Below are 57,671 nucleotides of genomic sequence, written 5' to 3'. Positions count from 1 at the left end.
GGGCCAGGGCGCGGGCTTCCGCTTCACCTGCTCCCCCAATCGTCAGCAGCCCAGGTGTGTCGGTAAGGGAAATGGGGCCGTTCCAGCCCTCCAATTGGTAGGTGTGGATGGATCCCTGCTGGGTGGTGCCCAGGGTGGGGGCTGTTTCGCCCACCGGTCGGCCCATCAAGGCATTGATCAACGAGGTCTTGCCGGCGGAACTGGTGCCGAACACCACCAGATGCAATTCCTCCTGGTTAAGCCGCTGATTGATCTCTTGCAGCTTGGCACGCAGGGCACGGCGACTGATGTCATTCTGCAGCTTCTGGATCAGGCGATCGGCATCTTCCAGATCGGCTTGCACCTGATTCCGCGTTAACTTAACCCGCCGCAGCGGTTGTGTCCGCTGGTTTGGAGTACTTTGCCGTCGGCCAGCCTGCTGCCACCAATGGCGCGCTGCCAGACCTGCTGCTGCTGTCCCCCCAAGGATGGCGCCCACCACCAGCTCCGCAAGAGGCTCGGAGTGGGGAGCCACGAAGCTGTAGATCCCGCCAACCCATTGCAGATATTGGCTCAGGGCCGCCAAACCCAGCCCTGCCCACAACCACACCCAAGTGGAGCGCGACAGCACCATCCCAACCCACAGCCTGCCCAGATCTCCAGATCAAAAAGCCAAAATCGACCGGTCATCCCAGAGGACAGCCCCCGCTGTCAACTGAATCTGCAACCGCTTCTCCAGCATAGGGCTTGCTGTAGCTGAGCATACAATTTTGTCAAGAGTTTTGCTGGGGATCAGCCACCCGCAAGTAAAAGAGGAAGGGGAAGCAGGAAGTCAAAAGCGCCCTCAGCTCAACCGGCCCAATGAGCCAGGGATCCCCTCTCCCAAAATCGCCGGCGGCTCCAGCGGTGCCGGCAAAAACTCGCCCCCGCGATAATCCAACAGCTGTGCCAGCAGCAAGTAGCCCACCCCCAGAGCAATGGCCAGGATCCCTGTAACGATTGCTACCCACTTAGGCCGCTCCACGCTGAATCTCCCCAATAAAGTGCTGGATCTCGATGCTTCTATGATGCCCGAAGTGGTGGCCCAATGCCTAACGCGGCGGGATCAAGACTGCATCGATGACGTGGATGATGCCGTTAGAGGCTTGAATATCGGCGGTCAAAAGCCTTTCTCTCACGGGTGGCCCTAGAGTAGAGCAGAGAGCACCTTGGCGCAGAAACAGCTGCCGTAAAGTTCGGTATCCTGGGGCTGTGATTGCTGGAGAGGAGAAAGGCCGTCAAGTACCCCCATTCTTAGCGGGGGGCTTGTGGGAGTAGGGCCTAGCCAGCCTGAAACCCCAAGGGCAAGGAAAGACTAGCCTGCCCAAGCAACCCAGTCATGGGGGGCGTTTGAAGGAGACTGAGCCGACTGGGCGTGGCAGCCCAAAGTACGTAGCGAATGCTTCCCTAGTTTGCTACCTCTACGTCGGCCAGGGGCGAAGGGATGTACATACTCCGCAAGGAGACTTACCGCATGTTCGTGCCCGTCGTAGACCACAACCAAAACCCCCTCATGCCGACCACTCCCAGCCGGGCGAGGCGGTGGGTTAAATCCGGCAAGGCTACTCCCTTTTGGAAGAGAGGGGTGTTTTGTGTTCGTCTCAACGGGGAACCTTCTGACCGGCAAACCCAACCCATAGCCGTCGGTATTGACCCAGGAAGCAAGAAAGAAGGGTGGTCGGTCAAATCAGCCGCACACACCTACCTCAACATCCAAGCGGACGCGGTTAATTGGGTGAAGGAGCATGTTGAGCAGCGTCGAAACATGCGTCGGTTGAGGCGGTATCGCCAAACGCCCTGTCGGCAACCGAGAGCGAACCGGGCTAGAGGCGGATTGCCCCCTTCCACCAAGGCTCGGTGGCAGTGGAAGCTCTGTCTTGCCAGGTGGCTGAGCAAGTTGTTTCCCATATCCGTATTTGTGGTGGAGGACATTAAGGCGAAGACCTCAGGCCAGCGTCGCTGGGACGTGTCTTTCTCCCCCCTAGAGGTGGGTAAGCAGTGGTTTTATCAACAACTAGCGGGCTTGGGGCAAGTGTTGATCCGCTCAGGGTGGGAAACCCAGCAGATGCGGGACGCCCTTGGGCTGAAGAAAACCAACAAAAAGACAGCCGAGGTCTTTGAGGCTCACTGCGTGGATGCGTGGGTGTTGGCTAACTCCGTAACCGGTGGGCACCTGCAACCTGACAACCGGCAGATGCTCATAGTAGTTCCTCTACGGTTTCATCGTCGTCAACTGCATCGTTTGCAACCGGCCAAAGGTGGGAAAAGACTGCCCTACGGGGGGACTATCAGTCTGGGTTTGAAGCGCGGCAGTTTGGTGCGTCATCCCAGGTGGGGGCTCACTTTTGTGGGTGGCAGTTCTGGGGGGAGGTTAAGTTTGCATTGCTTACGGAGCGGGAAGAGGTTGACGCAGAGCGCCAAAAGAGAGGATGTGCGGTACTTATGCTTTTGTTCCTGGAGGTTTTATGGAGAGTAAAGCCGCCCTCAAGAGCGGGGTTTCAGACCTAGGTTGTGTTGATCTTTAGCCAGAAGAGAGCACCTGCGAAGTAGAGAAAGCTCAAGAAGTTCCTGGCCAACTTGTCAAAACGAGAAAACAAATGCCGATACTGCTTTAGCTTCTGAAAAAAGCACTCTACTAGGTGCCTCTCTCTGTAAACATGCCGGTCGTAATCTCGCACCACCCTCCTCTTCTTCCTAGAAGGAATCACCACCCGACTCTCCCTTATCACTTTCGTGCGTTCTTTTTGCCAGCTGTATCCACCTCGACTCCTGCCCAAGGCTTGCTCCCCTCTGGCTGCACAGGGGTGAGCACGAACGATAGTTGAGTCCAGGATAAGATGCTCTCAATCGGGTTCTGTGATGAAGAACTGAAACATTCTTTCCCAGACTCCCAAGCGACTCCAGTGATGGAATCTTGGGTAAACGGTGTACCACTTTCCACATCTTTCCGGGAGGTAGCGCCAGGGGGAGCCAGAACGAGCCATCCACAGCACGCCCTCGATAAACCGCTTGCATCCTGCCTCTTTGCCAATGTGGGGTTCTGTTCGCAGAAAAGCCAGAATCTTTTGCTATTTATTGTCATCTATGACAAGGCAACTCATCAGACCTTGCCCAAAAACTATCCTCACCTCATACTAAAAGTAAACACAGCCTAGTTTTTTCGATGAACGGGATCCAGTCGTGGTTGCGGCAACTCCGCCGCTGGCTGCCCTGGGCTGCTCTGCTTCTCATTCTGGTCTTGATCGGCTACTGGGTGGGTCCTCGGGCCAGACCCTACCCCCAAGAGCCGGAGCTGCCCACCCTGGCCCCTCTGCCGCAGCACCCCCGCATCCGGGTGGTGTTCAACCAAAGCCGCGAGAGCACCTATCGGGATCCCTACCGCCAGATCCGCCGCTACGGCTACAACCTGGAAGAGTTCATCATTTCCCAGATTCGCTCCGCTCGGCAGTCGGTGGATATTGCCGTGCAGGAGCTGAACCTACCCCTGATTGCCCAGGCTCTGGTGGAGCAGCGGCAGGCGGGGATCCCTGTGCGTTTTATTACTGAAAACACCTACGTGCGAGCCTGGCACCAGCTCACCCCTGCCGAAGTGCGGGCGCTGGACGAGCGCAGCCGTCGCAAGTTCGAGGAGTACCGCAACCTGGTGGATGTGAACCGCGATGGACGGTTTTCTCCCGAGGAGATTGCCAGCCGAGATGTGTACGCCTTGCTGGATGGAGGCCAGGTGCCCTGGCTGGATGATACCGCCGATGGCTCCAAGGGCAGCGGCCTGATGCACCACAAATTTGTGGTGATCGACGGGCAGAAAGTCTTGACCGGCTCGGCCAATTTCACCCTCTCTGATATTCACGGGGACTTTGATGCGCCTGGCAGTGTCGGCAATGCCAACCATCTGCTGCTGCTGGATAGCCCCGAGCTGGCCCGCCTCTACACCGAGGAATTCGATCTCATGTGGGGCGATGGCCCCGGTGGCTTGACCGATAGCCGCTTCGGCGTGCAGAAGCTCAAGCGTTCCCTGGAAACGGTGTACATTGACGATGCCATTGTGGGGGTTCACTTTTCTCCTGCCAGTCGCTCCCTGCCCTACGAAGCCACCTCCAACGGCATTATTGCCGCCACCCTGGCCCAAGCCCGGCAACAGGTGGATCTGGCTCTGTTCGTCTTTACGGATCCGGGCATTGCCAACCAACTCAGGCAACTGCGCCAGGAGCGCAACGTAGAGATCCGCGGGGTGTTCGACCCTGGTTTTGCCTTCCGGGACTACAGCCGCACCCTGGAGATGTGGGGGCTGTTGCTCCCCGACGAAAAGTGCCAGGTGGAGGCGGCGCGCCTGCCCTGGACGCTGCCGGCCCAGTCTGTAGGCATACCCAACCTCGCCCCCGGCGATAAGCTGCACCATAAGTTTGCCATCATCGATCCCGGCACTCCTCAGGCCACGGTGATCACCGGATCCAACAACTGGTCGGTCTCGGCCAACCACCTCAACGACGAAAACTTCCTGATCATCCGCAATGGCCGAGTGGTGGATCACTTTGTGCGGGAGTTCGACCGGCTCATTGCCGATGCCCGCTTTGGCCCCAGCCGCCGCCTGCAACAACAGGCAGAAGAGGCGTCCCGTCGCTGCCCCAACCCCGTCCCCGTTGCCGCTTCCTTGCCTGAACCGGAGCCGGAGCTGCTGGAAGTCGAGGTCGTTCTTCCTCCTGAGGCGGGATCCCCTTCCCCGTCGGTTGCTTTTCCGGTGGCGTCTCCTGGGGGATCCCCTCGCGTTAACCTGAATACGGCCACGGCGGCGGAGCTGGAACAGTTGCCCGGCATTGGCCCCGCCCTGGCGCAGCGCATTATCGAGGCCCGCCCCTTCTCCTCTTTGGAGGATCTGCAACGGGTCAATGGCATTGGCCCAGCCCGGATTGAGCAGCTGCGGGATCGGGTAACCTGGTAGGAGTTAGCCCCCTCTTGGTCAGGTTGAGGGCGCGGAGTGCTTTCGGAAGTTCATCCCAGAGCAGCTCCTAAAGGGCCTCTCCCCTCGAATAAACCCCAAATTAAACCCCAAATATAGTCATTTCAGTTCAAACCAGGACACTGCACCCACGCCTAAAATGTTGGTCGCATCGGCGTTGCAGAGCAATAATGCAGGGGGCCAAAAGGCTTTTCAAGGACTCCGTCCCGCTGGCGCGATCAATGGCCCAGGTGTCTCACCCTAATCTGAAACGACTATAAATCAGGGATGCATAAGTCTATTCAGAAAGCTCCAGAAACGCTCCCATGCGGCGAAACTTTTGGTAGCGCTCCTCGCGCAATTCTCGCCCGCTCAGGCTAGAAAGTTCCTTGAGATGCCTGAGAAGAGCCTCTTTGAGGGTTTGAGCAGCTTCCAAGGGCGCGCGGTGGGCGCCGCCAACCGGCTCTGGCAGGATCTCGTCGATCACCTCCAGTTGCAGCAGGTCTTGGGCGGTAATGCGCAGGGCTGCCGCCGCTTGGGGAGCCTTCTTGGCATCCTTCCAGAGAATAGCCGCGCAGCCTTCCGGCGAGATCACGGAGTAGACGGCGTGCTCGAACATCAGGATGCGGTTGCCCACCCCAATGGCCAATGCTCCGCCGGATCCCCCTTCGCCGATGACGGTGCAGATGATGGGGATCTCCAGCCGGAAAAGGGTCTGCAGGTTGGTGGCAATGGCCTCTCCTTGGCCCTCAGCTTCCGCCTTGACGCCTGGGTAAGCCCCCGGCGTATCGATGAAGGTGAGCAGGGGCAGGCCGAAGCGGTGGGCATGTTCCATTAGCCGCATGGCTTTGCGGTAGCCGGCGGGATTGGGCATCCCAAAGTTGCGGTGGATGTTGTCTTTGGTGTCGCGACCCTTTTGGTGGCCTAGGATCATCACCGGCTGATCCCCCAGCTTGGCCAACCCGCCCACAATGGCTGGATCGTCCTGGCCGTGGCGATCCCCGTGCAGCTCAAACCAGTCGTCACAGATGGTCTGTACGTAATCCAGGGTGGTGGGGCGGCGGGGGTGACGGGCCACCTGGAGCCGTTCTACCGGCGTGAGCTGGCTGAAGATCTCGCGGCGCAGCTCTTCGGCTTTGGCTTCCAATTGGCGAATCTGCTCAGAAGCATCGATGTCGTTTTCTTCTGCCAAGGCCCGAATTTCTTGAATTCGTTGCTCCAGGGCGGCAACAGGCTGCTCAAACTCCAGCAGCAGGCGGTCGGTGGACTTGGTCATGACCGGTTGGCTAAACTTCGGGGGCGTGCTGTGACCGGCAGAGGCTGCACAGATTTGGGGATGGGACTTTGATCTTCTCACATGTGGATCCCTTAGGCTAGAGGGAGCAGCCCAAGAGGGATCCCTTGTCTGCCTCTCTTCATTCCCCCTCTTCACCCCTTCCCCCCTGGCTGCGCTGGGGGGTGGTGGGATCCGTCGTCTTGGCTATCGGGGTGGGAGCCTTTTGGCACTACGGGCGGCCTGAGCGACAAATCCGCGTCCACACGGAGAGATTGCTGCGGGCGGTGGAGCAGCGCAACTGGGATCAGGTGGAGATGCTGGTCTCTGAGGCCTATAGCGATGGTTGGGGCCTGGATAAGCAGCGGGCGCTGGCCTACAGCCGCGAGATCTTCGGGCAATTTTTTCGCTTGCGCCTCCAACCCCAAGCGCTGCAGGTGCAGCTCGACCTAGGGGATCCCAGTCGCCAAGGACGGGCCACCCTCTGGTTTGTTATCGAGGGCTCCGGCGGCCCCTTGGCCAACCTGACGCGGGATCAGGTGAATGCGCTGGAGCAACCCTTCCAATTGAATTGGCAGCGACGGGGTGGGGAGCACTTCCGCTGGGAGCTAACCCGCGTGGAGAATCCAGAACTGCAACTGCCCCCTCTCCCCGCTCAAGAACAGACAGGCCAGAGATGAGGGTCGAACACCAACAGGGGGAGCTGGCCTTCGGCTGGCGGGATCCACTGCACAATACCCCGTTGGCGGGCCTGAGCTGCATAGCGGCTGGGGAGAGGCTGCAACTGGGAAGAGGGCAGACGGCGCAGGAGGGGCTGAGTGGGAATGGGCAGAGCCCCTGTTTCTGGGTTGTCGATCTGGTCGGACAATCCGTCCTCAGAACTGCCTGGCTGCAACAGAATAACCCCTTCCGGTTGAAAAGGGATCCCTCGGCCCAGCAACAAACGACCGGTATCCAAAAGCTGGGGGCCGCCCTCCTGAGCAAGCTGAAACTCTGCCCAGCTAAAAACTCGCCGCGCCCGATCAACAGGGAGGCCGAAGCAGTAGGAGCCCAGTTGGAAAGTAATCAAGGTCTGCCGGTTTCTCAGTTGTTCTTGCCGAGCCAGACGACGCAGGCGCAGAGGGGAAAGCAGGGGCATGGACTACCTCGCCATCAAAACGCCGGTGGAAGGTGCCGAAGAGGCTGGTTGCAGCAGTTGCCGCAGCTTTTGGATCAGCTCCTGTTCCTGGAAGGGCTTGGAGAGGTAGGCGCTGGCTCCCAGCCGCTGGGCCAGTTGGCGGTGTTTCTCGCCACTGCGGGAGGTGAGCATGACCACGGGAAGCTGGTCATACAGGGGGTGGGCACGAATCTGGGCCAGCAAGCCAAAGCCATCCAGCCGCGGCATTTCAATGTCGGTAATCACCGCTCGGATGGGAATTCCTCTCTGCAAGTGCTCGAGGGCCTCTTGTCCGTCGCGAGCCTGTTCAACCCGGAACCCTGCTCTTTCTAGGGTCATGGCCAAGAAGCGGCGCACGTTGACCGAATCTTCCACCACCAGCAGGGTGGGCTGGGCGGCAAACCTGGGCTGGGGAAGGGGATCCCTTGCCGACTGACAGGGCTGATCCCGCTGGGCGAGCAGCCAGCTCAAGAGGGCAGGCGGATCCACGAAAAGAGCGATTCGCCCATCGGCCAAAACCGTACAGCCGGAGAATCCCGACGGCAGAGGCAGACCTCCCTCCACCGGGCGCAGAGTTACCTCTTGCTCCCGCCAAAAGCGATCCACCAACAGGCCATAGGGCCGGTTGTCTTCTACCACCAGCAGCACCACAGGTCGGTCGAGAAGGGGGGTCTCGTCAATTTCCCGGCGAGGCTGCCAGCGCGCGAAGCGAAACCAGTGGCCCACAGGAATTAAAGGGATCTGCTCCCCTTCCCAGAGAAAGGAATCGGCAGGCAACTGCGGGGGGATAAGCAATTCTTCCACTGCGTTGGCCGGAAAAGCCAACATCAACCCCTGGCATTCTGTCAGCAGCATGCGGGTGACGCTCAAAGAAACGGGCAGAGTGAGGGTAAACAGCGTGCCCCGTCCCGGCCAAGATTCCACCTGCACCTGGCCGCCAATTCGTTGCAGGTTGGTGCGTACCACGTCTAGACCCACTCCCCGTCCAGATAGCTCGCTGACTCGCTCGGCGGTGCTGAAGCCCGGCTGGAAGATCAACTCCAGCAGCTCCTGGGAGCTGGCCTCAGCCAGGTCGGCAGCGGAAAACCCTATCTGCAAGGCGCGGGCCCGGATTTTATCCAGACAGATCCCTGCCCCATCGTCTCGCACCGTGATCAGAGTGCGGTTGCCCCGTTGGCTGGCGGCAATTTCGATGAGGCCCTTGGCCGGCTTGCCCTGGGCCAGGCGGGTGTCTGGAGCCTCGATGCCGTGGTCAAAGGCGTTGCGCACCAAGTGCAACAAGGGATCCGCCAAGGCCTCCAAAATCGAGCGCTCGATTAGGGTGGATCCCCCCAAGACCCGCAGCTCCACGGGCTTGCCATGGGCTAAGCTCAGCTCCCGCAGCGCTCTGGGGAAGCGATCCGTCAAATCCGATAGAGGCTGCATGCGCACCTGGTCGAGACGGGTTTGCATTTGCCTGGAGAGGCGGCTGAGCTGGCGGGCGCTGCCTTCGGTCTCCTGCAGGGTGGTGTCGATATCGTGGGTTACCTCATCAATTTGCACAACGGTTTCCATCACCTCTTGGGTCAGCAGGTGCATCTCTCCATAGCGATCCATCTCCAAGAGGTCAAAGGTATCGGCCAAGGTCAGGCCGGGATCCCCTTCTTTTTTCAAGAGCACGGAAGCAGGCACGGTGGCAGCGACGCGGTCGTAGCTGCTGCGCAGGCGGCTGTTGGTTTCTTCTAGAGTGCGAACCCGCCGTTTGAACAAGCTGACCAGCTCCCGCAGCCGTTGCAGGCGACTGTTTAAGCGGTTGCGCTCCCCTATGAGCTCTCCCAACAGCTCCCCCAACTGTTCCAGAGGGCGAGCCGGCACCCGTAGCATCTCGGCAGCGCTTTTGGCCCCGGCTGGAATCGAATCCGGCAGCTCGGTGGCTCCTGCCATTGCAGGGGGAGGGGCTTCTGGCGGGGGGGAAACTGGAGGCTCTGCCGGATCCCAGGAGCTGGGGAGAAGAGCGACCTGACCGACCAGCACCAGGGCCTGCGAGCGTCGCCAAGCTTGTAAAGCCGCCTGAGCAACGGGCAACACCTGCTCCTTGGCATTTGGCGGCAGCGTCTCCAGAGCTTGGACTACTGAGCCGCACAGGGTGGCAAAGGCAGGCAGATCCAACATTTCCCCCAGCGCCCCCAGCTCTTGGGCAGCAATGAGAAACTCCTCCCGCAAACAGGGCTGCTCGGGGTGGGCCAGCACACCTTCCAACCGCTGCAGACAGGCCTCCACCTCGGTTGCAAACAGCAGCACCCGCATATCGCCCCCGGCCTCTGCTGCCAGGACTTGGACGTTGTCCTCAGGCTGCAACTCTCCCAACTGCTCTCGCAATTGATCGAAAAGAGGCTGCACCCGCTCTGCCAGCCAAGATTCGTCCAAAAGCCGCTGCTGGCGGTGCTGCTGGGCTATTTGGCGCATGCAATCCAACGCCGCCAAGAGGTTGCGCTCCACTGCGGGGTCGGCTTTTTGGGGATCCACCTGCAAGATCTTGAAACCATCTTCCAGGCGATGGGCCAAGTCGCTAAGCACCGGAAAGCCCATCATGGCCGCCCCGCCCTTGATGGAATGAGCAGCCCGCAGCAAGCGATCCAAACGGGGGCGATCCAAACTCTGGGATCCCAGGCCCAACACCCCTGCCTCCAGGGTGTCGAGGTAAGCCTGGGCTTCGTCCAAAAACTGCAGCCTAACCTGCCACTCGCGTGGGTCGAGGGAAGTGGGATTCGGCCCCATGCTAAACCGCCTCCCCCACCTTGAAGGTGGACACAGAAGTCTGCAACTGACGGGCAACCGCCACCGTAGCCTGGAGAGAGTTGGCCACCTGCTGCGAGGCTGCCGCCGTCTGGGCGGCAATGTTGGCGATTTGCTGCATCAACTGGCGCACCGTTTGAGATGCATCTGCCTGGGCATCGGTGGAGCGGGCAATGGCCTGAAAGAGCTGGTTCACCTGCCGCGAGACTTCCACAATTTGTCCCAGGCTCTGCTTGGCTGCTTCCACCAAGCGGGTTCCCTCCACCACCTGGCCGGTGCTGGTTTCCATCGCCTGTACCACCTCGCCGGTTTCCCGTTGGATCCCTTCCACAATGCGCTCGATCTCGCGGGTGGCTTCTGCCGACTGGGCCGCCAGTGCCCCGACTTCCTCGGCGACCACCGCAAAACCTCGCCCTTCTTCGCCGGCACGGGCTGCCTCGATACTGGCGTTCACCGCCAAGAGGTTGGTTTTCAGCGCAATCTGGTTGATCAAGGACACCACCTTGGAAATCTGCTGGGAAGATTCCCCCAGCCGCTTCACCTTCTTGGCCGTTTCGGCCACCGTTTCCCGCAGTTGCAGGATGTTTTGCACTGTGCGATCCATAGTCAAGCTGCTGTTGATGGCCGTGGCGGCGGCAGATTCGGCAACGGTGGCGGCCTGTTGGGCTTTATCGGCTACCTCCTCGATTGAGAGCGTCATTTGCTCGACAGAGCGCAAGGTCTCTTCGATTTGGGTGGCCTGTCGGAGAGCGGCTTCGGCCAACTCGCGAATGGCTGCCTCGTCACGACCAATGGATTGGTTGACTTGACCGGCGGCCTGCTGCACTTGAATCACGATGTCGCGCAAGCTCTCGATAATGACGTTGAAAAAGTCCGCCATGATGCCAACTTGTCCGGCTGTTAGCTGCGCCCGCACCGTGAGATCCCCCCGCGAGGCTTCTGTGACCTCGCTGATAAGCTGCAGCAGCTCTCTTTGCAGCGCTTCCGACCGCTCCCGTTCCTGGGCGGCCACGGCTTTTTGCTCCAGCGCCCCCAGGTTACCCAAAGCTTGACCCAGGCGGTTGGCCAGCTCTGCCAAGGTTTTCTGTTCTTCGTCAGACCAGCTCTGGCTTTGGGCGCGGCCTATTGCCAAAAAACCGTAAAGCTCATCGCCACGCACCACCGGCGCTATCATCTCGGCTTTCAGTTGGGCTGTGGCCAGCCTCTGCAGGTAGTCGGCGCCCAGATCTGGCCTAGGCACCGGGCCAAAAGCGTAAACTTGCCCGCCGTGGAGAGCCTGCTGGATCGGAGCCGGGATCCTGCGGAGGAGGGTGCCCAAGGTGTCGGGCAGGCGGCTGTCGTGAGATTCAGCGATAACCTGCGCCTCTTCGGGAGCGGTCAAGCGATAGAAGGCCACTCGTTCGGCACCGAAGCGCTGGCGCATCTCGCCCAACAAGTCAGTTAGGGGATCGATCAGCTCTTGCTCTTGGCGAATCCGGGCAATATCGGCAAACCGCTGGGCCAGTCGGGTGTCGGAAACTTGTCGCTCGTAGGTGGCGTTGCGTTCCCGCACAAAGTTGCGCACCAGGATCAAAATGATCCCCCAGCTCAGCAGCAGAATCGGGAAGCTGATGCCGGAAAAGATCAAAGCCTGCAGCAGATCTTGCTCGTAAAGCTGGACGCTGGCCTGAATGTTGCTGCGAATGGCCTCCAGGGTTTGGTTGATCCCTTCGGCGTAGATGCGCTTTTGCTCTTCGTACTCAGGGCTGTGCAGCAAGTTGAAAGCCCGTTCCTGCTCGCCGGCCCGAATCAGATCAAAAGCCTGCACTTCCCACTCCACCAGCTTGATGTTGGCTGCTGTGGTTTTGGCTGCATAGGCTTCGTAAGAGGCGGGATCCAATTGCTGAATCTCCGCCAGCACCTCATCCAACTGAGGGACATGGATGTTGTAGCGCTCTTCCCAGGACAGATCCCCGCTGGCAGCGGCCATGCGGGCAGACATGGTCAAGACTTCATCCAAATAGATCACCTGATCGCTCAGGTTTTGCAGGGTGAACTGCCGCGAGATCGCCGGCTTGAACTCGAAATAGGTGCGGGCTACGCTGCCGGCAGAGACGGCAAACAGCAGGGAGCTGATGCCCAGAGGAAAACTGATTGCCAGGGCCAGGCGGGATCCCGCGACTTTGCGTTGGGGCCGGGAAGATGGAGCAGGCCTGAGAAAGAGGGGACGGAAGGAAACCATAGAATTTTGCCTTTAAGTGAGGGTAAGTCGGGGAAAAGGTCGCCAAGATCAAGGGTTTGCCGAGGAATCAACTGAGTTGAGCTTTTGGACAATGGCAAGAGGGTCGAGCACCCAGAGAGGCTCATCCCCTTCCAACACCAGCCCTTTGCAAGAGTCGTAGAAGTTCTCCAGTCGAAAGTTGTTTTGTGCTGCCTGGGCTTTTGTTAAGGGTTGGATCTCCTCGGCGGGCACTCGAGCTACTCCTTTCACGTGTTGGGTTGCCAGGCCCAAGCCTGTTCGCACTGGCGATGCAGAGCCCCCAAATTCTGGGCGCATCACCACCAAGTGGTGTTCGGGCTGCCCAAAGTCCAAGGGCTCTAGGCCGAGAAATTGCGGCAGATCCAGTCCCCAGAGAATGCGATTGCGATAGTTGAACAAGCCCAGCACCCATGCGGGCTGGTTGGGGAGAGGGGTAAAGTGGTGCGGGCCAACAATTAGAGCTTCCTGGGCAAATGCCATGGGCAAAAGGGCCCGACAGTCTACCCCCAACTGTAGATGTAAGTACAGCTCGCCGGTACGGGTAGAAGTAGGGCTGTGTGGGGAGAAAGCTACCGCCATTGCCGTTCTCGCTCTGCCAATTCTAAGACATCTCCTAAGAACAATTCGTGATAATCACAGGGATCCTAACTGGAGGCGCAGCTCAGCAAGGACAGGAGTGGCAAAAATCATGAGCTCGGGCTGAGCACTACTGATTTCACGGCCCGCAAAATGTCTTCGCGGGTAAAAGGCTTGGTCAGATAAAGATCGATCCCTTGCTTCATGCCCCAGAGTTTGTCCAGCTCTTGATTTTTAGAAGTACAGGCCACAACGGGCAACTTTTGGGTTTCCGGGTTTTTCTTGATTTGGCGGCACAATTCCAGCCCGCTCATGCCTTCCATGACCAAGTCCGTCAGCACCACATCGGGTTTGTCGTTGCGGATCTGCTGCAATGCCTCTTGGGCGTTGGCCACCGCTACCACCTGATAGCCTTCTGAGCGGAGGTAATCGCTGATGAGCTGTCGCTCCGAGGCCACATCTTCCACCACAAGAACTTTCACCATGATCGACATCTCCTTACCTCTTTTTCGACGAACCTTTAGAGGGATCCCTAGCTGAGATAGCGAAACACCATCTGCAGCAATTCTTCCTGCCGAAAGGGCTTGGTCAGGTAATCGGTGGCACCGGCCAGGCGCGCCTTCACCCGATCGATCAGACCTTTGTGGCCTGTGACCATCACCACCGGCACATCCTTTAACACGGAGGATTTGCGGATGAGGCTGCACAATTGGTAGCCATCCACGTTGGGCATACCCACGTCCAGCAGGATCAAATCTGGCTTGAGGGTGGTCAGCTTCATCAGGGCTTTCAAAGAGTCGCTGATGGCGTGAATGACCAGGTTGTGCCCTTCCAACAACCGCTGCAACTCGCTGAGCATGGCTTCGCTGTCGTCAATACAGGCCACAATCCAGGTTTTCGAGGCTTGGGGAGATGGGCCTAGATCTGCAAGCCCGTTGGCCAGGTGAAGAGGGACGGTAGGAGTTTCTGAGGGCTGTGATTCTGTCTCAAGCTTGGCCGAGTAGGTTTTGGGCAGCCGATCAAAGGGGGGCTGGGGATCCCGCAGGACAAGGATACCGGCTTTGACCAGAGGATGTAGGCGGCGAGCGATCTGGAGGTCGTCTTGATCGAGAAGGGCGCTCAACTGGCGGAAGCTAAACCCCTTCAGTAACCGGCCTAGCCGTTCCTGTTGCTCGGCGGGAAGGCGTTCTGCCTGGGCCCGGCTGGCAAAGTAGGGCCGTTGGTAGGGGGAGGTGATCTCAGGCCCCAAAGATTGCCATGCCCGTAGCCGCTTTTGGATCAGGTCGAGCAGGGATCCCCCATCCCACTGGCCCAGGGTGGGCACGTTGTCCAGTGGGATGATCTCCTGCTGAAAGCCCCCTGGAACCAGCAACAGATTTTGCAGCACCTCCTCGCCGATCCAAGCATTCAACCTGCGCGCAGCTTCCCAAGGCAGCAGTTGCTCCGTTACCATCCAACTCAGCCCCAGAAGGTCTGCAGGTAGAGGCCCAGTCTCCTGAGCCAATAGCGCCTCCACCTGCCGATGGATGCGTAGGCAATTTTGGCGAGTCAGAGAAAAGACTTGATGGCTGAGCCGACGCAGGTGGCGATCCAAGCGCTCCAAGGGCTCCAAGCTGTGGTGAGCAAACCCCAGGCGACCTTGGTGAAACACCAATGACCAGGTGCCCAGCCCCTCCCCTTTGTCCAAGGCACTGAAATACCGAACAACTCCTGTGAAGCTGACCTCTGCGTTCAGCAGATGGGCCGAGACTTCTGTACAGACGGGGGGACAGTTCATGGGTCGAGAGGACGTGCTCGGACAATTTCCTGCGCTGAGGTTGATGACACGACTGAAGTCTTAGCTACCCCACAAGCCGGTGAAAAAATGCTTTCCAGAATACAGTTCAAGCCCAGCCCTGACCCAGACGAGATCTTTAGATGAGCCAAGCCCAACAAGACGGCCAAGGCTGCACGAACTCAAAGGCAGTTTCAGCGTTCAATCCGTATTCAGAAAAACTCTCCTTCTGGGGAGATCGATGACTATTGCTCATCAGCCAATCTCTAAAGGTGAAGGCTAGCCCTCAGATTGTCTGCTGGCTTTCTTACTCGGGAACTTCCCACGGAAAGCCTGCAAGACAAGATAAAGGTAACCCCGATAAACCTCTTCCGTAAAAATACGGAACTTAGGTCTTCTCCAATTTCCAAAGCTGCTCCAGGTGGGCTTGGCAGCGGCGCAGCAGTTGCCGACTTTCTTCGAAGCTGATCTGCTCCAAGGCTTCGGGGTAGGAGCACCAGCGGTAGGCGGCCACCTCCTCCGGTTGCACCTGCAGGGCCGGAGGAGGAAATTGGGGCGGCAACAAGGCCACGTAGTAGGTAACGGTTTTGGCCACTCGGTTCCCCTCGGGATCCGTAAAGGTGTAGGCTTCCTGCAGCGTCAGAGGGTCAGGCTGGCCGGGCAGGGTTAGGAGCTGGTAGTCGGTCAAGCCGGTTTCCTCACGCAATTCTCGCTGCGCCGCCTCCAGGTCGCTTTCGGAGCTATCCTTGTGCCCTTTTGGGAAAGCCCAATGCCCCTTCTGGTGCTGGATGAGCAGATACAAATGAGAAGAGCCGGGTCCGGGAGCTTCCTGGGCGGGTGGGTGGGGCAGGATGGGGATCACCCCATAGGCAGCATCTATCAGCATTGGGGAGCTAATCTCCAAAGAGTTTGATGGCTGGCGGCTTAGGAGCGAAGACCTCGTTGGGATCCACCTGCGGGCGCTCTACCCCCTGCAGGGGCGAGAGGGGGCGACCGGTGTCGAATTGGAAGAGATAGATGGGCAACTGGCCATTCCCCAGAGGCAAAAGAGCTAAAGTATCGATTTGGGTCAGGGCGTTGCGGCTGGTGGGTCGGGTTAGGTTGAAAGCAACGATTCGGTCTTCCAAGGAATTGTCCGGGCTGGAGCGCCGGCCCAGGCCAATGCTGAACTGCTGGTTGCCCTGCTCATCCACTCCCAAGGCCCGCACATCTCCCAACTCCGCTTGAGGAGCGCTCCCCGGCAGGCCGGCTACCACCGGCGGCGCATCCACCGGCGGCTGCGAAGGCAAAAAGCGCAACTGCGTCCCTTCTGGCAAAATGCGGTAGTCCTGATAGTCGTGCTGGATGGAAAGGGATCCCCTGAACACGCGGCGGTTCAGGCCCTCCAGGGTCCAAAAGCCATAGCCCAAATTGATGCGGGTGCTCTCCGGCAGCCAGTAGCGCTCCCCTCCCTCGGGAGCTGGCACCGCCGTAAACCCCATCAGGACATAGGCCTGCCCCCACACCCCCGACAAAAACAGCAACACCTGCCGCGGCAGCCCCGACTGCGGATCCAGCCACAGCTCCCGCAACTGGCCTTCCTGAATGGGCTCTAGGCGCAAGTGCTGGACAGGGGATCCAGCCAAATCCACCCGTTCTGAGGAGAGGACGCGGTAGCGGCTGGGATCCGCCTTCAAGTAAAAGCTCACCGAGGGCAAGAGGGCTTCCGGTCGGCTCACATACACCGAGTACAGCTGCAGCAGATCCGACTGGTTCACCACTTCCAATTGGCGCGAATCCAAGAGGCGGATGCGATCCCCTTCGGCTACCCAAGCCTGCCAACTGCCGTCGCGGCGGTAGAGCACATCCAACGTGGCTGTGAAGGTTTGGGATCCCTCCACCCGCACCTGCTGGCGATATTGCAAGTTGGGCAAAGGGGGCAATTGCTCTAGAGCGGCGTTGTAGCGCTCCAGCCAAGCTTGGGGATCCTGCTTAGGGCTGGCAAGAGAAGAGGGAGCCGATTGGGCCACGGCTGGATCCCCTGACGGCAGACCGACCAGTCCCGTTGCCAGGAACACCACCCCGCCGAGATAGCCCCAGCCTCGAAGGGATCCCTGCCGTTGCCACCTTCTCGGGTCGGACTGTTTGGGGGACATCAGCTTACCTTACTCTTCAAAGGGATCCCTCCTGTCTGTCCGCCTACTCGATGGAAATAGACTGAGGGCCTTGGGTGGGGGCGGGCGGATCCTCTACCCTCAAGCCCTGGGACTCCAGCCAGCTCCGCAGCGGATCTTGCCTGATGTCCAAGCGCAGCAGGCCGCTTAGGAAGCCCCCGCAGAAGACAACGGGGTTACTCAAAAAGGTCTTCCAGACCTCGTTGTTGGTGAACATAGTCGGCATCCCAAACCCTTCCCCATCCTAGCAGGGCCCTCAGGGGAGAGCCTCCTTCCTTGCTAGACGGCAATTAACTTCTGGCGATCTATGTTTTGCAGGATACTGAAGATGTTATCGCCAAGGCGCTGGAACTCCTTGCCGCTTTTGTCGGCAAAATGGAGCACCCAGGGCAGCCTACAGGCTTGGAAGCCACTGGCAGGATGAAGTTGAGAGAGGTGATAGGTTTGTAAAGCCAGAACTTCCAAGGGAGTCTTGCCGTGCTCGTGGATCGCTCGCAGAGGTCTTGCACTGCCGAGGGAGTTCCCACCTTTTCTAATGGGCTGGCTTGTTATTAGAGTAAACGACTTTCGCGAGTAGTCGAAAACAACAGTGCCTATTTTGGCATCTTTGTACTTACCTTTTCCTTCTTCTATCCCCATTCTTCCTGTACCGCTTTTGCGTATGCCAACAATATCCACAGCAATCTTTTCTTTTTCTAGCTCCTCAATTGTTCTACTAAATTCGCCTCCTTGAACTAAACCATCCCTCATCAAGAGAACCTTGCTTGGATATCGACTAAGCTTGTCATAAAACCTATTGACAAGTTTGGACACAGTTTGATAAATTGCGTCCCCGGAGAAGGTTTCTCCTCTCTGCACAGCAGGTAGCTCCCAACCTAAGCTCTGCCCATCAGCCAGAACAGCGAAAGCAGAGGCTCCGTAGTATAGCCGCCGATTGGTTCCCACATCGAAGCCGATGATCAGCTCAGGGCGTTCAGGATGGTCGAGGGGTTCCAGGAGTACGGGCTGCCATGCTGCCTTGCACAGAAGGCCTAGGACGACGTTTAGGGCTTTGTAGGGATCAGCCCCAGGGATCATAAACTGAGTCGCTATCCCTGCTTCAAGGGCCTCCATGCGGATCCTTTGCTTGCGCTCATTGGGTGACCAAGGCATAACGACCAAAACCGTTTTGATCCCTTGCTCAGCCCAGGTTTGCCAGAACCTTTTTCGGGCGAGATCGCCCTCAGGCAAGTTTTGCTGAGTGGCATAGAAGTCTACTTCAATTTCCGCGCCGCTTTTTTGGGCTACCTCAAGCAAGCAGTTGAGCACTTCGCTAGGGTACTCTCGCTTGTCGTCATAGAGGTTTAGACATGCAAACTTGGTCTCGCCTACCTTCGCACATCCCCGGTATCTAACCCGAGCAGGATTTTCAACTGGTCTGCGACCCGATCCCAATAGCTTTGGCTTGGGCAGGATGTAGCCTTGGGTCTTTAGCGGCTTAATTTCCTCAGGGGAAAGTTTGTAGACTTCCTTTATAATGGTCCTCGCAGTCTCTTCGGACTTTTCGAATCGTTCTTTCAAACTTTTTCTGATGCACTCGATAACAGCGGCGCTAACTTTTCCGCCAGGGCTTCTGTTGTCTTCTAGACTGGCTAGCATCTCCAAGGTTAAAGCAGGCGATAACCTTCGGGAGAGATGGGGATAACGTCTTTCCTTTGATGCTACTTCGACTACCCAAGAGCTCTCAACTTCTTCTACAAGTGCATTGTACTTCTGCAAATGATACTCCGCCAGACTGATGTTCTGCTCTGGTAACCGAATCTCCCGTGGGGATCGGTTAGAAAGAATACCCAGATATTTCCAAGTCAAACGTTTGCCGTTCGCATCAAAGTATGTATTTCGCACAATCTCGATTGGAGCGTCCGGATAGCTTTCCAACCATTCATGCAAAGTCCACGGCGTGTAGAAGCGGTAATGAATATCGACTTCTAAGTAAAGCTTTCCGTCTGGTTCGACGGCAACATCTATCATTCTCCCTCTGTGGATTTCCCAGCCTTCTCCGGAAAGTTCTACCCCTTTCTGAGCAGTCATCCACCAGAGCAGGCCGCCTCCTATCCATTCGACTTCAGTTTTCTTGTACTGAGATTTAAGGCGCAACCCTATCCTCTTGCGCTCAAAGCTTTCGAGGGCGCTTCTTTCTTGAGCATTGGCACAGGTTAGAACCCTAAGCCCACGCTCTTCCAACTCCCACTCTGGTGTTTTGAGCTGGCTGGGCGAAACTCTTTCCTGCGTGATAATGCGACTTCCCAAACGAGCAGCTATTACATCTAGCCGATTGCAAACCCTAGCGATAGCTCTCTGCTCTTCTCCTAGCTCCGGGGGTGGGTTTGGCCTACAGTCATACTCATAAAAGGTGAGGTCTTCCTGAGCTAGCTCCTTAACAAGAAAGCGATTGAGGATAACTGGAACTTCTTGCTGAAGCAGTCTCATTAGCAAACTTTGCGTTTAAGCTCCTCTCTAGGATAAGCCCTAATTGTCTCAATCGTGCCCCTAGGTCAGGGCTGAAACAACTCGGGCGGGGCCAGGTCATAGCTAAACGCCTCAGCTTCAAAGTGGCCGCTCATGCCCACCACTTGCCATTCGGCGCTGCGATTTCCCTGCTGGAAGCGCAACCGCTGCGCCCGCAGCGGTACTACCTGGAGGACCTCGGCTGGAAACGCCTGGTACTCTCCCAGGTACTGCCGGGGATCCGGCGGCAGGTCGGCACTGCTTTCGATTTGAATCCAAAACACTCGTCCCGCCTGGTTGCCGTAGGCCCGGATCTGCTCTTGGCCTTGGTAGTGCTCCACCCCCCGCAAGCGCTGTCGCCCCACCGGCATGGGCTGTGCCCATTCGGGCAAGGGATCCCCTAAGCTCACGGCCCACCCTGGCCCACCTAGCCCCAACCAACACAACAACAGCAGTCCCCAAACCCAAGGCCATCTGCGCGGCGTGCTGTTCCCGGTTTTCAAGGCTCGACCGAACATGGCAAGTTTTTCTCCGCAATTGAACCCAACGTTAACGTTTGGGATGGTTCAAAACAACTTTGTCTCAACGCACGCGAAAGCCGATCCGCCCGCCCTCAACATCGAAGGCAACGTCGATATTGAAAAACAGCGGCATGCCCAACAGTTGCACCCCCTGGTTGCCGTTGACGAAAATCCGATCTCGACTGGGCGTAATGGGAAAGCCAACTCGAATGCGATACTCGAAAGCTCCCGCCAATACCGCTCGCCACTCTGCCCCAGGGGGTAAGGTCGAGGTGGAGAAGGGAGCTGCCCCCAACAGCCTGACGTTGAGAAAAATGTCGGAAGAACCACTGTCAAAAACGGTGGGGCTGAGAGCATTTTGAATAGAAGTGTTGCTGATGCTGTAGGCCACTTGTAAAGCCTCATCCCGCCAGATGGGGGTGCCGTCGGGAAAGCTTCCCACCTGGGGAAACTGCCGGAAATTGAAGCCGACGGTGTTGGCAGCCGTTAGGCCAACCGTGAACAGGCCCTGGGTGGAGTTGAAGCCCCCCGTTTGAATAATGTACCCAGAGCGGAAATTGCCCGGAAGGCGGGTGAGCGGACTAAACAGCTCGCGGTCGGGGCTGCGCTCATCCAAGGACGTGCCTAGGATCCCAGCAAAAGGCCGTCCTGGCCCAAACAGATTGTCGGAACAGTTGGCCACCAGTGGCTCCACGCAAGTGATTTGGTCGATCAACTGAATTGTTACCGGCTCTCGACTGGGGATCCCTCCTATGCTGAAGGGGGCGCGGGCCAACACGCCGATAAATTGCGTGCCATCTCCAAACGTCACGGTGGAAGGGATCCCCGTCCGCTCCAGGCCAAAGCGACCTGCTGCTGTCGCTATGATGCGCAAACCTGCCGAGCCGGTATCCAGTAACACCTCAGCTCCGCTCCCGGCCACCCCCACTGTCAGGCCCAGGAGCTTGAAGCGGCTGTTGCCCAGGGTACGCACCGGCATGGGAATCGACTCGGTTCCCGGTTGAGGTGGGAGAGGGATCAACGCAGGGGGGGAAGCTGCAGATTCCCCCTGGCCAGAACAGCCGGCACCGAGCAGCAGCAAGGTCAAGATCCCAACCAGGGCGATCACCATTCCCCAAGGGCTGTGCCAAGCCCACCCAGACCGTGGCTCATCCTTTGGGCCCGACCTCGCCTGCATTGAATACCCACACTGAATTAAAAGGAGCCTAGCCCGGTTGCAACCGGTAAACAGCACGCTCAAACCTGGGGGATTTGGATCCCGGCCAAGGACAGTGTACACAAAGCTGGCTGAGGGAGAGTGCGCAATAGCGCTGTCAACTGTGGAGTTGTGGGGCTGGATGGGCTGCAGCCTACAGCATTAGCTCCGCCTGCCAATCGACCACTTTTTGGAAGCGAAAAGCGCCTGCCAGGGCTCCCCAAACCTGCTGGTGGGTGATGGGATCCATCCCTCGGTCATGGCTGCAAAACTCGCTCTCGCTCAGGTGCAAGGTGGTCTGCAGATAAGTGGTTTGGCCGTTGCGCACCACGCAACACCGGCACCCCGGCTCCGTCACGCCGATGAAGAGGGATCCCTGCCTCTTCACATGCACATCACACCCCTCTAGATAGGCTAGGTCGGCAGCCTGCAGTTGACTCAGTTGGTCTGCCCTTTCCCGAGCACAGCCCCGCCACCGCTGCGGCTCCAGAGGGCGGTAGTTGCGAATCACGATCCCAGCGCTTGCCTGAGTCAATTCCACCACCGCCTGCCGATAGGGATCTTCCAAATGGCCACTGTAGGCTTGCTCCACATAAAAGCCGATCCCGCCCAAAACGTGGGCCGGCAAGGGGCGGTAGGCCACTCGGATTTGGGCAAAAAACGGTGGATTCTCCCAGGCTTGCTCTTGGTTGCTGAAGTCTCCTGCCAGCCAACGCGCCATCTGCAGCAGCTCTGGGGAAGGAGTGCGATCCAACCCAATAGGCATAAGCGGGCATCCAGAACTTCTGTAAAAGGTGTGTACCGAAAATCTTAGGGAATCAAGTGTTAAATTATGTATCCTTTATGAGAATGTTCGCTCCGATACTGAAAATGGATCCCTTGCAAGCTGCAAAGCCGCGATCGGGGCTGACATCTTTGTTCATGTTGTAAAGCTAGGCAAAGAAACATTCTCTTTTGTAAAAAACTACTCCCGCGAAGGACAGGGAGAACAGCCTGGGATCCGAGATGGGAAGCAGGTTGGAAACCGATCTAAGACCTTTTGCGCGAGGTAAAGCCGATTTACATTTTTTGATTTCATCGCTTCTTGCCTTCGCGGTAGAAAAAGACTGGAAACAAGGCGAGCCAGCTTCTCCTCGTCTGCCCAGTTGAGGTTGCCAGCAGCGGCTGAGGCTCCTTAGCCCAAGTCCGATCCCGTAGATGGTGGCCTGGCTCTGGGGGCGAGCTTCGCTTGCTCATCTTGGTTCTATCGGCTTTGATCCCGTCGGCGGTTCTGTGAGTTAAACAGCACCTCTCGGCACTGGGGATCCAAGCGGTGTTGCATTCCTGGCCGGCAGGTGCTCTCTGGGCCGTTGCAGGGAATGTGGATTCATAACCTCTTTTACTTTCGCTAGGGAGATTCAAAACCATGAACGATGTATTTGGCAAAGTTGTTGCCCAAGCTGACTCCAAAGGCGCTTTTTTGGGAGAGAACGAGTTTGCCGCTCTCCAGCAGGTAATTGCTGAGGGGAACAAGCGTTTGGATGCTGTGAACCGCCTCACCAGCAATGCCTCCAAGATCGTGACCGATGCCATCCGTCAGTTGTTTGCCGAGGAGCCCAATTTGAACGCTCCCGGTGGGCCTGCCTACCCCAGCCGCAATGTGGCTGCCTGTATGCGGGACATGGACATTATTCTCCGCTACATCACCTACGCAGTGGCAGCCGGAGATGCCAGTGTGCTGAACGAGCGCTGCTTGAACGGCCTGCGGGAAACCTATCAAGCCTTGGGCACCCCCGGTAGCTCGGTGGCCAACGGCATCCAAAAGATGAAAAAGGCTGCGGTGGCGGTGGTAAACGACCCCAACGGCATCACCCGGGGGGACTGCAGCGCTCTGATTGCCGAAATCGAATCCTACTTCGATCGCGCTGCCGCTGCTGTGGTTTGATCCCTTGTGGACTGAAGTTTCTGTTGTGTCCGGATCCAGTTGTGAAGACCCTCTCTCAAATCTGAGGCAACTCAGGCTAGCAGGGGATCCCTGGAAAAGCAACTTTTTTTGCAGCGATTTTGCAGTTGAGACTTTGAATCTTTTGCTTTGTTTTTTGCATTGAGCTTGAGTTAAGTAAAGGAGCGTTTTGAATCATGCAAACCCCAATTGTTGACGCCATCGCCACTGCCGACAGCCAAGGGCGCTACCTGAGCAACAGCGAATTGCAGGCCATCAATGGCCGTTTTCAGCGGGCTGCCGCCAGCATGGAAGCCGCTCGAGTTCTGAGCAGCCGTGCCGACGAGCTGGTGCGCGGTGCCACCGAAGCGGTTTACGCCAAGTTCCCCTACACCACCCAACCCGGTGGGCAGTGCCACACCCAAGCTGGCAAGGACAAGTGCGCCCGTGACGTGCGCCACTACCTGCGCTACATCACCTACTGCTTGGTAGCCGGTGGCACCGGTCCTCTGGACGAGTATCAGTTGGCCGGGATCCGCGAAATCAACGCCGCTTTTGAGCTCTCCCCCAGTTGGTTCATCGAAGCCCTGCGCTACATCAAAGCCAACCACGGCCTGACCGGGCAAGCGGCCACCGAAGCCAACACCTACATCGACTACGCCATCAACGCGCTCAGCTAAACCCTTGGCTTGGGATCCCTCTAAAAGGGCGACGCCGGCTAGCCAGTTGGCTCATCCCATAAACCAGGGGGGATGGCGAGGGAAGGTTGTTGAGGGCAACGGTGGTGAGCCTGCTACGTTGCGGAGAGATACGTTTGACCACGTGGGTTTGCGGATCAGTCTCCCCAATAGGAAGGCGCCACTGTTGCTCTTCTGCAGCTTGGGGCTGCCGATTTTTGATTTCTAATTTTAGTTTTCGATTTCTACAGTCGTTTCAGGCTAGGGTGAGACGCCTGGGCTATTGATCGCGCCAGCGGGACGGAGTCCTTGAAAAGCCTTTTGGCCCCCTGCATTATTGCTCCGCAACGCCGACGCGACGACGCAACCAACACTTTAGGTGTGGGTGCAATGTCCTAGCTTGAATCGAAATGACCCTAAACGCAAGCTTGTTCTCAATCTGTGTCCATTCAGTTCAATCGGGGGAATTAGCATGAGTGCAATTACAGCGGCAAGCCGGATGGGGATCCGGGGCATTACGGAGACCACCCCACTGGAGTTGCGCCCCAACGCCAGCCAGGATCAGCTCAATGCGGTGCTGCGGGCCATCTACCGTCAGGTGCTGGGCAACGACCATTTGTTTGGGGCCGATAGGAAGGAGCTAGCCAGTGCGGAATCGCTGCTGCGCCAGGGCAGCCTGACGGTGCGGGAGTTTGTGCGATGGATCGCCAAGTCCGAAGCCTACAAAAAGCGGTTTTTCTACCCCAACTCGCAAACCCGGGCCATCGAGCTCAATTTCAAGCATCTGCTGGGACGCGCTCCCACCAGCCCCAAAGACATCGCCCGCCATTTGGACATCTACCAATCTGGCGGCCACAGCGCGGAGATCGATTCCTACATCGACAGCCCAGAATACCTGGAAGCTTTTGGAGACAACATCGTCCCCTACCCGCGTGGGTTTGAATACCGCAAGGCCCATTCCACCCGCGACTTTACCAATCTCTTCGCCCTCTACGGGGGCTACGCCAACAACGACCGCTCCCAAGGGCCCAGACCCCGTTTGATGATGCCTTTGGCCACCGGGTTTACCCCGGCCATTCGCCGCATTGGGGTGCGGGGGCTGCTGCCGCCCAGCCCCATTTCCAAACACCTGGGGCCGCCAACGGGCCAGTCGGATCGCATGTTCTGTGTGGAAGTGACCCGGCTGCTGAATCCGCCTTCGGCCCTGGCCACTTCCAGCCGAGTGCGCAAATCCAACCAGCAGATCTTCGTCTCTGCCGATCAACTGTCGGCGACAATGCAGCGGTTGCTCAAATCGGGCGCCAAGATCGTCAGTGTCCGCAGCGCTTAATCCCTTCTCGGTGTCCTCTCCGTTGTCGATTCCATGACCACTGCTGTTCCTCTGGATCCCAATCCGTCGGTGGATCTCACCCCGGCTGGACAAATCGCCAAGCTGCGCCACGGGGATCCAGGGGAACGCTACTATGCGGCTTGGTGGCTGGGGCGCATGCGCATCGTCGAAGGGATCCCGGCCCTGATCGAGGCCCTGGCCGATGAAACGGATCGCACCGCTCAAGGGGGATATCCGCTGCGGCGCAACGCTGCTCGTGCTTTGGGTAAACTGGGATCCCTCGCCGGGATCCCTCCCCTGAAGGCGGCTTTGTCTTGCTCCGATGGCCAAGTGGTGGCAGCGGCTGCCCAGGCGCTGGTTGAGATTGCCTTTGTCAACAACCTCCATAGGGATCCCGACGAAGTGGAAAAGCTGGGATCCGCTTTGCTGGAAGGGCTGCGCCGTGTGGAGCGAGGACTGCAAACAGAAGCCCAAGCCGCCCTAGAAGCCATTGTCGAGGCTCTTGGACAACTGCAAGTGACCGCTGCTCTGGAGCCAATCTGTCCCTACCTAGAGCACACTTCCATTCGCTTGCAATGTGCGGCGGCGCGGGCCTGCTATCGTCTCACCGGGGATCCGACTTTTGCTCAGCGCCTGCTGTCGGTGTTGAATCACCACAACATCCATCTGCGGCGGGCTGCCCTTTTGGATTTGGGGGCCAGTGGCTATTTGCCGGCAGCACAGGCCATTGCGGCGGCGGCGGTGGAGGTCAACCTGAAGCTCCTTGCCCTCAAACAGTTGGTGGAGATCAACCTAGAACATCAAAAGATCCCCGGTGCTGAGCTGCAGCAGGTGCTGCGGCTGATCGACGAGCTGCTGTGAGCGGTGGTGCTTCTGGGCTCTTGCTGTTCACATTAGCGGGACGGAGTCCTTTGCAACTGACCTATCAAGGCATTGCCCATGAGTTTGTGCATCCCTCTGGGGTAATTCAAAGCCGTCAGAATGTGCCCGCTCGGCACCGGGGTTTGGGGTGGAGCTGGCCAGCTCAATCCCTAGCCGTGGCGCTGCCTCAGTCTTTCCCCCTCACCTATCGAGGTATTGCCCTCGATCCTGGAGCAAGGGTGACGGCAGGGATCCCTGAGGTGCAAGGGAGCCCGGCAGCGGCTGTCTCCTCTCGGAAGCACTTCATGACCTTGGTCGAGGAAACCCATCGGCGGAACCTGCTGCACCGGCTGCAGGAGCGCATCCGTTCTGCTCAAGCCCGTGGGGATGAGCATCTGTTGCAGCAACTGGAACAGGAACGGCAACTGTTGGCCTGACAAGCTCGCTGCCTGCCCAAGGGATCCAGCTAATGCCCGACAATTGCCCAGAAGGGTTCGATATTCCCGATAATGGGAAGCGGCTCCTGGGATTCAAAGAGGGATCCGGGATCAGTTTGTTGTTGAGGCAGTGGTTGGGGTGCAGGACACAAGGTAATGGAGGAGTCTGCCACTCAGGAAGAGATCCCTGGGGGATCTCCTTCAGCAGGGCCATCCCGTTCGTTGATGTCGGTGGCGGGCTTGGTAGCCGGGGCGACCTTGCTCAGCAAGGGCGTAGGCTTCGTTCGCCAAGCTTTGATTGCAGCAGTGTATGGCTCGGGGCCGGAGTACAGCGCCTTCGGGGTAGCCTACATCCTGCCCGGTTTTCTGTTGATTCTGCTGGGAGGGATCAACGGCCCTTTTCACAGCGCCATCGTCAGTGTCCTCAAAAAGCAGCGGGATCGGGACAGGGAGGATGCGGCTGCCTGGCTGGAATCCATTTCCACCTTGGTAGGCTGCCTGCTCCTGCTGGTCAGCTTGGGCCTTTGGTGGGGAGCGGACTGGGTGGTGCGCCTGAATGCGCCGGGAGCCAGCCCCGAAGTCCATGCTCTGGCCGCTGCGCAACTGCGGATCATGGCCCCTTTGGCCTTGCTCTCGGGGTGGATTGGCATCGGCTTTGGAGCGCTGAATGCTGCCGAACACTACGCCTTGCCTGCCCTTAGCCCGCTGATCTCCAGCTTGGCGGTGATCGGGATCCTGGTCACGCTGGGATGGACGGGGATCCCAACTTTGCTGGCCTGGGGCGTGCTCATCGGGGCCATTGCCCAATGGTTGGCCCAAGTTCCGCTCCAGATGCGGTTAGGGCTGGGGCGACCGCGCCTGCGCTTTGAGTGGGGATCCCCGCAGGTACGGGCGGTGGGCTTGCTGATGTTGCCGGCGGTGATCTCCTCCGGGATGATCCACATCAATGTTTATGTGGATCTGTTTTTTGCCTCTTTCGTACCTGGGGATCGCACCATCGGCAACTTGGGATATGCCCAGCTTCTGGTACAAACGCCGCTGGGGATCCTCTCCAACATGGTGCTGGTGCCCTTGATGCCTCTCTATGCCCAGTTGGCAGGGGATGGATCCCGTTGGCCGGAGCTGCGCCAGCGTATCCGCCAAGGGCTGATGCTTACGGCAATTGTGACCCTGCCCCTGTCGATGCTGTTGGTGGCTTTGGCCGAGCCCATTGTCCAAGTGGCCTACCAGCGGGGGCGCTTTACGCCGGAGGTGACACAAGAGGTGGCAGCCCTGCTCATGGCCTATGGTCTGGGGATGACCGGTTACCTGCTGCGGGATGTGCTGGTGCGGATCTTCTATGCCCTGGAGGATGGGGCTACGCCTCTGCGCATCAGCAGCATGGCCATTGGCCTGAATGCCCTACTGGACTTTCTATTTTTGCAGGCTTTTGGAGCGCCGGGCATTGCCCTGGCCACCGCCGGCGTCAACCTGATAGCCGTGATCGGACTGGGGATCCGCCTCCACCAGCGCCTGCCAGGGATCCCTTGGCGGGAGATGGGACAAGCCCTACTGCCATTGCTGGGGAGCACCGTCCTGGCCGGGGGACTGAGCCATTGGCTGTGGACCCAACTGCGCTCCTACGAGATTGTGGGGTCTCCCCTGCTCACCGCCATCATTTGGGCCGGGCTGGCCGCGGGTTTAGGTCTAAGCTTGTTCGCCGCCGGAGCTCTCTACCTGCGGATCCCAGAAGTGGAGTGGGCAGCAGCCCAACTGCGGAAACGGGTAGGACGCCGGGGGAGCCAGTGGGCAAGCCGGAACTAGCTGATGGCTTCCAGGTAATCCCGCACGCGGTTGCGCCGCTTCGGCTGACGCAGCTTCTGCAGGGCTTTGGCCTCAATTTGCCGCACCCGCTCTCGCGACAGATCCAAGGCGCGACCGATTTCCGCCAGCGAATAGGTGCGCCCATCCCCCAAGCCGAAACGCATGCGGATCACATCCCGCTCGCGGCTGGTGAGATCCGAGAGCAACTGCTGTAGATCGCGATGCAGGGCTTCCCGCATCATGGTCTCTTCTGGGGAAATGTCGTCGGTTTCCAGCAAATCCCCCAGTTCGGTGTCCTTGTCTTTGCCCACCTTGGTTTCCAGAGAAACCGAGCGGGGCACCCGTACCAACAGCTCGCGTACTTGAGGCGGCGTCATCTCCAACTCGGAGGCGATGTCTTCGATGGTGGGGGTGCGGCCCTTTTCCTGGGAGAGCTTGCGCTGCGCTTTTTTGATCTTGTTCAGCTTCTCGGTGATGTGAACGGGCAGGCGGATGGTGCGGCTTTGGGTGGCAATGGCACGGGTAATGCCCTGCCGGATCCACCAGTAGGCGTAGGTGCTGAAGCGGTATCCCTTTTTCGGGTCAAACTTTTCCACCGCCCGCTCCAGGCCCAGCGTACCCTCTTGGATCAGATCCAGCAGCTCCAAGCCGCGGTTTTGGTATTTTTTCGCCACCGACACCACCAGGCGCAGGTTGGCCTTGATCATGTGCTCTTTGGCACGCTTGCCAATTCGCTGAACCTGCTGCAGCTTTTCAGGGGTCAGTTGCGCCCACTCGGGGTACTGGTTGGCCTTAGCCACCCATTCCGCAAGAGTGGGATCCCGTCCCAACTCTTTCTGCAGGCGCAGGCGCAAATCCAAGAGCTTCATGTAGTCTTGGACTTTTTGGGCCAGGGCCACCTCTTCATCGCGCCCCAACAGAGGAACACGACCGATCTCTTGTAAATAGAGGCGCACCAGATCAGTGGAGCGGCGGGTTGGCTCCTCTTCCAGAAACTCGCCATCGGCCAGATCCACCTCTGCTTCTTCGGCAGCCTCGAGGAGATCGGCGGGGCCATCCAACAAAATGTCGTTGAGTTCAGGTTCGTAGTTAGACATGTAGGGTGTTGCTGATGTAGCGACAGGGGTAGGCAGTTCAGTGGGCTGAGAGAGGAATGGTAAACGATGTGGAGCGGGTTAAGCTTAAGTGTTCCCCTTTGCTCAACGCCTTGCGGCATTCGGAGGAAAATCACACATTGACCTCTTCCTCAACCCGACCTCATGCCCCTACCCCACAGAGAAAGGCTAACGTGGCAGTGAAGGGATCACGCAACGGGTAGAGCGTGAGCCCCTTATCATAACTTAATTATAGTTGCATTTCTCAGCCCAGAGACATGAGAGCCAGCGTAGGATCCCCCCAGTTCAACCGTCACCGCCACTGCGAAAAAGCGTATTGCCCTCAGGGTGAACCCAGCAGCTCGTCCTTGGGGGAAGTAACCCATCCATCCTAGAGGGTCTAAACTTCAAAGGTAGCGTGTAAATTGCTTTGCCTATTCCAATCTATTCGATTCTATTCGATGAACTGTTCCCATTCACCTATCCCACCCAGCTGTGGGGGAGCCAGACTCCCCGAACAGGTCAACCCCCTTCCTCTGGGCGGACTGGGCTCTGCTCAGGCACTTGAGTTGGCCATAGCCCCGCTGACGGGGGAAAAGGTTTCAACCTTGGCGTTGACGACTCTATTGGCCATCGGTCTATTCTTTTTTCTGCGAGCTGCGGGCAAGGATCGCGTGGAGAGTCGCCTCTACTTTAGCAGTCGCAGCCTGGAAGAAATGGGATCCGCTCTACGGGAGCACTTGGAAAGGCGTGGCTATCGTCTCCAGTCCGCCGATGCCGAGGGGATCGCCACCTTTGCAGGGCAGGGTCAGGCTAGCGTGGGGCTGGCCCTTTTTTTGACGGGGCTGGCGGGGACGGGACTGGCCTGTTTGGCCTTGGTGCTGCAGACCCTTGAGCCGGGGTGGGGAGCTTGGCCCTGGATGGTGGTGCTGGCTTCTCCCTGGGCGGGTTGGTACTACCGGCAGCGCAACCAACGCCCGGAACAAATCCGCCTGAAACTGCAGGAAGCCGACGAGGACTCCGTCCCGCTCTCGTCCTGGGAACGAACGCCAACGGCTTCTGGATCCCACCTGTGGGTGGAGGGGCATCGGGATGAGCTGGATGGGCTGGCTGCAGCCCTGGGGTTGCAAGAACGGGATCTGGATTAGGGGTAGGGGAGTCTAAGGCCAATCGGGAGAGAGAGGTGCTGGGATCAAAGACAGTTGATCCCCAACGGCAGGGTCGGGGATCCCATTGGGAGCGGGCTCTTTTTTGGAGTTCTTTTGGGCGAGGCGGTTTTTCCCTTGGTTTCTCAAGCCCAGGCCGATGCGGCTGTGTTTTTCCACCAAGGCCAGCACCTGTTTGGCCCGCTGGATTACCGGCTGCGGCAGGCCAGCCATGCGTCCCACCTCGATGCCATAGGAGCGATCTGCCCCCCCAGGCTGTACCTGGTGCAAGAAGATGATGCGATCTTGCAATTCCTTGACCACCACCTGAAAGTTGGCCACGTTGGGCAGCAAGGTCTCCAGTTGGTTGAGCTCGTGGTAGTGGGTGGCAAAGACCGTACGGGCGCGCACCTGAGTGGCCAGGTATTCCGCCACCGCCCAGGCAATGGAAAGGCCATCGAAGGTAGCGGTGCCTCGGCCAATCTCGTCCAGCAGCACCAAGGATCGCTCGCCGGCGTGGTTGAGGATGTTGGCGGTCTCGTTCATTTCCACCATGAAGGTGGACTGGCCGGTAGCCAGATCGTCCACAGCGCCAATGCGGGTAAATACGCGGTCGCAGAGGCCCAACTCTGCCCGCCGCGCGGGGACAAAGCTGCCCATCTGGGCCAGGATTTGGATGAGCCCAATTTGCCGCAGGTAAGTGGACTTGCCGGACATGTTGGGCCCGGTGAGGACGATCAAATCGGGGCCGTGGGGGGATCCCAGCTGCACCGAGTTGGGGACAAATAGGCCCTGAGGCAGGGATTTTTCCACCACCGGGTGGCGACCCTCCTCGATGATCAGCCGGCGGTCTTCGGTGATTACGGGACGGGTGTAGCCCTGCTGCACGGCCACTTCCGCCAGGCCAAACAGAGCATCGACGGCAGCCAGGGTCTGGGCCACTTGGCGGATGGCTTCGGCCCGGGATCCTGCCTCTTGGCGCAACTGCACAAACAGCTCGTATTCCCGCTGGTTGATGTCGGTTTGGGCTGTGAGGATGCGGGCCTCTTTTTCTTTGAGCTCGGGGGTAATGAACCGCTCTTCGTTGGTCAGGGTTTGCTTGCGGATGTACTCTTTGGGGACTTGGTGGGCCTTGGCGCGGCTGATGCTGAGGTAGTAGCCGAAGGCCTTGTTGAAGCCCACCTTGAGAGTGGGGATCCCAGTGCGGTCGCGCTCGCTTTTTTCCAACTGGGCAACCCACTGGCGGTCTTGCTCCACCTGCTGCCGCAGCCTGTCCAGCTCGGGATCCACGCCGGCTCGGATGAGGCCCCCCTCGGTGAGCACAGGGGGAGGGGAGGGCAGGAGGGTGTGCTCGATGCGTTGGCCCAGCTCAACCAGGGCGGGATCCACCTGTTGCAGGCTTTGCAAGAGGGGAGTCTTGGCTTCCCCCACCAGCTCGGCCAACTGGGGCAGTTTGCCCAAGGAGGATCCCAAGGCCACCATCTCGCGCGGGTTGGCGGTGCCCGATCCGACGCGGTTGGCCAGCCGCTCCAGGTCGTACAGAGAGTCCAGAAGGGATCCCAGGCGGGCCCGCAGAGAAGGGTTTTCCAAAAGCTCTTGGATGGTGTCTTGGCGAAGGCGGATTTGCTCTAGATCCCGCAAAGGCTGCAGCAACCAGCGCCGCAAAGTGCGCCCCCCCATGGCTGTACGGCTGTGATCCAGCACCCAGAGCAGGGATCCCACAAAAGCCCCCTCTCGGATGGTCTGGGTGAGCTCCAAGTTACGCCGGGTTTGGGCATCCAAGATGAGGTAGTCCGTGAGCTGGTAGGTGCGCGGGGGAGGCAGGAGCGGGTGGCCTCCCTGGGGAGAAGGCTGCAGCAGGGTCTTTGGTGCTACGCACCGCTGAGGCGAATGGGTTTCTTCTAAGTAGTGCAAAAGCCCTCCCGCTGCTCGCACCGCCAGAGGCAATCCCTCACAGCCCAATCCTTCCAGAGAGCGCAGGCCGTAGGTCTGCATGAGGTTCTCCCGCGCCACCGCCAGTTCAAAAGGTTCGGCTGGGCGCAGGGTATAGGCGTATTGGTTGGGGAGACCCAGGGGCTTCTGGGGATCCCCGGGCCGCAGTAGACCCAGGCCCAGCCCCTCCTCGGTGGGCAGCAAAACCTCTGCCGGCTGCAGCCGGGCCAGTTCCTGCTCCAGTTGCTCTTGCCCCTCGCTCTGACACACCCAGAACTCGCCGGTGGAGATATCCGCATAGGCTAGGCCCCAGCGGCAGGGAGCCTGCTTCGATCCTTTGAGCCGCACGACGGCTGCCAGGTAGTTGTTTTGCCGCGCCTGCAGCAGCTCCTCTTCGAGGACGGTGCCAGGGGTGATCACCCGCGTCACTTCCCGCCGCACCAAGCCCTTGGCCTGATCTGCTGGCTCCATCTGGTCGCAGACGGCCAGGGCATAGCCTTTGGCCACCAACTGGGCGGCATAGCGGTCAAAGGCGTGGTAAGGGATCCCGCACATGGGTACCCTGCCGATGGCTCCGGCCTCTCGCCCGGTGAGCACCAGCTCCAGCTCCCGCGACACCACTTGCGCATCCTGGAAAAACATCTCGTAGAAATCCCCCAGGCGGTAGAGCAGAATGGCGTGCGGGTATTGCCGCTTCAGCTCTACGTAGTGCTGCATCATGGGGGTGAGCAGGGCGGGATCCACCTCTAAGGCATCCCAAGTAGGCTCGGCGGAAGAACTCATGGCATCAAAACGTGGGCAAGCAATGGGCTGAAGGTTCGGAGTCTAGCCAACTCGGGCCGACCAGCTTGGGCCATTTTAGATCCAGGTCTAGATGAAGTTTGAGACGTTTCCCCAGCCCTTCTCCCCTGATTCCCATTTCGCGGTTGGTTGCCATGACCTCGCTCAGGGTAGTTGGATCCCCCCTGAGGTAAGTCTGAATGGCTGGGCAGAGGCGCTGTCCGGTCTTGTCCAAAAGCCCTGAAGCGCAAGAGGGAGAAATTTAGGCACAAGCTATTGAAACTGACTTGCAACATCCAAGAAGCCTTGCTATTCTAGCGACTACGTTTTGTTGAGTTTGACTTTCAATAAAGCTCGGGAGGGAGGCCTGGCCAACTTGGCTGAGTTTTCCATCCCTCCCTTGCGGGCGGAGGGGGTTTCTTGGCCTCAGAAGGCTCTCTTCCTGGGCAAAGCTCGAGAGGTTTTCTCGGTGCTGGTCGATCGCGAGTGTCCGTATACAGAGGTTGAGGGGGGCAGAGGCTGGGGGCAAAGAAAGCGGCTGCTCTCGCCAATCGGTTTGACCTGTTTGCTATTGAGTTTCATTTTCCTAGTACTTTTGGTCTCGATTGCTTTGGGATCCGTTCCCATGACTTTCCCAGAACTCTGGCAAGCCCTGTGGGGGCAGGGGGATCCCATTCGGCAGACGATTGTTTGGCAGTTGCGGCTGCCGCGGGCGCTCTTGGCCCAGTTGCTGGGGGCGGCTCTGGGGATGGCAGGGGCCCTGTTGCAGGGGATGCTGGGCAATGGGCTGGCGGATCCCTACCTGCTGGGCATTTCGGCGGGGGCGGGCCTGGCGGCGGTGGGGTTGCTCACCTTGGGAGAGTGGACGGCTTGGGTGCCCCTGGCCGCTTGGGTGGGCGGGGTGCTGACTACCGTGTTGGTGTACGGGTTGGCGCGTACTCCCTCGGGACTGGCGGTGGAGCGGCTGATCTTGGCGGGGGTGGCCGTCAGCGCCCTGTTTGGGGCCATTAGCTCCACCTTGTTGTTGATGGCAGATGACCGGGTGCAGGTGGCTCTCACCTGGTTGATCGGCAGCTTGAGCGGGCGGGGCTGGCCAGAGGTGCAGGTGGCCGGGGCGTATATCCTGGTCGGCTTGGGATTGGGATGGGGGCAGGCGCGGGCTTTAAACCTGCTGAGCTTGGGGGAAGAGATGGCGGTGAGCTTGGGGATCCCTCTGGCGCGGACGCGGGTGGTGATTGGTCTGGTGGCGGCTTGGCTGGCGGCAACCGCCGTCAGTGTGGGGGGGGTGATCGGCTTTGTCGGTTTGGTGGTGCCCCACATGGTGCGGCAGGGGGTGGGATCCGATTACCGCTGGCTGTTGCCCCTTTCTGCCTTGGCAGGGGCGACCCTGCTGAGCGGTGCCGACATCCTGAGCCGTTTGGGCCCGATAGAGCTGCCGGTGGGGATTGTCACCGCTGTGATGGGGGCTCCCTTTTTCGGCTGGCTGCTGCGGCAGCAGGGGGCAGGGCGATGAGAGAGCCCATCCTGCAGGTCGAGGACTTGAGCGGGGGCTACGGATCCCGGACGGTGGTGCGACAGGTGAGCTTCAGCGTGCAACAGGGGGAATGGCTGAGCATTGTCGGCCCCAATGGTTCCGGCAAATCGACGGTGCTGCGGCTGTTGAGTCGGGTTCTGATTCCCCAAGCTGGGCGCGTGTACCTGGACGGTCGGGATCTGCACACTCAACTCACTCCAAAGCAGGTGGCCCGGCAGTTGGCTCTTTTGCCCCAGCAGCCGAGGATCCCGGCAGGGCTGACGGTGCGGCAATTGGTGAGTCTGGGGCGTTCTCCCCACCAGCCCTGGTGGGCGTGGCAGTTGACGCCGGCGGATCGGCAGCGGGTGGAGTGGGCTCTGGAGCAAGCAGGACTGGGATCCCTGGCGCTGCGGCGGGTGGAAACCCTTTCGGGGGGCGAGCGGCAACGGGCTTTTCTGGCGTTGGCTTTGGTGCAGGAGCCGCAGGTGTTGCTGTTGGATGAGCCCACCACCTTTTTGGATCTGCGCCACCAACTGGAGCTGCTGGAGCTGTTGCAACGGCTGAAGCAGGAGCAGGGCCTGACGGTAGTTACGGTGCTGCACGACCTGAATTTGGCCATTCGCTACAGCGAGCAGATTGCCTTGCTGGGATCCGGCCAGATGCAGGCCCTGGGGTCTCCCTTGGCGGTGTTGACCCCCAGCCGGGTGCGACAGGTGTTTGGCCTGGAGGTGGAGTGGATCTCGACTCCGGTAGGGCCACAGCTTTGCCCCCTGCGCAGCACAGCTCCAGCGGCAGCAAGGCTCCTCTCCCTGCCGGTGTCAGGGTGCTGAGGGAGGGTTTGTCCGGTTTTGCAGTGAATTTTCCCTGTTGTGGATTTCGAGGAGCATGAGAGGTTATGCGCGTGAACGGTCGTTGGTGGCGGGTGGTGAGTTTGGGGTTGAGTTTGGGAGTGGGCTGGGGATCCCTGTCCCAGGCTCAGCCCAATGCCCGGATCCCTGAGACTCCTTTGCTGGCCCAGGCCACCCCTCGGGGAGCCACCACCATCCAGGAGCAGATTCGCGAGCTAGAAGCCCAGATCGAAGCTGCCCGCCGGCGGGGGGATCAGGCGGAGGTGGAGCGGCTGCAAGCGGATCTGCAAGTGCTGCGGCAGGGCACCCCCGTCTTCAACCTGCAGCAGGTTACGGTCACCGGCACCCGCACCGAGCGCACCCTGGCCGACTCCCCGGCCACCATCACCGTCATCGACCGGGAGCGCCTGCGGCAGGAGCTTATCCAGAACATCCAGGATCTGGTGCGCTACGAGCCGGGGGTGAGCGTGCGGCGCAGCGTTCGCTACGGCCTGCAGGACTTCAACATCCGCGGCCTCGACGCCAACCGGGTGCTGATCCAGGTGGATGGGATCCGCCAGCCGGAGCGATTTTCCTTCGGCCCCTTCACCATTGGCCGGGATACCTTTGAGCTGGAGACCCTGAAAACTGTAGAAATTATCCGCGGCCCCGCCTCCACCCTCTACGGCAGCGACGCGCTGGGGGGTGTGGTGACCTATACCACCCTGGATCCAGCCGATCTGCTGGGGGAACGGGACAGCCATGTGGGCCTGTCCAGCCAGTACGACAGCAAAAACCAAGGGTACGTCAACACCCTCAGCTTGGCGGGTCGGCAGGATAACTTAGAGGCCCTGCTCATCTACACTCGCCGCGACGCCAGAGAGCCGGATATCCAGGCGGATCCCAGTTTCAAGGATCGGCAGACGGTGGAGGGAGACAATGTTCTGGCCAAGCTGGTCTATCGCTTCAGTCCCTTTGACAGCCTCACCCTGACGGCGGAATACTTCAACAACCGCACCACCACCACCTTTTCGCCCCGCAACCTGGATCCCGGCATCCGCTTTTTCAGGGAGACCATTGAGACCGAGCGCAGCCGCCTCAGTTTGGAATATCGCTACGCCAACCCCGATACCCCCGCTTTTGAGCTGGCCACCGTCCAGATCTACTACCAGCCGGCCCGCACCCAGGAGCCCAGCGTGGAAGAACGCACCCTCACGGTACAAGGTCGGCCCGTGCCTGTGCGTCGGGATACCTTCAACGAGCTGGTCAGCAACATTCTGGGAGCCAGCGTACAGGCCCAGAGCCGCTTCCAAACCGGGGATCTCTCCCACCGCTTGGTGTATGGAATGGAGATCTCCACCACCCGCAACGAACGTCCCCGCAACCGCTTCCAAACCAACCTGCTGACCGGGGCAGTCACCCAAAACATCCCCCCGGACACTTTTCCCACCAAAGATTTTCCCGACTCCGATACCGTGCGCTTTGGGCTGTATTTGCAAGATGAGATCGACTTTGGGGGCGGCAACTTTACCCTCATCCCCGGCATCCGCTACGACACCTACCGCCTCACCCCCAGCCCTGACGAAGCCTTCTTGAAAAGTGGGGCAGAAGCCGCCAGCCTGTTTGCCGATGCCATTTCTCCCAAGGTGGGCCTGGTGTGGAGGATTAATCCCAACCTCACCTTTACGGCCCAGTACAACACCGGTTTTCGGGCCCCTCAGTACAACGAAATCAACAGCGGCTTCACCAACCTGGTCAGCCCCTTCTTCCGCTACCGCACCCTTTCCAATCCCAACTTGCGACCGGAAACCAGCCAAGGCTTTGAAGTGGGGTTGCGGGGGATCTACCCCCAGGCCAGCTTTAGCTTGGCCGCCTACTACAACACCTACAACGACTTTATCGAGGCTTTCCGGGAGGTGGGATCCGAGCCTTCACCCCCCGGCCCGCCAGGGAGCCCGCCACCTCCACCGGTGACTCTCTTTCAGAGCCAGAACGTCAGTCGGGCCCGCATCTATGGTGTAGAAGCCACCGGGCAGTACTTCTTCAGCCCCGATTTGACCGGCTGGAGCCTCAATGGCAGCTTTGCCTGGGCGGTGGGGGACAACCTCACCGAAAACAAACCCCTCCTTTCCATTGAGCCACTGACGGCAGTACTGGGACTGCACTACGACGATCCCAGCCAGATCTGGGGAGCCAGGTTGGTGGCCACGCTGGTGGCGGATCCCCGCGACCCGCAACGGGAGGTAGTGCAACCGAACCCCAACGCTCCACCTCAAATTCCGTTTGTGCCCAAGGGCTACACCGTGGTGGATCTGCTGGGCTACTACAACCTGGACGACAACTGGCAATTGAATTTCGGGGTGTTCAATCTCTTTGATGAAAAGTATTTTCTCTACTCCGAAACCCGCTCTCTCTTTGTCGGCCCTGAAGTGGAACGGCGGGCCCAGCCGGGACGGCATGCTGCGCTCAGTTTTTCCACCCGGTTTTAGGGGCCAAGACCTGAGGCCGTGTTTACTCTGGATCCTGCTCTAACCGATGCTTGCCGAGCCACCTGCCCGCACCCCCAAGGGATCCCTCTCTCTTCTTCGGAAGTCCTGTCCCCAGCTTTTGTGGCGACTGCAGGGGTGGTATTGGCAGCAGGCGGGCATGGCCTGGGAGGCGGGGCTGGCTTGGTTGGCGTTGTGGCTTTGGGCTGGCGCAAGAGAGAGCGGCTGGCTGGAGTGTGCCGAGGAGCTGCTGCAAGAGGCTTGGGTGGCCGGCTATAGCTGGGCTGCCCTCTGGACAGCTTGCCAGGAGGGGGAAGATCCGCCGGGGACCGTCCTCCACCTGCGAGCCAGGGATCCCCGACCGCTGCGCCGGGAGGGGTTGATTTCCCTCCTCTTGCACCTGATGGCGCTGCTGGGGCTGGCTTGGTGGGGATCCCGGCCTTTATCAGACGCAGAACTCCGGATCCCAGTCACGCTTTTGCTGGAGGATCCCGAGCCACAGTTGCTCGAACCGGATTCAGAATCCATAGAATCTCTCCCACCAGAGCCAACAGCAGAGCCGCCCGGCCCGGCCCCGGAATCGCCCCCTGCAGACGATCTATCCCCACCGGAGCCTGTGCCCCAAGAGATCGAGATGCCAGCCATCCCGGAGGCTGAATCTTTGCTGGCCCTGCAAACTCCGACTCCTACGCCTCCACCGACCCCTACACCCATTCCCACGGCAAAGCCAGAACCCACCCCTACTCCTCCACTGACCCCATTACCGACAGCCACCCCGCAACCCACTCCTCCGCCACAACAGCCCACCCCAACTCCGGCGGTTACCCCCACCTCTACAGCGACTCCACTCACCTCCGCCCCGGTTACCTCAAGCACCCCTCTGCCCCGCTTTACCCCCTTGATCCAAGGGATCCGTTCCAGCGTAAAGACTGCCCCCGCTCCGCCTTCCCCCGGCAGCGAGAGCAGATTGGGGCCAAGGGATCCTGAAACTGGGACACCTGGCGGTATAGGTGCAGCCCAACCCCATTCCTCTGCCCCAACACCTGCCACCCCCAGTTCCTCCCCACCGACAGTGGCTGCCAACCCCCAGCCGGACATCCTGGCCCGCCCGATCCCCGGTCGCAATCCTCCGCCCCCCTACCCTCCTCAAGCTCGCCGTCTCGGCCAACAGGGGCAGGTGCTGCTGCGGGCCAAGGTCAATGCCCAGGGGCAGGTGCAGCAGGTGGAGATCGCCTCTTCCAGTGGGTTTCCCGCCCTGGATAGGGCAGCGCAGGAGGCGGTGCAGCGGTGGGAATTCAGCCCGGCCTTGAGAAACAACGCCCCCATCGAGTCTTGGGTGGTGGTGCCCATCCAGTTCACCCTCAATTGATTGCTGTTTGGGAATTGTTTTGGAGCATGACTCTAGTCAATAATAAGCTCAACTATACTGAAAATAATGTATAATATGTTCAGTACGGATTACTACCAGTTGATCTTTCTGTTTACTTTCGAGTCTGCCAACATGGTAGCCAAAGCAAAGCAGAAAATTGGTAGTAAGACGACACGGAAACTGCGCTTTGGGTATTCTACTCAAAGCTTTGCGGGATACCGCCATTCTGTTTGGACTCCGTCCCGCTAACGCGAATGGAAACAAACAGAATGCTATCGCTGCATAGTTGAACAGTGATGTTCAGCAGTGTTCAGCGTAAATGTATCAGATTGTCTATGCTGTCTCGTCTTTCTCGCCGTCAACTGTTCGCCTTTGGTCTGGCCAGCGTGGGGGCCTGGGGAATGGGGCGTTTGGCCCAAGCCCAAGGTCGGATCCCTCAGGAGCCACTCCTGTCAGCGAGACAGAGTCCTTTTCGTCGGGTAGCCAGCCTCACCACCTTGACTGCCGATATCCTCTATCGCTTGGCCCCCGATAGGTTGGTGGGGATCCCTGCCGGTCGTTTGTTGGAGGAGGATCCCCGCTTCCAAGGCTTGACCCGCCTGGGGCTGGGCAACCAACCCAACCTGGAGCAGCTTGTGGCCCTACAACCGGACTGGGTGGTGGGGGCCAGTGGCTTTCACGAGGCTCTGGCAGAACGGCTGCAGGAGCTGGGGATCCCCACCTACCTCACCCGCGTGGACAGTTGGGCTGCTTTGGAAGAGACGATTGCCACCCTGGCTGCTGCTTTGGGGGCGGATCCCGATCCCTTGCTGCGGCAGTATGGATCCCTTTTGCCCCAGGAACTGCCCCGCGTTCGACCCAAAACCTTGCTCTTGGTGGGCACCCAGCCGATTCTTTCTCCCAACCGGCAAAGCTGGGCCGGGGATCTGCTGGAACGCTTTGGCGCGGACAATCTCACCGCTACCTTGCAAAGCCAAGGGCCTTTTCGGGGCTACGTCACCCTTTCGGCAGAGCGCATCCTGGAAGCCAACCCAGAAGTTCTGCTGGTGGTCAACCCGGAGGCGGCGGATCCCTTGGCGTTTTTCCGTTCCCGCCCCTTTTGGAATCGGTTGCAAGCCGTCCAAACTGGGAAAGTTTATGGATTTGACTACTACGGCTTGGTCAATCCCGGTAGCTTGGAGAAAATTAGAGTTGCCTGCGAGCAGTTAGCCCGCATTTTTTGAACGGACTTGGAGTGTCTGATACATTTACGCTGAACACTGCTGAACATCACTGTTCAACTATGCAGCGATAGCATTCTGTTTGTTTCCAACCAGAATGGCGGTATCCCGCAAAGCTTTGAGTAGAATACCCAAAGCGCAGTTTCCGTGTCGTCTTACTACCAATTTTCTGCTTTGCTTTGGCTACCATGTTGGCAGACTCGAAAGTAAACAGAAAGATCAACTGGTAGTAATCCGTACTGAACATATTATACATTATTTTCAGTATAGTTGAGCTTATTATTGACTAGAGTCATGCTCTAGTCCAAGCTATAGCGGGTCAGGCGCTGCACTTGCTCGGGAGCAAGGCCAAGCTCTTGGGCAATCTGAGCCGACACCTGGTCTGGATCCAGTTGTGGAAATTCAAATTCCAGCTTGCGCAGGTGGGGATTGGTGGTAGTCACCTCCACCTTGGTGTAGCCACGGGAGCGGCGGATCTCCGCCTGAATGGAAAGAATATCCAGAGCCAAGGTGGCTTGTTGCTGGCTGCGAATCGCCAAAGGTTGCTCTAGCCGGCGAGGACGGCTCAGCGCTTGGCCCGTCACCCACTCTCCCCCCGCCACAAAAAGAAGCCCTGCCAAGGGCAGCACCAGCCAAAAATCAAACCCTAGATCTTGCCACCGATGGATTTTGGGCCACCCCACCGTTGTTCTCTCCCTTGCAGAGGGCTATTTCCGTGCTCCATCCTAGCCTGGGCAGTGGGAACTGGCCGTCTTGGTCAACGGCGCACAGGACGATGCGAATTTTGCTGGTGGAGGACGACCCGGAACAGTTGGAGCCTTTACAGGCTGCCCTGTCCAAGTGCGGCCACGTGGTTGACTGTGCCAAGGAAGGGGAGATGGCTGCCTGGCTGATGGAGGAGAAAGCCTATGATCTCCTGATTTTGGATTGGATGCTGCCGGGGCCAAGCGGGATCCAGCTCTGTCGGCAATACCGCCAATCGGGGGGATGTGCGCCGGTGCTGATGTTAACTGCCAAAGACGCAACATCGGATGTGGTGCAGGGGTTGGATGCGGGGGCGGACGACTATTTGGTCAAGCCGGTGGATCTGGTGGAGCTGCTGGCACGGGTGCGGGCTTTGGGACGCCGTTCCCCCCAATGGCAAGGAGACAGCCTCAGCCTGGGATCCCTGCACTTGCACTTGGCCAGCCTGACCCTAGAGCGGCAGGGGAGGCAGGTACAGCTTTCGGGCAAGGAGTTTCAATTGATGGAATACCTGATGCGCCATCCCAACCAGGTGCTCAGTCGGGGCCAGATCGAGCAGGCGGTGTGGGAATGGGGCTGTGAGCCGGAGAGCAATGCCGTGGCTGCGTTGGTGCGGCGGTTGCGGCTACGGTTAAAAGAGGTGGAGGCCCAAGATTGGCTGGAATCGGTGTATGGCCAGGGGTACCGGCTGCGCATAGCCTCTCCAGAAGAGAACCCATGAAAGCAGTTTCTAGGGGGTGGCGATGGAGGTGAAAAGAGCTGAACACAAGCATTCTCTCCCATGGCTGGGCTGGAACTGGGTTTCCCTGGCACACCCCCTTCAGCCGCACCTGGGGCAGAAGGCTGCGACAAGAGGGACGGGATCCCTGGTGTTTCACCACAGCCGCCGTCGCTTGGCCCGCAGCTTTGCCGGGGTCATGGGGGGGATCCTGCTGGTGTTTGCCGCCGTCTTCTACCGCTTGGAAGTGGAGAACCAGTTGCAGGCTTTTGACGAGGAGCTGCAGGTTCAGGCCGGGATCATGGCGGCAGCCATTAAGTACGAGCTGCGCCAGGGGCAGTGGCGGTTGGTGTTGAACGAGGTGCCCTTTTTGGGGGGGAAAACCCAACCCCTCGACCATCACTTGGCCTATGTGCGCTGGTTCGATCCTGCTCCCGGCACCGGAAGGGAAAGCTTGGGATCCCTGCGCCAGTACACGGGATCCCGGCCTCCTCTGGAGCTGTTTGACTTGGATGGCCCGCCTCACCATCTCCAACTGGGTTTCCAAACGGTGGAAGGAGAGAGCGGCTTACTGTTGCGCCAGCTCACGCTGCCGGTGCAGCAGGAGGAAAAGCTACTGGGCTACTTGCAACTGGCGGTGCCCCTGGAACCGCTGCAACTTACCCTGGGTCGCTTGCGCTGGGGGTTGGGGATCGGGATCCCGCTGACGCTGGCGTTGATCGGCGGGGCCGGCTGGATCTTGGGGGGGCTGGCGATGCAGCCGATTCGTCGCTCCTACGAGCAGTTGCAACGCTTCACTGCCGATGCTTCCCACGAGTTGCGCGCCCCCCTGGCCGCCCTGATGAGCAATGCTCAAATGGCTCTGCTGGCCCCGGAACAAGCTCAACCTCGCCTGGAAAAGGTGGTGAGCGGTGCCCGCCGCCTCAGCGTGCTGATCGATACCTTGCTGCAGTTGGCCCGCCAGCAGGGATCCCTGCCCCTGGAGGATCTGCCGCTTCTGAATTTGCGAGCGCTGTTGCAGGAGCTGAGCGAGCAATACCGCCCCCAAGCTGAGGCCCTTGGCCTTCACTGGCAATGCCACCTGCCTGAGACGGATCTTTCTGGGGGTTGGCTTGTGCGGGGGAACGCTGCCCTGCTGCGGCAGGCCATCGAGAACCTACTGCGCAATGCCCTGCAGTACACCCCTGCAGGCGGCACAGTGCAGGTGAGCCTGGAAAGCCAGCGCCAGCGCGCTTACCTCCACGTCAAGGATACAGGCATTGGCATTCCCCCCGAGCATCTGCCCCATCTGTTTGAGCGGTTTTACCGGGTGGATGAAACCCGTGCTCGCCATACGGGTGGGTTCGGTCTGGGCCTGGCCTTGGCCCAGCAGATCGTCACCGCCCATCGGGGATCCCTGCGAGTGGCCAGCCAAGTGGGAGAGGGATCGATATTTACGGTAGAGCTGCCCTTGTCATCTTCACGTCATTTTTCTCTGCCATTCTCAAGATGAGCCGCGATAACCCAAACCGGCTTGTCCTGTCGATTGGAGTCTATGACCAATGACGATTCGTTCCTCTTTTGCTCGCGCTCTGGGTTGTTCTCTGCCGATTTTGGTTCTGCTCGCCCCCCTGGTGCTGGGATCCCCGGCGCAAGCCCAGCGGGGCAGACGCTCTGCTCCTGAAGCCACAGCTCCCCTTCAGGTACTGCCAACTTGGCAGCGCCCGCGGGATCTTGAGCCAGCCAGCCGCGATCTGGCTAAGGCGCAGCGACACCTGGCCGAAGCCAGCTTCCTCTCTCAGCGGGGGTCTTCCCCAGAGGCTGCCCGCCTTTTGGAACACGGCCAGGAGAGTTTCACCAACGCCCAAGCCTCACTTGAGGCGGGGAACTTCTTCGCCGCCCGCGAGCAGGCCAAAGCAGCGGAAAACTTAGCCAAAGCAGCCAAAGTTCTCTACGAAGCGGAGCTGGGTTTCATGGGCCGCCCTGGCCGTTCCTTCTTCGAGGCCCCTTTCCGGGCTCAGGAGCATGACTCTAGTCAATAATAAGCTCAACTATACTGAAAATAATGTATAATATGTTCAGTACGGATTACTACCAGTTGATCTTTCTGTTTACTTTCGAGTCTGCCAACATGGTAGCCAAAGCAAAGCAGAAAATTGGTAGTAAGACGACACGGAAACTGCGCTTTGGGTATTCTACTCAAAGCTTTGCGGGATACCGCCATTCTGTTTGGACTCCGTCCCGCTAACGCGAATGGAAACAAACAGAATGCTATCGCTGCATAGTTGAACAGTGATGTTCAGCAGTGTTCAGCGTAAATGTATCAGTACCTCAGCCGGCTGCAAGCGGAGATGGCCTTCGCCAACATCAACTCCGGCAGCGTCTCTGACCTGCAGAATCAAGTGCAGAACCTGTTGGGCGACGTAAGTACGGATCCCAGCAGCTACACCTTCGCCGACTACAGCCGTAGCAAAGCTGCCCGCTACTCCGCCCGCGCTGCCCTCCATCTGTTGGCGGCTGAGCGCCTCGGAGGGGTGGCTGCCCTGACCAGGCGCTGATCTGGCCTACCCGGAACTGGGGATAGAGGGGATCCCTGCTGGCTGAGTCTTCGGGTTTAACCCCTCTACCTTCTCTTGCCCCTGCTGCAGTTGGGTTAAAGTGAAAGCCCCCAAAGCGGGGGCTGTTCTTGGTTAGATATTGATCGCGTCTTTACATCTGCCCTTAGTGTACCTGCGTTCTCTGCACCTGCGCCACTTTCGCAACTACCGGGATCAAGAGATCACCTTTGACGCGCCCAAAACCATCCTGGTGGGGGAGAACGCCCAGGGCAAGACCAACCTGCTGGAAGCGGTGGAGCTGTTGGCCACCTTGCGCTCGCGGCGGGCCAGCCGGGATCGGGAGCTGGTATACCAAGAGGAGCGACAAGCCCAGATTGCCGCCACGGTTGAACGGCTGGGTGTGGCCCATGAGCTGGTGATGGAGCTGCGCAGCAGCGGCAGGCGATCCCTGAAGGTGGACGGGCAGGTGCTGCGCCGCCAGGCGGACTTTTTGGGACAGGTGAATGCCGTGGTGTTCTCCAGCCTGGATCTGGAGCTGGTGCGGGGCGCTCCGGAGACGCGGCGCCATTGGTTGGACGGGGTGTTGCTGCAACTGGAGCCGGTTTATCTCGGCCTGGTGGAGCAATATCGCCAGATCCTCAGGCAGCGCAACGCCCTTTTGAAGCAGGATCCCGCGGCTGCCGGCGACAAGTTCTCGCAGATGGCCTTCTGGGATGCCCAACTGGCCACCACCGGTAGCCGAATTATGCGCCGCCGCGCCCGGCTGCTGCAACGGCTGGAGCCTTTGGCTGCTCACTGGCACCGGGTCATTAGCGGTGGACGGGAAACCCTGACCCTTACCTATCGACCCCAAGTGCCCCTGCCGGATCCCCAGGCCAGCCCCGAAGTGATCCAAGCCCAGTTTTTGGCCGAGATCCGCGCCAAAGCCGCCGCCGAACACTCCCTGGGCAGCTCTCTGGTGGGCCCCCATCGGGATGAAGTGGAGCTGTGCATTAACGGAGTTGCCGCCCGCGCCTATGGATCCCAAGGCCAGCAGCGCACTCTGGTTTTGGCTCTGAAATTGGCGGAGCTGGAGCTGATCGAGCAGGTGGTCAGGGATCCGCCCTTGCTGCTGTTGGACGATGTGCTGGCCGAGCTGGATCTGCACCGGCAAAACCAACTCTTGGAAGCCATTCAGGAGCGCGTGCAAACCTTGGTTACCACCACCCACCTGGGATCCTTTGACGCCGGCTGGCTCAAAGCCGCCCAAATCCTTCAGGTGCAGGGGGGACAGCTTTTTCCCGACAAAACAGGGGGTGGGATCCCGTAGGGCAGGCCGGAGCTCTGGCAGTGAGGGAAACCCTATCTGGGAGGGGAGCTGGGGGTGGTCGCGTCAGCGGCGCCGAGCGCTTGGGCTTTACAGCCGAGCGCGATCCAGGCTGCGGTATTGAATCGCTTCGGCAATGTGGGTGGGGGCAATGGCCTCCGCGCCCTCGAGATCGGCGATGGTGCGGGCCACCTTGAGGATGCGGTCGCTCCCCCGCGCAGACAGGCCCAGCTTTTGGATGGCGTTCTCCAAGAGCTTGCGACAGGGATCCGAAAGGGAGCACCACTGCCGCAGGTGGCGGGATTGCATCTGGGCGTTGCAGTGGATCCCAGGCTCGTTTTGAAAGCGCTGCCGCTGCCGTTGTCGTGCCCGCTCCACCCGCCGCTGCACCGCTTGGGAAGATTCGCCGCCCTGGGCGCGGACAATTTCTTCCGGCTTAAGGCGGTTGACCCGCACCTGCAGGTCGATGCGATCCAGCAGCGGGCCGGAGAGCTTGGACCAGTAGCGCTCCCGCTGTTGCGGCGTACAGGTGCAGGGGTGAACGGGATCCCCGTAGAAGCCGCAGGGACAGGGGTTGGTGGAGGCCACCAGGGTGGTTTGGGCGGGAAACTCCAGGGAAACGCGGGCGCGGGAGATGGTGACTTTGCCATCTTCCAGGGGTTGGCGCAGCACCTCCAGCACCTCCCGCCGGAATTCCGTCAGCTCATCCAGGTACAGGATGCCATGGTGGGCCAGCGAGATTTCCCCGGGCTTGGGGTAGGGGCCGCCACCCACCAGCGCCACTGCCGAAGCCGAATGGTGGGGAGCGCGAAAGGGCCGCTGGGTGATCAAGGCGGTTTGTCCACCCAGGTGGAGATTTTGCCGCAACAGGCCGGCTGCCGAGTAGATGCGGGTGATCTCCAACATCTCTTCCCACTGCAGCTGGGGCAGAATGCCGGGCAGTCGCCGCGCCAGCATGGTCTTGCCCGCTCCCGGGCTGCCCACCAGCAACAGGTTGTGCCCGCCGGCTGCCGCTATCTCCAAGGCCCGCCGGGCGTGTTCTTGTCCTTTTACGTCCGCCAAGTCCAGAGGGGATTCCAAATTGGCCGACACCATCTGTTGCGGTTGGATCTGGATCGGCTTAACCCCGTTCGGGTGCTGCAGCCAGTTCACCACCGCCGCCAAGGAGGGCAGCCCATACACTTGGATCCCTTGCACCACCGCTCCTTCCGGCCCATTTTCCTGGGGTACCACCAGGCGGCGGATCCCCATCTCGGCAGCGCTGGCGGCAATAGGCAGAACCCCGGCCACCGGGCGTAGGGTGCCGTCTAGGGCCAATTCCCCCACCATCAGGGTGTTGGCCAGCGCTTCCCCCTCGATCACCCCGGAGGCCGCCAAGATCCCGATGGCAATGGGCAGATCGAAGCTGGGGCCCTCTTTGCGCAGATCGGCAGGGGCCAAGTTGACGATGATCCGCCGCTGGGGTAAAGCAAAGCCGGAGTTCTTGATCGCCGCCCGCACTCGCTCTTTGGCCTCCTGAACGGCAGTATCGGGCAGTCCCACTAAGGTGATCTGGGGCAAGCCACCGCCCACATCCACCTCCACCGTAACCTGCACGGCCCGGAGTCCCAGCAGAGCGGCAGCAGTGACTTGGGCAAACAATGCAGTCACCTCCCTCGGATAGTTCTTTTACCCTTTGCACAAGTGGCCGCAGGCCTATTCTGTCCCAACACGTATCCTGGCCGAAATTGGGATCCCCACGCTGCCGGCTGCATTTGCCCAAGGAGAATGTCACAATCATCTCAGGTTTTTCCTGCCCCAAAGGAGGCACGTCGGTTTTCGCAGTCGCAGTCTTTAATGAATGCGGGATCCCGGATCCGAGCTTGCCGAATGGCTCAGGCTTGGGTTGGCTGTTGCTGCCGCCTTTGCGCAGCACAGCAGCGGTGAGGCTATGTTCTGACCAGGATGGGAACCCCCAGGGGGGGATAGCAGGGATCCGGATCCCTCTGATCGCAGCCTGCACCTCCAACCCAGATTTCCCCAGCCATTTGCCCTTTGGCAGAGGTCAAAAGGCGGGCACACCCCTCTGCCGACAAGCCAACAGAGGGACGACCCCATCTCTAGGAGGCTGATGCCGGTGGTCTTTCCTGCTGCTGAACCCCCTTTCGAGCGTTTCTCTGGCTCTGGGAAAAAGCGCGCCCTAACCTGGAATGAACTGGAGGAGCAGGTGCAGCAGTTTGCCCAGCGCTACCGAGGGCAGGTGGTCCAGCTCAGCCCGCCAGAGCTGGCGGTGGCGCTGCAGGAGTTGTCGGAGCTGACGCAGGCGCTCGCCCTGGCAGCCCATCTTGCCGAGGGTTGCGAGAGCAGCAGCCTTCCAACAGCGATCCCGGCTGAGGCCGAACCAGAGATGGCCTGGACGAAGGCAGACCCCAGCTGGAGGGATCTGGAGCGGGTCATCTCCCTGCAGAGCCAGCTGTTGTTTTTCCCCCTGGAACTGCAATCCCTGACCGCCGTTCCCCTCGGCGAACCCGCAGCTGAGACGCCGCAGGAGCGAGAGGATCGGCCCTCGGATCCCTTGGCCGCTGCTTGTGCCGAGCCGGAGCTGCGCCCCTTTCGCCAGTTTTTGTGTCGCCTCCTGCAGCAGCGGGGTCACCAACAACCGGAGCCTCTGGAGTGCCTGCTCCACCAACAGTACCCAACAGGAAGGTTAGCTTGGCGGCAGTTGTGGCAAGTGACCCTGAACTCGCCTGCCGCGCTCCCAGAGCACACTCTTGTCCAGCTGCAGAGCTTACAAACTCACGCCAGCGCGGAGATCCGCTGGGTGGCCTATCAGCGGCTGGGCCAACACCTGGAGGCCCATGCAGATCTGGGTGGGTTTATCCTCAGCACCCTGATCCGCGACCACCTGTGGGAGGCCCAATGGCGGGGCTATGACTCTGCTGCCGACCTGTATCTGGCCCGCCACGGCCTGACTCAAACTTTTTTGGAGAACCTCCTGGAAGGGATCCGCGATCGGTTGGATCTGTTCCAGCGCTATTACCGCCTCAAAAGCCGAAACATGGGGCGTTCCATTCGCATCTGCGACTTGCGTGCGCCCTGGCGGGATCCCGTGCCGCCCCTGACCTCTGCTGAGGCCACCTCTCTAATCTGGGCAGCCCTGCAGGACTTCTGCCCCGAGTGTGCGGCCCAGGCCAAACCCTGGCTGCTAGAAGTCGGCTCGGCAATCGAGGCAGACAAGCCCAATCGCGCAGCGGGCGCAGCCTTTCGCCCCGGCGAAACGGAGTTCTCGCCCAGGTCGGGAGAAACGGGATCCGGCGGGAGCGAGCTCCTGTTGAAGGTTCTTGCTATCATCAGCCAGCGGCTCCGGCCTGAGGATCCCCAAGTTTGGCTGGATCTGGAGGAGATGCAGGGGAGTTCCGCACTGCTGCCGCGAGCGTGGGGGGTGCAGGCTCACACCGTCTTTTTGCAGCAAATACTCCTGGATCACCTGGTTGCCTCAGCAGTGGGATCCCCTCGCATGGGCAGGCCTGCTCTTTACGACCCAGAGGGGCAAACTGCTCCGCAGCGCTGGCGGGAACGCTCCGGCAGCCTCCAGTTGGCCCAGGCCCTGTTGATACATCATCTGGAAGCCCAGTTGCAGGCGGTGTTTTACCAGGGTTTGATCGGTCGGCTGGAGCTGATTCTCTATCGGTCGGGGCTCCCCGAATGGGAAAACGGTGTAACCTACTCCTCCTGGGTGAGCGAAGAGTGGTTGAAGCTGTGTCAGGAGCTGTGCGGAGATGCGGTGGAACTGTTGCCGGAACACCAGTTCTACTGGGTGGGGATGCCGGAGCTGTTTCTCCGCCCCTTCAGTGCCTATCAGGCCAGCCTTGCCAGCCTGGTGGCCTTGGCCTGTCACCGCCGCTATCACAGTTCTCCGCGCAACTTTCTGCCCCACTACCTCCGTTGGTTGGCCAGCCCGCCCGGATCCCTGACTTTGGAAGAAACCACCCAGCTGCTGCAGGCAGATCTGAGCGACCCAGGGGGAGTGTTGCAGGCGCTGGAGGAGCTAGAGCATTGGATCGAGACGCTAGAAAAGCTGCTGGAAGAGAATCCAGATCACTGAACCAACGATGATCCACCCTTGTTCTCTTGGACATAGGCGTGCTCTGCGGCGGGAAGAACTCTGGAACCCTGTACCCGACTCCTGCGAACCCACCCCAGCGGAGCCAGCCGTTAAAGCGCGTCCCTTCCTAAAATGGGCAGGGGGAAAAGGGCAACTGCTCAGCCAATACGAACCCTTTTTTCCTCGCGCCTGGAACACCTATCACGAGCCCTTTTTGGGGGGTGGAGCGGTCTTTTTTCATCTGGCCCAAGGGATCCCATCGGGTTCTCGACACTTTGTTTTGTCGGATATCAACCCTGAGCTGGTGAATGTGTATCGCTGCGTGCGGGATCACGTGGAGGAGCTTATCGCCCTGCTCAGCCACCACCAAGCCCACCACAGCCGGGATTATTACTACACCATCCGCGCGGCTCGATTTGAAGATCCGGCGCAACGGGCTGCCCGCCTGCTGTATCTGAACAAGACCTGTTTTAATGGCCTCTACCGGGAAAACTCGCGGGGAGAGTTCAATGTTCCTTTGGGCCGTTACCGTAATCCCCGCATTTGCGACGCGGAGAACCTACGGGCCGTGGCACGGGTTTTACAAGGCGTGGAGATCGCGGTGCAGCCGTTTTGGCAGGTGCTCGAACGAGCCAAACCCGGGGATTTCGTCTATTTGGATCCCCCTTACCATCCCCTTTCTGCCAGCAGCAGCTTCACCGCCTACAGCCGGTTTGCCTTCGGCGAAGCGGAACAGATCCGCCTGCGAGAGGTGTTTGGAACCTTGGCCGACCGAGGCGTGCAGGTGCTGCTCTCCAATTCCGATTGCCCCTTCGTGCGGGAACTGTACCGGGATTACCCCATCCAGACCATCTCCGCCAGCCGTGCCATCAACGCCCAGGGCCACAAACGCGGTCCCATCACCGAGGTCTTGGTGCTGAGCCATCCCAGCCTGGCCACCGCCTGCAGTGGGCCGGAAGGGATCCCGTTTTGCCCCGGAACCGTCTAGGGTAATGGATGAGCAGGTCGAGATCCAAGGCGGGATCTCGAGCTTGGACACACTATTGCTCCGCAACGCTGACGCGACGAGACAACGGGAACAACAGCGCATGGATCCACGAGAAATTGAGGCATTGGTACGGGCTGCCCTACCCGGCGCAAGGGTGCAGGTGGAAGACACTGTCGGCGATGGCCATCATTTCCAGGCCATCGTGGTGGCGGAACAATTCCAGGGCTTGCCCCTGATCAAACAGCACCGGCTGGTGAATGAGGCCCTGAAAGCCTACCTGCAGGATGGCCGCCTACATGCTTTGGCCCTGCGCACCTTTACCCCCGCTCAGTGGGAGCAACTCCAGGGGCCGGATGGCTGATCGCGACAGCAGGACAGAGTCCCCTTGAGCCAAGAGGGTCATTTCCGGTCGCGCTGGGCATCGCCTCGATTCCCGGCTCCTCTCTTCCTTTGGGAAAGGGGCTGGAGCTGTCGCAAACGGGAATCCTCAAGGGATCGCCTCAAAGCGGCTTGAAACAGCCACAACCCACCTCTAACCAAAGCTGACGCGGAGCAGGGAAAAATCATCTTCAAAGTCCGTCCGCCCCTGAAAGGATTGGGCCTCATGGATCACCTGATCCAGGCCACCGTCAGCGCTCTTGCTCAGCAGGGCTATCAAATTGTTCAGCCCCCAGAGTTCTCTCTGCGGGTTTATGACTTCGTAAACTCCATCACTGAACAGGTAGAGATGGCTGTTCTCGGGGATCCGCACCTGATCCCTTTGAAAAGTGAGGTCGGGCAAAATGCCAATGGGCAAGTTGGCAGTCTTCAGCAGGAGCGAATCCTGACCCTGGATGAGCAGGGCAGGTGGGTGGCCGGCACTGGCAAAAGAGAGCAGACGGGATCCCGGCTGATAAACCCCATACCAAAGGGTGAAGTACATCTCATGGTGGGATCCCATTTGAAAAGAGTGGTTGAGGGCACGCAAGACCGCGTCCGGCTGGCGGGGATCGGCATCGGCCAAGCCTTGAGTGCGCAACTGGTTCATCACCGACACCGACAACAGAGCGGATCCCACCCCATGCCCCGACACATCCAGCAGATAGATGGCCAGGTGTTCCTCATCCAGCCAATGATAGTTAAACGAATCTCCCCCCAATTCCTGGGAGGGTAAAAAGCGCCACTCGAGGGTCACTTTGCAGTCGGGAAAATAGGCCGGCTCCGGCAGGAGAGAACGCACATAGCTGGCCGCCTCGGCCAATTCTGCCCGTAACCTGGCCGTTTGCTGCTGCAGGTCATAGCTGAGCTGGTGTAAGCGCAGCCCGGCCCGCACACGTGCCCGCAACTCATTGGGGTCGATGGGTTTGCTTAGAAATTCATCTGCTCCGGCATCCAGGCCCTGGATGCGGTCTTCCACCTCAGTGCGGGCGGTGAGCAAAATAAAAAACGTCGTGGAAAACTTGGGATCGGCTTTGATGCGTCGGCAAACCTCCAGCCCATCCATGTCCGGCATCATCCAGTCACAGATGATCAGCCCCGGCACCAGCAGGTGGGCTTGCTCCAGTCCCTCGGAACCGTTGCTGGCCATCTCCACGGTGTAGCCCTGTCGTTCCAGGGATCGCTTCAACACCAGCCGAATTGTGGGATCGTCGTCAACAATCAAAATGGTCGTCATGACCGCTGCACCCCAATCCCAAAGTCAAAACGCATCCAAACCCAACTCCAGCCCGATATCCCATACCGATAGGCAGACCTCTCATCCTAGCTTAGGGGTTGCAGCAGGAAAACCGGCTCGGCAAGCAGTTCACGACAACGGGGAAGGCCTCAACAGCTTCATCCATCGGAGCTGAAGGTGCGTATCGATTTGTGGATCCTCAAAACCGTGGTTGCACGCTACCCAAAAGCTAACCGTTTCTAGATACTGGTGGCAGCAGATCATTGCGAGGCAGGTTTTGGGCAGATTCTTCTTGAGAGACTTCCATTGGATACAGAGATACAGATCACACTCATCCATCCTTCGCCCGTTTAGAGTGAACTTTAAGATTCAACGGCCTTTGCCGCATGAGCATATCTCCCCTATCCTTATCCCCTCCCTCCGTTCAGGATTCACAGGCAACTTCGCCCCCGGCACCCAGCGAAGTTCCCAGGGGAGAAATTCGGCTGGAGGACTTGGATGAGAAGCAATTGTTGGCCTCCCTATCGTCGGTGGTGTTAAACCCGGCAGCTTGGAGTTGCTTCAGCGTCAGCGAAACCAGCCGCCTGCTACGCCCCCTGCAAATCTGCCCTGACTTGACGGGAACTCTTGTTCTCTCCCCAGGGGCCACTGCCGAAGTGGTCTATAAGTTCCTGCTGAGCGATGGTCGGATCGGAACCATGAAGGGGCTGATCTCCATCGAAGACTTCCGCAGCAAGCGGCTGCGCTCCGTTTACGATCAGCTTCACATCGAAAAGATTATACCGGTCTTCACCGAGTCGGTTGTGGTGCAAATCATCGACCATTTGAAACCGATTTTTGCCCGTGACTTGGATGAGCTGCTTTGGCAAGAAAGTTTTTACTTTACCCCTCAAGATCTGCGCCAGCAGGAGTTCTTGTTGCGCGGCCTGCGGCCCGAGGCGATCCCACGCAGCTTTCGGCCTCACCTGCAAAGGGTCTACACCCAGATTATGAAGGTGTGTCGCAGCTTGCCCAACATCGCCTTCCAACTGTGTCTGCGGGCCTACCTGGAGTACAACGAGGTCAAGAACAGGCATCTGCTGGCGCTTCTACTCAGCAAGTATTTTTACACGCTCTACCGCATTGGTGGGCTGGACGGTTGGGAAAGTGGGGATCCGGTGGAGCTGGGATCCCTGCGCTCCTCCAATCGGCAGGCTCGACTCCAGGCTCTTGCTCGCCTTCTAACCCTGGACAACGACAGCGACGCTCCCCTGGTGGGCATTGGGGGCAGCGGGCTGGGGGGCAGCTATTTCAGCGGGGAACGGGAGCCTACTGGTGTTGAGATGGTGAGCTCGGAGGAGATTGAAAAGCTGCGGCAAGATGTGGAGGTGGCCCGCGGCCAGATCGCCGAGGCCCAGCAATTGGTGGCCCAATATCAGGAGGAGAAAAAACAGGAACTGCTCAACCGCCTTCAGGATCCGGGAAAGTTTCTTCTCTTCAGCATTCATCAGTTTTTTGACACCCTCTTCGGATCCCTGCCCGGAGAGGTGAAAAGCGAGTACGGGGCAGTTTGGGTGCCGCGCACCTCCTACTTGGATGAGAAGGAGCGAGACAAGCTGACAGAGCATTTGCGCCACATCACCAGCGAAGCTTATTTGGTCAGCGTTCCCTCTGCCGAGGCCACCCTCATCGGCTATTGGCGAGTTTTGGCGGATTCCTTCTACAACCAATGGGTTTTGAATCAGTACAAGCAGTTGCAAAGCTATGGGGTGGATTTGGAGCAACAGGGCATCCAGATTCTGGAACGAGAACGATTTCTGGATGAGGTTCAGTTGCGCTTTGCCGCCCGCCACCGAGAAATCGTCACCCAAAATGTGGAGAAGATCACCCAAATTGTGGTGGATAGCCTGGCCAAGCGGGTGGCCCTCAACACCAGCCAGCAAAGTTTTCAGGCCATGCGGGCCAAGTTGACCACCGTTTTGGATATGGACATTTCCCGCAAGGACGTGGGAGAAGTCAAGCGGCTGATCGACTACTTTACGGATGTGTTTTTGGGCAAGCGGGAGGAGCTGCGCTCCCCCTATCCGGTGGGCACGATTTTACAAGTCAAGGCGGCCATTGAGGCTCGCCCCCCCGATAGCCGCACCCGCATTGGTCTGGAAATTTTGGGTCAGCTCTACCGCGAGTACGTTCCCCTGCTGGGATCCGCACCGAAATAGGAACGGGGGCATAGCGGGGGATCCCGTAGGCCGACAGGTTTTGGGCACAATAGGGACTGGCGCGCTGTCTAGATGGAGATTCCCCATGCGCTACCGCCAGCTTGGCCACAGCCCTTTGCAAGTTTCCGAGATCTGCCTGGGCACCATGACCTTTGGGCAGCAGAATACTTTGGCCGAGGCTTTCGAACAGCTCGACTACGCGGTGGAGCACGGGATCAACTTCATCGATACTGCCGAGATGTACCCGGTGCCGGCGCGGGCGGAAACCCAGGGATCCACCGAGCGCTACATCGGCGAGTGGCTGCAACACCAACCGCGGCATCGCCTGATCCTGGCCACCAAGATCACCGGCCCTGGTCGGCCCTGGCATTGGATTCGCGGCGGATCCCTGTCCATTACCCGCGACAACCTCAGGCAGGCGGTGGCCGATAGCCTCAAACGCCTGAAGACCGACTACATCGACCTCTACCAGATCCACTGGCCGGATCGCTATGTGCCTCTGTTTGGGGGCGCTGCCTACGATCCTAGCCAGGAGCGGCCCACCGTTCCCATTGCCGAGCAGTTGCAGGCTCTGGCGGAATTGGTGCAAGAGGGTCTCATTCGCTACATCGGCCTGAGCAACGAAACCCCTTGGGGGGTGAGCAAGTTCTGCCAGGTGGCCGAGCAACTGGGGTTGCCCAAGGTGGTCTCGATTCAGAATGCCTACAGCCTCATCAACCGCACGTTTGAAATGGGCCTGGCGGAAGTCTGCCGCCACGAGCAGGTGGGCTTGCTGGCCTACAGCCCGCTCGGATTTGGGCTGCTGACGGGCAAATATCTGGGGGGGGTGAAGCCGCCGGGATCCCGTTTGGCCTTGTTTGAAGGCTTTGGCCAGCGGTACCGCAAGCCCAATGTGGAAGAAGCAGTGGCCGCCTATGTGCAAATTGCCCGCCGGCACGGCCTGACACCGGCCCAGTTGGCTTTGGCCTTTGTGCGCAGCCGCTGGTTTGTCACCAGCACCATCATCGGGGCCACCAGCCTGACCCAACTTAAAGAGAACCTCAGTTGCCTGGATGTGGAACTGTCCCCGCAGATCCTGGCGGAGATCGAAGCGGTTCACCAGCGCTACCCCAATCCTGCCCCTTGAAAGGTTGGCGAAACCGGTGGCCAGACAGAACTTTTCAGAAGGTTTCCTCGTCTGGATGTGCGGTTTGGATATCCTCTCCAACTCTTCTGTCCGGCCAGTTTCTATGGCCTCTCCCAGCCAAGAGTGGGGATCCGAGACCTGAATCCTGTACCAAGAACCTGAGGTGTGAACGATGCGTAAGCTTTCCCCTTGGCAGGGCTGGAAAACCGCCGCTCTGGTGATCAGTTGCAGCAGCTTGGCCTGGCTTGGGGATCCCGCTTGGGCCCAACTTTCTGATATCAGCACCTATTGGGGTGCCCAGTACATTGCCGGGTTGAATGAACGGCAGATCATCGGCGGCTTCCCGGATGGCACCTTTCGTCCCAATGAATCCATCACCCGTGCCCAATTTGCCGTCATTGTCACCAAAGCTTTTGGCCTAGATACCAACGTTCCTGTGCGCTCCTTTGCCGATCCCATTCCCAGTTGGGCGGCTCCCTCCATCGGCGCAGCGGCAGCGGCAGGGTTTGTTTCCGGCTTCCCGGACGGCACCTTTCGTCCCAACGATGTGCTCACCCGTGCACAAGCCATCACCGTCCTAACCCGTGCAGCCACCAACGGTAGGCTCATCGAGGATCCCGGTCAAATTGACGCGATCCTATCCGCGTTCGGCGATGCCAATTTGGTTCCCAACTTTGCCCGCGCCCCCATCGCGACAGCGGTTCAGGAAGGGCTGTTGGTGCTCTACCCCAACCCCACTCAATTGAATGCCCAGGCGGTGGCCACGCGGGGGGAAGTGGCTGCCCTTACCTACCAAGCGCTGGCCAAGGTGGGTCGAGTACCCAATTTGGATCCGCCGGTGGGGGCTGCCATCCCCGGCCCTGGGATCCGTACCGAGCTCCTTGCCCAGGTCACTCCTACGCCCGAACCCCTGGCCACGCCGGACATTCCGATTGAGCCTCTGGTGGAAACGCTGCCCGCCGCTCCAGAGGTGAGAACCTTCTTTGCCCGCGAAGAGCTGGGATCTGTAAACCCAGGAGATACGATTACCGTGTTTTTGCTGGGATCCCCAGGGGCGCAGGGATCGTTTTCCATCCCCGGCATTGCCTACAACCTGCCGCTGCAGGAAACCCGCCCAGGGCAATACGAGGGCAGCTACACCTTCCGCAGCCAAGACCGGGCCTCAGAAGCGCCTGTTTTTGCCCGCTTGGAGCGGGATGGACTGGTAACCCTGGTGCAGCTGCCGGACAAAACCATTACCATCGGGCGGGTGACCGACACCACCTTCCCCACCATCAGCGAACTGGCCCCTCCCAATGGATCCCTAACAGACAACCCTCGCCCCTCCATCTCAGCCCGTTTCCAAGATGACCAAGGAATTGACCTGAATAGCTTTACCTTGCTGGTGAACAATGTGGATGTCACCGCCCAAGCCCAGCTCACCCGCACCGGCTTCGCCTACACCCCTGCCGAGCCGCTGCCCACCGATCGACCGACCTTGATCGCCGTCCAAATTGCCGATACCAGCGGCAACACCACCATCCAGCAGTGGTCTTTCCAGGTGCAGGCCGCCCAGCCCACTGCCACACCGACCCCAACACCAACCCCAACACCGACAGCCACGCCCACACCGACCCCAACGCCGACTCCAGCTCTGACCCCAACGCCAACCCCAACACCGGTAGCTACGCCTACTCCCACACCCACGCCGGAAGCTACACCCACTCCCACTCCACAGCCTGGCGGGGAGCATGACTCTAGTCAATAATAAGCTCAACTATACTGAAAATAATGTATAATATGTTCAGTACGGATTACTACCAGTTGATCTTTCTGTTT

Annotated in this window: 48 protein-coding genes and 1 pseudogene (1 of these 49 running past the window's edge); 26 read left to right on the top strand and 23 right to left on the bottom strand. The window is 59.4% G+C overall.

From position 1 onward, the window contains the following. The 3 genes from ACVW0C_RS00245 to ACVW0C_RS00235 all read right to left on the bottom strand — a co-directional run. A protein-coding gene (locus tag ACVW0C_RS00245) for a DUF697 domain-containing protein (RefSeq protein WP_457383939.1) crosses the window boundary here: on the bottom strand, positions 1-613 show its start. Its footprint begins 890 nt before the window's first position; 613 of the gene's 1,503 nt are visible here — the first part of the coding sequence; its start codon is at positions 611-613; its stop codon lies beyond the left edge, outside the window. A gap of 210 nt (positions 614-823) precedes the next feature. Continuing rightward, positions 824-1,003: a hypothetical protein gene (locus ACVW0C_RS00240; protein WP_414349732.1), complete on the bottom strand. Its 180-nt coding sequence runs from the start codon at positions 1,001-1,003 to the stop codon at positions 824-826. A gap of 67 nt (positions 1,004-1,070) precedes the next feature. After that, on the bottom strand, positions 1,071-1,157 hold the full coding sequence (locus ACVW0C_RS00235; protein ID WP_457384026.1) for a fasciclin domain-containing protein: 87 nt from the start codon (positions 1,155-1,157) through the stop codon (positions 1,071-1,073). Positions 1,158-1,462: 305 nt separating this feature from the next. Between ACVW0C_RS00235 and ACVW0C_RS00230 the strand changes: the two genes are divergently transcribed. Beyond that, on the top strand, positions 1,463-2,494 hold the full coding sequence (locus ACVW0C_RS00230) for an RRXRR domain-containing protein (protein WP_414341962.1): 1,032 nt from the start codon (positions 1,463-1,465) through the stop codon (positions 2,492-2,494). Positions 2,495-2,522: 28 nt separating this feature from the next. Here ACVW0C_RS00230 and ACVW0C_RS00225 read toward each other — a convergent pair. Further along, a pseudogene (locus tag ACVW0C_RS00225) lies at positions 2,523-3,080 on the bottom strand (transposase). Positions 3,081-3,181: 101 nt separating this feature from the next. Here ACVW0C_RS00225 and ACVW0C_RS00220 point away from each other — a divergent pair. Next, positions 3,182-4,957 carry a phospholipase D-like domain-containing protein gene (locus tag ACVW0C_RS00220; RefSeq protein WP_457383938.1) on the top strand — a complete coding sequence of 592 codons (1,776 nt, stop codon included), beginning with the start codon at positions 3,182-3,184 and terminating at the stop codon, positions 4,955-4,957. A 295-nt stretch (positions 4,958-5,252) separates the two neighbouring features. Here the strand turns inward: ACVW0C_RS00220 and ACVW0C_RS00215 are convergent, their stop codons facing one another. Then, positions 5,253-6,230: an acetyl-CoA carboxylase carboxyltransferase subunit alpha gene (locus ACVW0C_RS00215; protein WP_011434297.1), complete on the bottom strand. Its 978-nt coding sequence runs from the start codon at positions 6,228-6,230 to the stop codon at positions 5,253-5,255. Positions 6,231-6,355: 125 nt separating this feature from the next. Between ACVW0C_RS00215 and ACVW0C_RS00210 the strand changes: the two genes are divergently transcribed. After that, on the top strand, positions 6,356-6,907 hold the full coding sequence (locus ACVW0C_RS00210) for a hypothetical protein (RefSeq protein WP_457383937.1): 552 nt from the start codon (positions 6,356-6,358) through the stop codon (positions 6,905-6,907). Here ACVW0C_RS00210 and ACVW0C_RS00205 read toward each other — a convergent pair. From ACVW0C_RS00205 to ACVW0C_RS00145, 13 genes are all read right to left on the bottom strand, one after another. Then, complete coding sequence (locus ACVW0C_RS00205; protein WP_099812950.1) at positions 6,883-7,365, bottom strand: hypothetical protein; 483 nt, start codon at positions 7,363-7,365, stop codon at positions 6,883-6,885. The two genes, ACVW0C_RS00210 and ACVW0C_RS00205, sit on opposite strands and share 25 nt — an antisense overlap. Before the next feature lie 3 nt (positions 7,366-7,368). Beyond that, positions 7,369-10,140 (bottom strand): hybrid sensor histidine kinase/response regulator, encoded by a 2,772-nt coding sequence (locus ACVW0C_RS00200; protein WP_457383936.1) that lies wholly within the window; start codon positions 10,138-10,140, stop codon positions 7,369-7,371. A gap of 1 nt (position 10,141) precedes the next feature. Further along, positions 10,142-12,379 (bottom strand): methyl-accepting chemotaxis protein, encoded by a 2,238-nt coding sequence (locus tag ACVW0C_RS00195; RefSeq protein ID WP_414329978.1) that lies wholly within the window; start codon positions 12,377-12,379, stop codon positions 10,142-10,144. Positions 12,380-12,427: 48 nt separating this feature from the next. Continuing rightward, entirely contained in the window at positions 12,428-12,976 is a 549-nt protein-coding gene (locus ACVW0C_RS00190) for a chemotaxis protein CheW (protein ID WP_011434292.1), read from the bottom strand. 107 nt (positions 12,977-13,083) lie between these two features. Continuing rightward, on the bottom strand, positions 13,084-13,458 hold the full coding sequence (locus ACVW0C_RS00185; protein ID WP_011434291.1) for a response regulator: 375 nt from the start codon (positions 13,456-13,458) through the stop codon (positions 13,084-13,086). A 47-nt stretch (positions 13,459-13,505) separates the two neighbouring features. Continuing rightward, positions 13,506-14,750 (bottom strand): response regulator, encoded by a 1,245-nt coding sequence (locus ACVW0C_RS00180; RefSeq protein WP_457383935.1) that lies wholly within the window; start codon positions 14,748-14,750, stop codon positions 13,506-13,508. 385 nt (positions 14,751-15,135) lie between these two features. Then, positions 15,136-15,633 (bottom strand): bis(5'-nucleosyl)-tetraphosphatase, encoded by a 498-nt coding sequence (locus ACVW0C_RS00175; protein WP_457383934.1) that lies wholly within the window; start codon positions 15,631-15,633, stop codon positions 15,136-15,138. Between the two features lie 7 nt (positions 15,634-15,640). Beyond that, the gene (locus tag ACVW0C_RS00170) at positions 15,641-16,882 is read right to left on the bottom strand and encodes a hypothetical protein (protein WP_457383933.1); all 1,242 of its coding nucleotides are present in this window, start codon (positions 16,880-16,882) and stop codon (positions 15,641-15,643) included. A gap of 43 nt (positions 16,883-16,925) precedes the next feature. Next, positions 16,926-17,117 carry a hypothetical protein gene (locus tag ACVW0C_RS00165; protein WP_240527340.1) on the bottom strand — a complete coding sequence of 64 codons (192 nt, stop codon included), beginning with the start codon at positions 17,115-17,117 and terminating at the stop codon, positions 16,926-16,928. A gap of 62 nt (positions 17,118-17,179) precedes the next feature. Further along, positions 17,180-19,369: an argonaute PAZ domain-containing protein gene (locus ACVW0C_RS00160; protein ID WP_457383932.1), complete on the bottom strand. Its 2,190-nt coding sequence runs from the start codon at positions 19,367-19,369 to the stop codon at positions 17,180-17,182. 65 nt (positions 19,370-19,434) lie between these two features. Next, positions 19,435-19,905 (bottom strand): hypothetical protein, encoded by a 471-nt coding sequence (locus ACVW0C_RS00155; protein WP_457383931.1) that lies wholly within the window; start codon positions 19,903-19,905, stop codon positions 19,435-19,437. Positions 19,906-19,969: 64 nt separating this feature from the next. Then, the gene (locus ACVW0C_RS00150; RefSeq protein WP_414329993.1) at positions 19,970-21,019 is read right to left on the bottom strand and encodes a hypothetical protein; all 1,050 of its coding nucleotides are present in this window, start codon (positions 21,017-21,019) and stop codon (positions 19,970-19,972) included. 238 nt (positions 21,020-21,257) lie between these two features. Continuing rightward, complete coding sequence (locus ACVW0C_RS00145) at positions 21,258-21,869, bottom strand: chromophore lyase CpcT/CpeT (protein ID WP_457383930.1); 612 nt, start codon at positions 21,867-21,869, stop codon at positions 21,258-21,260. Positions 21,870-22,508: 639 nt separating this feature from the next. Here ACVW0C_RS00145 and ACVW0C_RS00140 point away from each other — a divergent pair. The 6 genes from ACVW0C_RS00140 to murJ all read left to right on the top strand — a co-directional run bounded on the left by ACVW0C_RS00140 (position 22,509) and on the right by murJ (position 28,132). After that, positions 22,509-23,027, top strand: coding sequence for a globin family protein (locus ACVW0C_RS00140; RefSeq protein ID WP_011434282.1), 519 nt, complete (start codon positions 22,509-22,511; stop codon positions 23,025-23,027). Positions 23,028-23,221: 194 nt separating this feature from the next. Further along, entirely contained in the window at positions 23,222-23,704 is a 483-nt protein-coding gene (locus tag ACVW0C_RS00135; protein WP_011434281.1) for a globin family protein, read from the top strand. A 469-nt stretch (positions 23,705-24,173) separates the two neighbouring features. Continuing rightward, positions 24,174-25,031, top strand: a complete 858-nt coding sequence (locus ACVW0C_RS00130; protein ID WP_414332161.1) for a phycobilisome rod-core linker polypeptide — start codon at positions 24,174-24,176, stop codon at positions 25,029-25,031. Positions 25,032-25,064: 33 nt separating this feature from the next. Continuing rightward, positions 25,065-25,892: a HEAT repeat domain-containing protein gene (locus ACVW0C_RS00125; protein WP_457383929.1), complete on the top strand. Its 828-nt coding sequence runs from the start codon at positions 25,065-25,067 to the stop codon at positions 25,890-25,892. A 50-nt stretch (positions 25,893-25,942) separates the two neighbouring features. Then, on the top strand, positions 25,943-26,329 hold the full coding sequence (locus tag ACVW0C_RS00120) for a hypothetical protein (RefSeq protein ID WP_414332159.1): 387 nt from the start codon (positions 25,943-25,945) through the stop codon (positions 26,327-26,329). A 156-nt stretch (positions 26,330-26,485) separates the two neighbouring features. Next, complete coding sequence (murJ, locus tag ACVW0C_RS00115) at positions 26,486-28,132, top strand: murein biosynthesis integral membrane protein MurJ (RefSeq protein WP_457383928.1); 1,647 nt, start codon at positions 26,486-26,488, stop codon at positions 28,130-28,132. Here murJ and sigC read toward each other — a convergent pair. Next, positions 28,129-29,229 (bottom strand): RNA polymerase sigma factor SigC, encoded by a 1,101-nt coding sequence (sigC, locus tag ACVW0C_RS00110; RefSeq protein WP_457383927.1) that lies wholly within the window; start codon positions 29,227-29,229, stop codon positions 28,129-28,131. The genes murJ and sigC overlap by 4 nt on opposite strands. Positions 29,230-29,795: 566 nt before the next feature. On the opposite strand from sigC, the gene ACVW0C_RS00105 reads away from it, so the two are divergent. Beyond that, on the top strand, positions 29,796-30,374 hold the full coding sequence (locus ACVW0C_RS00105) for a cofactor assembly of complex C subunit B (protein ID WP_414428372.1): 579 nt from the start codon (positions 29,796-29,798) through the stop codon (positions 30,372-30,374). A 12-nt stretch (positions 30,375-30,386) separates the two neighbouring features. Here the strand turns inward: ACVW0C_RS00105 and mutS are convergent, their stop codons facing one another. Continuing rightward, the gene (gene mutS, locus ACVW0C_RS00100) at positions 30,387-33,086 is read right to left on the bottom strand and encodes a DNA mismatch repair protein MutS (protein WP_457383926.1); all 2,700 of its coding nucleotides are present in this window, start codon (positions 33,084-33,086) and stop codon (positions 30,387-30,389) included. Between the two features lie 466 nt (positions 33,087-33,552). Between mutS and ACVW0C_RS00095 the strand changes: the two genes are divergently transcribed. The 5 genes from ACVW0C_RS00095 to ACVW0C_RS00075 all read left to right on the top strand — a co-directional run bounded on the left by ACVW0C_RS00095 (position 33,553) and on the right by ACVW0C_RS00075 (position 40,501). Further along, complete coding sequence (locus tag ACVW0C_RS00095) at positions 33,553-34,596, top strand: FecCD family ABC transporter permease (RefSeq protein ID WP_414424714.1); 1,044 nt, start codon at positions 33,553-33,555, stop codon at positions 34,594-34,596. Continuing rightward, positions 34,593-35,426 (top strand): ABC transporter ATP-binding protein, encoded by an 834-nt coding sequence (locus tag ACVW0C_RS00090; protein ID WP_457383925.1) that lies wholly within the window; start codon positions 34,593-34,595, stop codon positions 35,424-35,426. The genes ACVW0C_RS00095 and ACVW0C_RS00090 overlap by 4 nt, the downstream gene beginning before the upstream one ends. 65 nt (positions 35,427-35,491) lie before the next feature. Next, a complete protein-coding gene (locus ACVW0C_RS00085) occupies positions 35,492-37,912 on the top strand; it encodes a TonB-dependent hemoglobin/transferrin/lactoferrin family receptor (protein WP_457383924.1) in 2,421 nt (806 codons plus the stop codon). Positions 37,913-37,958: 46 nt separating this feature from the next. Beyond that, positions 37,959-39,278, top strand: coding sequence for an energy transducer TonB (locus ACVW0C_RS00080; protein ID WP_457383923.1), 1,320 nt, complete (start codon positions 37,959-37,961; stop codon positions 39,276-39,278). 335 nt (positions 39,279-39,613) lie between these two features. Next, on the top strand, positions 39,614-40,501 hold the full coding sequence (locus tag ACVW0C_RS00075) for an ABC transporter substrate-binding protein (RefSeq protein WP_011434267.1): 888 nt from the start codon (positions 39,614-39,616) through the stop codon (positions 40,499-40,501). A gap of 296 nt (positions 40,502-40,797) precedes the next feature. Here the strand turns inward: ACVW0C_RS00075 and ACVW0C_RS00070 are convergent, their stop codons facing one another. Then, positions 40,798-41,181 (bottom strand): hypothetical protein, encoded by a 384-nt coding sequence (locus tag ACVW0C_RS00070; protein WP_011434266.1) that lies wholly within the window; start codon positions 41,179-41,181, stop codon positions 40,798-40,800. Between the two features lie 92 nt (positions 41,182-41,273). Here ACVW0C_RS00070 and rppA point away from each other — a divergent pair, with 92 nt between their 5' ends. The 5 genes from rppA to recF all read left to right on the top strand — a co-directional run bounded on the left by rppA (position 41,274) and on the right by recF (position 45,806). Further along, positions 41,274-41,963 carry a two-component system response regulator RppA gene (rppA, locus tag ACVW0C_RS00065; RefSeq protein ID WP_414355523.1) on the top strand — a complete coding sequence of 230 codons (690 nt, stop codon included), beginning with the start codon at positions 41,274-41,276 and terminating at the stop codon, positions 41,961-41,963. A 28-nt stretch (positions 41,964-41,991) separates the two neighbouring features. Continuing rightward, complete coding sequence (locus ACVW0C_RS00060; protein ID WP_457383922.1) at positions 41,992-43,452, top strand: sensor histidine kinase; 1,461 nt, start codon at positions 41,992-41,994, stop codon at positions 43,450-43,452. A gap of 49 nt (positions 43,453-43,501) precedes the next feature. After that, the gene (locus ACVW0C_RS00055; protein ID WP_457383921.1) at positions 43,502-43,981 is read left to right on the top strand and encodes a hypothetical protein; all 480 of its coding nucleotides are present in this window, start codon (positions 43,502-43,504) and stop codon (positions 43,979-43,981) included. 276 nt (positions 43,982-44,257) lie between these two features. Beyond that, a complete protein-coding gene (locus ACVW0C_RS00050) occupies positions 44,258-44,497 on the top strand; it encodes a hypothetical protein (RefSeq protein WP_457383920.1) in 240 nt (79 codons plus the stop codon). Positions 44,498-44,663: 166 nt separating this feature from the next. Next, on the top strand, positions 44,664-45,806 hold the full coding sequence (gene recF / locus ACVW0C_RS00045) for a DNA replication/repair protein RecF (protein ID WP_457384024.1): 1,143 nt from the start codon (positions 44,664-44,666) through the stop codon (positions 45,804-45,806). A gap of 87 nt (positions 45,807-45,893) precedes the next feature. On the opposite strand, the gene ACVW0C_RS00040 is transcribed toward recF, so the two are convergent. Continuing rightward, the gene (locus ACVW0C_RS00040) at positions 45,894-47,444 is read right to left on the bottom strand and encodes a YifB family Mg chelatase-like AAA ATPase (protein ID WP_457384023.1); all 1,551 of its coding nucleotides are present in this window, start codon (positions 47,442-47,444) and stop codon (positions 45,894-45,896) included. Positions 47,445-47,913: 469 nt separating this feature from the next. Between ACVW0C_RS00040 and ACVW0C_RS00035 the strand changes: the two genes are divergently transcribed. The 3 genes from ACVW0C_RS00035 to ACVW0C_RS00025 are packed head-to-tail and all read left to right on the top strand — an operon-like array spanning position 47,914 to position 51,236. Next, complete coding sequence (locus ACVW0C_RS00035) at positions 47,914-49,887, top strand: peptidase M3 (RefSeq protein WP_457383919.1); 1,974 nt, start codon at positions 47,914-47,916, stop codon at positions 49,885-49,887. Between the two features lie 7 nt (positions 49,888-49,894). Further along, positions 49,895-50,875, top strand: a complete 981-nt coding sequence (locus ACVW0C_RS00030; RefSeq protein WP_457383918.1) for a DNA adenine methylase — start codon at positions 49,895-49,897, stop codon at positions 50,873-50,875. A gap of 4 nt (positions 50,876-50,879) precedes the next feature. Next, on the top strand, positions 50,880-51,236 hold the full coding sequence (locus ACVW0C_RS00025; protein WP_457383917.1) for a BolA family protein: 357 nt from the start codon (positions 50,880-50,882) through the stop codon (positions 51,234-51,236). A 171-nt stretch (positions 51,237-51,407) separates the two neighbouring features. Here the strand turns inward: ACVW0C_RS00025 and ACVW0C_RS00020 are convergent, their stop codons facing one another. Continuing rightward, positions 51,408-52,529 (bottom strand): PP2C family protein-serine/threonine phosphatase, encoded by a 1,122-nt coding sequence (locus ACVW0C_RS00020; protein WP_457383916.1) that lies wholly within the window; start codon positions 52,527-52,529, stop codon positions 51,408-51,410. Positions 52,530-53,041: 512 nt separating this feature from the next. On the opposite strand from ACVW0C_RS00020, the gene ACVW0C_RS00015 reads away from it, so the two are divergent. The 3 genes from ACVW0C_RS00015 to ACVW0C_RS00005 all read left to right on the top strand — a co-directional run bounded on the left by ACVW0C_RS00015 (position 53,042) and on the right by ACVW0C_RS00005 (position 57,600). Beyond that, positions 53,042-54,727 (top strand): hypothetical protein, encoded by a 1,686-nt coding sequence (locus tag ACVW0C_RS00015; RefSeq protein ID WP_457383915.1) that lies wholly within the window; start codon positions 53,042-53,044, stop codon positions 54,725-54,727. 85 nt (positions 54,728-54,812) lie between these two features. After that, positions 54,813-55,853, top strand: coding sequence for an NADP(H)-dependent aldo-keto reductase (locus ACVW0C_RS00010; RefSeq protein ID WP_457383914.1), 1,041 nt, complete (start codon positions 54,813-54,815; stop codon positions 55,851-55,853). A gap of 172 nt (positions 55,854-56,025) precedes the next feature. Continuing rightward, positions 56,026-57,600, top strand: coding sequence for an S-layer homology domain-containing protein (locus tag ACVW0C_RS00005; protein WP_457383913.1), 1,575 nt, complete (start codon positions 56,026-56,028; stop codon positions 57,598-57,600). The last annotated feature ends 71 nt before the right edge of the window (positions 57,601-57,671 follow it).

The sequence above is a fragment of the Thermostichus sp. OS-CIW-26 genome, from assembly GCF_054058395.1.
Note: the sequence above shows the minus strand (reverse complement) of the source record. Positions and strands in the feature narration are given on the sequence as shown.

What these genes read in the sequence shown, in the direction of transcription:
- ACVW0C_RS00230 (WP_414341962.1), top strand. Translation starts at nt 1,463, where the DNA reads ATGTACATACTCCGCAAGGAGACTTACCGCATGTTCGTGCCCGTCGTA.
- ACVW0C_RS00220 (WP_457383938.1), top strand. Translation starts at nt 3,182, where the DNA reads ATGAACGGGATCCAGTCGTGGTTGCGGCAACTCCGCCGCTGGCTGCCC.
- ACVW0C_RS00215 (WP_011434297.1), bottom strand. Translation starts at nt 6,230, where the DNA reads ATGACCAAGTCCACCGACCGCCTGCTGCTGGAGTTTGAGCAGCCTGTT.
- ACVW0C_RS00205 (WP_099812950.1), bottom strand. Translation starts at nt 7,365, where the DNA reads ATGCCCCTGCTTTCCCCTCTGCGCCTGCGTCGTCTGGCTCGGCAAGAA.
- ACVW0C_RS00200 (WP_457383936.1), bottom strand. Translation starts at nt 10,140, where the DNA reads ATGGGGCCGAATCCCACTTCCCTCGACCCACGCGAGTGGCAGGTTAGG.
- ACVW0C_RS00195 (WP_414329978.1), bottom strand. Translation starts at nt 12,379, where the DNA reads ATGGTTTCCTTCCGTCCCCTCTTTCTCAGGCCTGCTCCATCTTCCCGG.
- ACVW0C_RS00190 (WP_011434292.1), bottom strand. Translation starts at nt 12,976, where the DNA reads ATGGCGGTAGCTTTCTCCCCACACAGCCCTACTTCTACCCGTACCGGC.
- ACVW0C_RS00185 (WP_011434291.1), bottom strand. Translation starts at nt 13,458, where the DNA reads ATGGTGAAAGTTCTTGTGGTGGAAGATGTGGCCTCGGAGCGACAGCTC.
- ACVW0C_RS00180 (WP_457383935.1), bottom strand. Translation starts at nt 14,750, where the DNA reads ATGAACTGTCCCCCCGTCTGTACAGAAGTCTCGGCCCATCTGCTGAAC.
- ACVW0C_RS00175 (WP_457383934.1), bottom strand. Translation starts at nt 15,633, where the DNA reads ATGCTGATAGATGCTGCCTATGGGGTGATCCCCATCCTGCCCCACCCA.
- ACVW0C_RS00170 (WP_457383933.1), bottom strand. Translation starts at nt 16,882, where the DNA reads ATGTCCCCCAAACAGTCCGACCCGAGAAGGTGGCAACGGCAGGGATCC.
- ACVW0C_RS00165 (WP_240527340.1), bottom strand. Translation starts at nt 17,117, where the DNA reads ATGTTCACCAACAACGAGGTCTGGAAGACCTTTTTGAGTAACCCCGTT.
- ACVW0C_RS00160 (WP_457383932.1), bottom strand. Translation starts at nt 19,369, where the DNA reads ATGAGACTGCTTCAGCAAGAAGTTCCAGTTATCCTCAATCGCTTTCTT.
- ACVW0C_RS00155 (WP_457383931.1), bottom strand. Translation starts at nt 19,905, where the DNA reads ATGTTCGGTCGAGCCTTGAAAACCGGGAACAGCACGCCGCGCAGATGG.
- ACVW0C_RS00150 (WP_414329993.1), bottom strand. Translation starts at nt 21,019, where the DNA reads ATGGTGATCGCCCTGGTTGGGATCTTGACCTTGCTGCTGCTCGGTGCC.
- ACVW0C_RS00145 (WP_457383930.1), bottom strand. Translation starts at nt 21,869, where the DNA reads ATGCCTATTGGGTTGGATCGCACTCCTTCCCCAGAGCTGCTGCAGATG.
- ACVW0C_RS00140 (WP_011434282.1), top strand. Translation starts at nt 22,509, where the DNA reads ATGAACGATGTATTTGGCAAAGTTGTTGCCCAAGCTGACTCCAAAGGC.
- ACVW0C_RS00135 (WP_011434281.1), top strand. Translation starts at nt 23,222, where the DNA reads ATGCAAACCCCAATTGTTGACGCCATCGCCACTGCCGACAGCCAAGGG.
- ACVW0C_RS00130 (WP_414332161.1), top strand. Translation starts at nt 24,174, where the DNA reads ATGAGTGCAATTACAGCGGCAAGCCGGATGGGGATCCGGGGCATTACG.
- ACVW0C_RS00125 (WP_457383929.1), top strand. Translation starts at nt 25,065, where the DNA reads ATGACCACTGCTGTTCCTCTGGATCCCAATCCGTCGGTGGATCTCACC.
- murJ (WP_457383928.1), top strand. Translation starts at nt 26,486, where the DNA reads ATGGAGGAGTCTGCCACTCAGGAAGAGATCCCTGGGGGATCTCCTTCA.
- sigC (WP_457383927.1), bottom strand. Translation starts at nt 29,229, where the DNA reads ATGTCTAACTACGAACCTGAACTCAACGACATTTTGTTGGATGGCCCC.
- mutS (WP_457383926.1), bottom strand. Translation starts at nt 33,086, where the DNA reads ATGAGTTCTTCCGCCGAGCCTACTTGGGATGCCTTAGAGGTGGATCCC.
- ACVW0C_RS00090 (WP_457383925.1), top strand. Translation starts at nt 34,593, where the DNA reads ATGAGAGAGCCCATCCTGCAGGTCGAGGACTTGAGCGGGGGCTACGGA.
- ACVW0C_RS00085 (WP_457383924.1), top strand. Translation starts at nt 35,492, where the DNA reads ATGCGCGTGAACGGTCGTTGGTGGCGGGTGGTGAGTTTGGGGTTGAGT.
- ACVW0C_RS00080 (WP_457383923.1), top strand. Translation starts at nt 37,959, where the DNA reads ATGCTTGCCGAGCCACCTGCCCGCACCCCCAAGGGATCCCTCTCTCTT.
- ACVW0C_RS00075 (WP_011434267.1), top strand. Translation starts at nt 39,614, where the DNA reads ATGCTGTCTCGTCTTTCTCGCCGTCAACTGTTCGCCTTTGGTCTGGCC.
- rppA (WP_414355523.1), top strand. Translation starts at nt 41,274, where the DNA reads ATGCGAATTTTGCTGGTGGAGGACGACCCGGAACAGTTGGAGCCTTTA.
- ACVW0C_RS00055 (WP_457383921.1), top strand. Translation starts at nt 43,502, where the DNA reads ATGACGATTCGTTCCTCTTTTGCTCGCGCTCTGGGTTGTTCTCTGCCG.
- ACVW0C_RS00050 (WP_457383920.1), top strand. Translation starts at nt 44,258, where the DNA reads ATGTATCAGTACCTCAGCCGGCTGCAAGCGGAGATGGCCTTCGCCAAC.
- ACVW0C_RS00035 (WP_457383919.1), top strand. Translation starts at nt 47,914, where the DNA reads ATGCCGGTGGTCTTTCCTGCTGCTGAACCCCCTTTCGAGCGTTTCTCT.
- ACVW0C_RS00030 (WP_457383918.1), top strand. Translation starts at nt 49,895, where the DNA reads ATGATCCACCCTTGTTCTCTTGGACATAGGCGTGCTCTGCGGCGGGAA.
- ACVW0C_RS00025 (WP_457383917.1), top strand. Translation starts at nt 50,880, where the DNA reads ATGGATGAGCAGGTCGAGATCCAAGGCGGGATCTCGAGCTTGGACACA.
- ACVW0C_RS00020 (WP_457383916.1), bottom strand. Translation starts at nt 52,529, where the DNA reads ATGACGACCATTTTGATTGTTGACGACGATCCCACAATTCGGCTGGTG.
- ACVW0C_RS00010 (WP_457383914.1), top strand. Translation starts at nt 54,813, where the DNA reads ATGCGCTACCGCCAGCTTGGCCACAGCCCTTTGCAAGTTTCCGAGATC.
- ACVW0C_RS00005 (WP_457383913.1), top strand. Translation starts at nt 56,026, where the DNA reads ATGCGTAAGCTTTCCCCTTGGCAGGGCTGGAAAACCGCCGCTCTGGTG.